The following is a 57671-nucleotide window of genomic DNA, read 5'->3' as shown; positions in this document are numbered from 1 at the left end:
GCTTTGATTTCCCCTGCATTAATTTTTTCAATAATTACGTTATAAGGCAACGTCGGTTTTTCCGGTAGCCAACTTGGCTCAATTCCTAAAGCAGTTCCAACAATTTCTCTTCTTGTTTGATTATCATATTCACCACCACCATATAGGCCGGTCGTATTACTAAACAAGCGAGAACCCATGGCATTACATTGTCCTGTTAATGAATTCGCTCCGGTACCTGGACGGCCCATATTTCCTGTCATTAGTGCTAAATTGATAATTGCCTGTGCAGTCCGCACCGCTTCATACCCTTGATTAACTCCCATCGTCCACCAGAAGGAAACATTTTTACCAGCGTGAATCAATTGCGCCAATTCTTCAATGTCACCTTCAGTCAATCCGGTTTCATTTGCACGACTTAGTGGATAATCTTTTAAAAATGCTTGGTATTCCGCAAATTTTTGCGTGTGTGCTTCGATATACTTTTCATCAAGCCAGCCTTTTTCAATCAGTAAATTTGCCAAAATATACATGAGCTTTAAGTCAGCTTTTGCTTTTAGTTTATAGTGGATATCGGCTTTTTTCGCTGTTTCAGACATGCGCGGATCAATGGCGATTACTTTTTTACCGGCAATTTTATTCGCGCGAATTCTTCCCCAAAAAACTGGATGTGCAACAACTGGATTTGCACCAATTAAAATAATGGTGTCGGATAATTCCACATCCTTTAAGGTATAAGGAGGTGCGTCAAAACCAAAAGCTTGCTTGTGGGCAACCACACTTGTCGCCATACAAAGCCGCGTATTGCCATCCACATTTCCTTTTAGATACGTTCGCATTACATGACCAAATAATGCCATCTCTTCCATTGTCAATTGACCTGTACTAATTCCTGCGATACTTTCGGGACCATATTTTGCGCGGATTTCTTTTAATCTAGCGGCTGTATCTTTTAGACCATCTTCCCAAGTGACATAAGTAAAACTACCATCTTCTTGTTTTATCCTTGGTCTTGGATCTGGTTTGAATTCTTGGTGTTGGCGGTTTAACCGCAAACCTTTAATACAAGAAAAGCCATCGTTAACCGGATATCCCGGTGTAGGAATAATTTTTACTATTTCTTCATTTTCTGTGTAAAAATCTAAATTACAGGCTAGTGCACAATAATTACAGGTGGATTGTGTTTTTTTCATACTTCGTCCCCTTAATTTTTATTCGTGATATTTTTCACTTGTTAATCAAAAAAAATAATGCAGCGCGGCATATTTTCTAACTCTCTTTTATTTTATAGCAAAAAAAAACAAACTATCATTAGGGAACTCCCTAGTTAACAAGCTAAAAATCCATTTATAAGGCTGATTAAATAACACCAATTGAGAATGATTATCACTTGGAGTAAATAGATTTTTCTGCTGTTAATCTATTTTGTTGTAACAACAGTAAGGCAAGAAAAATTGAAGGATTGGTGTGTGAAACTGGCAGTTTGAAAGGATTGATAGTGTTAATACAGTCAAACCAAGGTTCTTCTTGTGAAAAATTCATACTTTCTTTATTGGAATAAAAAAAAGACCGCAACAAAAGATATTACACAAATACAGCCAGTCTTTGTCTAAAAAAGACAATCAACAAGTGAGTATTTATGTTCTTTTGTTTCGGCCTTACTGTTTAATTTGTTTGCATTTTTTGCAGGATAGCGCGTTTGTAATCAAGAAAAGCAGGGGTTAAAGAAAAGTCGACTTCCTTATTTTCCGGACGAGAAACTGTAATAGTTTCTCGTATCACTCCTGGAGAGCCAGCCAGCAGATAAATCTGGTCAGATAAAAGAATCGCCTCGTCAATATCATGGGTAATCAGCAAGGTCGTCAATGAAAATTCTTTTTGCATCTGCAAAAACCACTGATGTAAATCGCGTTTTGTTATCGCGTCCAATGCACTAAAAGGCTCATCTAATAAAATTAACTCTCCTGAAAATAAATACGTGCGCAACAACGCAGCCCGTTGTCGCATACCACCAGATAAGGCATTGGGATAGACTTTTTCAACCCCTGACAGCCCAAATTCAGGTAAGTATGCTGCCACTTTTTTTAAGGCTGCCTTTTTCTTTACACCTTTTAAAATCAAGGGCAATGCCAGATTTTCTTCCATTGTTTTATAGGGAAGCAATAAATCTTTTTGCAACATATAAGATACTTTTCCCCTTTTACCTGTTATTTCTTCATTATTTAACTGAATACTACCTCTATCTGGCAACTCCAAGCCAGCAATCAGATTAAATAGTGTCGTTTTTCCAACACCGCTGGGTCCAAGCAAACTGACGATTTTGCCAGCAGGAACATGCAAGGAAATATCTGCAAGCACATCTTTATTCCCGTAACTTTTATTTATCCGCTCAACTGTTAGTCCCACTGTCATCACTCACTTAAATACGCATTGGTAAAACCAGTATTTTCCGGTATTTTTTTAGCAACTAATTTATTTTCTGATAACCAATCGTAAAAGGCATTCCACCGTTTAGGCTCGATATAGCCCCATGATTTGGCCTCTGCCTTATATTGCTGACTGATCCAAGCTTGACTTTTTTGAACTAAATTCTTATCTAACTCTGGAACTTCTTTACATAAAATATCTGCGGCTGCCTGAGGGTCTTTGATAGCATCTTCGTAACCTTTGCTAGCGGCGGCTAAGAATTTTTTAGCTGTTTTGGGGTTTTCTTTTAAAAACGTGTCGTTCGCAAAAATAACTGGTGTATAGTAATCAAATACAGGATTTATATCTTTGAAGTTAAAATAATCAATTGCTACATTATCAACCCCCGCTTTAATGCCTCCCCAACCATAAAAAATCCAAATGGCGTCGGCTTGTTTTTCTTTCAAAGCGAGAGGCTCATCAACAATTGTATTCGGAATTAATTTTACTTTATTAAAATCGCCGCCATTATCTTTTGCCATGACATCTTTGATCATAGCTTTTTCAATTGGTGAATCCCACGTCGCGTAGGTTTTTTTCTCCAAACCTTTGGGATGATTTATTCCTTCACCTTTTCGCGAAACGATACCTGATGTATTGTGCTGCAAAATTGTAGCTACTGTTGTGATTGGTAAAGGTTTCGCGGAAACATAATTTGCGGCCAAAGAATCTTGAGCAGAGATACCAAATTGTGCTTTGTTACTAGCGACAATCATACTAGCATCTCCATCAGAAGGTTGGACGATGGAAACATCTAAGCCCGCCTCTTTAAAATAGCCTTTTTCTTTAGCGACATATAAGCCAGTATGATTGGTGTTTGGAGTCCAGTCTAAAACAAACGTCACTTTTTCTAGTTTTGTTTCTTTTTTACTTGCTTGTCCACTGTGACAAGCACCTAATGTTATTAACGTTGTAACCAATAAAATACCACTGATTAATTTTTTCATTTTTGTTCCTTCTTCCATGGCATCGAAATTTTTTCTAACACTAAAACAGCTCCTAAAAGTAGTAGACTTAAAGCTGAAATGAGAAAAATCACGGCAAACATTTTGTCAAAACTATAAGATTTTCTCACGCGGGTCATGTACACCCCTAGACCTTCAAAACCGCCTAGCCATTCTGATACCACAGCTCCGATTAAGGCATACGTGACTGCAATTTTTAATGCGGCAAAAAATGAACCTAAACTAGCGGGCAACTTAATATGCCAAAAAATCTGGTAAGATTTCGCCCCCATCGATTGCAATAATAAAATTTCATCCGGATCAATGGCCGCAAAGCCATTTAACAAGCTTAACGCTACCGGAAAAAAGATCGTCAAAATAATCAACACAACTTTTGGCAATATTCCAAATCCCAACCAAATAATCAATAAGGGAGCTAAAGCAACCGTTGGAATTGTTTGACTTAAAACTAGTAAAGGATAAATCGCTTGTTTCAACCAATGGATGTGATCCATAATAACTGCCAAAACAAAACCGAGTAAAACACCAGCTAAAAGTCCTAAGATGGCTTCTAACAACGTAACTTTCGCATTTGCCGCTAGCTGAGGCCAGTCTGTTAGTAAAGCTTGCAGTACCGCTTTAGGACTGGGTAACATAAATGCTGGAACAATATTTTTTACTGTGACAAACTGCCACACTGCTAAAATCATTAGTATAGTGGCAACGGGGATTAAATTAATGTTGGTGTTTATCCGTTTTTTCGGCAATGGTCAGCCCATCTCCTTTTGGCGTATACGCAATTTTTACGTAGGCAGAAACACTTGGCGCTCCCGCTTTAACAGCAATTAATTGACATTGTTTCACTAGCTCCATCAAGCCTTCATAATCTCCTTCAACGCTTGTTTCAAAAGCGCCCACTTGATAGGTATACCCTGTACTTTTGATGTAGTCGATGACTTCATCTACAATAGCGATGACTTCTTTTTTACTTTCTACTTTTGGTAAAACTTGAATTGCGATACTTGCGTCCATTTTTTTCACACTCCATAATTTTTTACCGATACGTGAACTGCATGAGCTAAATGAATTTCTTTTAAAGATTTGATTCAATAAAACAGCCACTAGCAAACTTTTTGCTCTTTATTCAAACTCTAGTCTTTGAGAACAAAAAAATCTCAGTATCATAAGACGATACTGAGACAAAAGTTATATTATTCAACTGTACAAAAGTCCGTGATGACCTACTTTGCACACCAAAATAAACTCCTTACCTACGTCAGCATTATCTGAATCAGGTTAACGGGTCGAAGTCGAACTTCCTCTCAGCCATTACAGCTCCCCACATATTCGGTTGCACTTAAATTAACAAAGAAAAATAGATTGGTCAAGTTTTTTGGTAGAAAGTACTTAAATACGATTTTATGCCCCTCCAAACAGTGAACCAAAAAATTTTTACACGGCACATTTCCATCCTGCTAATTTCAGGTGTTACGTAAGCCAGCGAACAATATTGGGTAAAACGATGATGGTGTACAAGGTGCGACAAATTTGAATACCCGCAATTTTAGGCATGTCGCCACCTAATTCCCCCGCAATTAAGGAAATATCTGTCGCCCCAGCTGGAGAAGAAGCAAATAATGCTGACTTTAAATCTAAAATTCCTTTTTTAGATACAAGGTAACCAAACAATACATTTATCATTAAGTAGCTTCCTAATAATAAAAGCGCCGGAATAAATAAGCGACTCATTTCTTTTAAACTATCTTGTGTAAAGGTACTGCCGATGATTGTCCCAGCAAAAATTTGGGCAATGTAGCGAATATTCGTGTTTAGTTGCGCAGTATTTTTTATTATTTTCAAAATACTGGAAAAAATTAACGAAAACATTAACGCCCCCGCCGGTATATGAAGGGATAAACCAATCAATCCTCCAATACTTGCGATAATCAAAATAAGACCGTCATTGACAATAAAATCACTTGTACCAAAAGGCAGCTGTGTGACAATTTTCTTAGCCTCTGATGATTTTAAAGTATCTTCTTTTCTTTGAAAGCGATCAAGCAGCAGCTTAATCCAGTATGGAAGAATAAGCAGCATCCCGACTAATCGCACCAGTTGCATCGTTGCGACTATCTCAGCTTGTGCGCCCATATCGATACTAATCAAAGACACATCCATAATTCCTCCGGGCATACAGGAAAGTAAGGCCGTAATTAAATCAATTGAGAAAAAAGTATGAATTAAAAAACCGACAATAAACATATTCAGCGTAAATAAGGTCATCAAAAACACGATCGATTTTGCCAATTTAGGAAAATTAAGTAAGTCATTTTTCGTTACCTGTTGCCCGATATATGCACCACTAATTATTTGGGCAAAAGTTTTTAGATTATTTGGCATATACATTTGCTCAGAAAAGATTGCAAATAAAGCGACCGCCAACATGCTGCCGGTCATAAAAGGAGCGGGTAATTTTATCTTCCTTGCTATTAGACCTCCTACCATGCCGACAATCAAAGTTTCTATTATTTTTACAATCATTTATAAACCTGCTTTCTAAAAATATGTCACAATTAAAACTGTGCTTACCATTACGTTTACTTGCCAAATAAGAATAATTTCTATTTCTCTTAGTAGCTACTTAGACAGCTTGCCTTAGATAATTTATGGCTGCAAAAAAAGGCGACTTCAAACATGAGATTTCACTTTATAAAAAATCTTTAAGCTAATTGTGCAACAGTGAGCAAAAATATATCACTTTGAATTTTACTCTTTCTTTTTTACTTTGTGGTTGGAAAATTTAAAAAGAACACGAAAAAAACAAAATAAAAAAAAGGAAATATGACTTTCATTTATTTGTCATTTTATTTTCAAGCAAAACAAAAAGCTGAGCAAAAAGTCAGGTGGACTTTTTGCTCAGCTTTTACTTATGCCTTAACTAAGTTTTTAACTAGTGCTTGTTTTAACAGTGGCATAAACATTGCCCCCACCACTGTTCTATTTTTAAAGTTCATGACCTTGGCATTTTTCGTATCATACCAATCAGAAAATGGAACCCGATTTGGCGTATTTTCTAAATAGTGGCGCACAGGTTGAATGATTTTTTCCATTTCTTCTTCGTTTTGGGCAAAAATTGAAATCCACATAATCCAATCTGCCTTAGTATAATCCGCCCGTTCATCTAACGGGATACCAAATTCATTTGCCTCTGCTAAATATTTCTTAATCTCTTTTTCCATTAGTTGTGCTGGAAATAAGCCAAGCTCAAATAAGTTGTCCCAAACAATATTGTATTTCATACTCCAACTGTCTGGTCTGTCAAAAGAAAGCGGTGTATGTTCCCCATTTGCTATCGCCGTCTTTTGCCAAATAGCGGCCATTTCTTTTGCACGTTTTGAATAAAGTGCCCCTTCTTTTTCATACCCTGCTGCTAGCAGTGCTTTGCCAAACATTGCAAGTGCAGTAATCGCTTTTAATGATAAATTACAATTATGTGCCAAATGTCCGGCAAAATCATCCGTGCATAGTTGATTTTCTGGATCCTGACCAAAAGTTGCTAAATAATCGGCCCAACGTAAATTCGTTTTTAAATGCTGATTAAAAAATTGATCGTCTCCATCTCGCAAATAAATTGCAGCTGCCATGGCCAACATATTGCCGCTTTCTTCTATCGGCATTTGCTGCTCATAATGGTACACATTTTGACCTACTGGTAATTGATAATAATCATAAACTGTGCCGTAAGCGCCACGATCTGGCCAACCTTCATCGCCTTGGTTGGTTATCTCTCCATAAACTTGTCCTGTTGCATATGGATAACGCCCTACATCATGTGGGGCAAAATCGAACTCCCAAACTGGCAAAGCAGCAAATTTATAAACAGGACGTAGCATTCCTTTGGCTAATTCTGTTTGATAAAGTAAATAAAGCGGTAGTGAAGGATAACTGATATCTACTGTCCCAATGCATCCATTTGAACTACATTCTTTGGACAAAAAGACAATTTCCCCTTGTTCATCACGAATTAATTTGTGGGCACAAATTGACTGTCGATAACTAAATGCGGTAATAAAGTCCAATGTTTTCCCACCAGAAGTTATGGACGCTTGTTGAATTTTGTCATCGATTTTTTTGCAGTTTGCTAACCGTGCGGGTAAATTTATTAAGTAATTTTGCAACAAGTCATACATACCGCTGTAATTTTCTTTCCACAAAGCATTGCATGCTGTGCCAAAATAATTGATCGCATGAATATCATCATAGGCCGCTAAAATGGTAGTTGCTTGGCCGGATTGAATCGGAAAATGAGCTAGTAGCATTTCACGCTGTTTTTGATACGTAATTGCAAGACTACTAGGAGCTGCTAGATACAGATAACCCCAATCAATATCAATCAGATCACCAGTTGAATCTAATGGTGTTTGACGTCTTTTCCCCATCCAAACCATTTTCTCATCATCAGTCGTAATTTTATGCCAGTGAAGTGGTTCTTGTGTTTTATCGCGACAGATTTCTTCTGAAAATGCAAAAGTAATTGCGGCTTTTTCATCATTTTTCACGTCCGCTTTAACTGTGATCATCGTTACCGGTTCACTGATTTTTTGTAAATCCTGTAAGTCCAAATCGACCGAAAAAGTCAGCTCTAAATGAACTACTTCATTTGCAAACGTGTATTTTGTTTGGGTTGCTGTCACTTCTAAGTCTTGTTGGGCAATAGCAGGAATAAGATCATCTGCTCCCATAAAACGATACGTAGCATCCCCTATTTGAATATAGCCCCGCACAGGTTGTTCTTTACCGGTCCAACTTTGCGTGTCACAATCAGTTAAACGATCGGCTGGAGACCAAATTGAAAAATAAGGGTCGCTTAAAATCAGAGGAATTGAAGCTCCTCGGTTTACTTTTGTCATCTTCTACTAACTCCATTTCTACATCTAAAATCATTCTTTTAAACTTTTTTCATTTATTCTTAGCTTGTTGTTTGCACCATTCTTTTGCGGATGCTAGCTGGCACAGTCTCATCAAAACATTTTGAATTCGGCACCATTCCTAATTCAAAGTTAAAATCTTTTCCTTTGATTAACTCATCATGAGCAATCACACATGTTTTAAAATCCGCTTTATTTTCTGTAATACGATGAATAAATTGCTGTTGCGGATAGTTTAATGTCGTTGTAATTTTGACCTTATTTCCATTAGCCAAATGAATAATGGCTTCATCAAAGTTTGGCATCCCGATTAGATATTCACCGCTTCCTGGACAAAATGGATAAAAGCCTAATGCATTGAAAATATACCAAGAGGCCATGCTACCATTGTCTTCATCCCCAGGATAGCCTTTAAAATCTGCAGAGAATAACCGATTGATAGCTTGTTTTAAAAGTGGCTGTGCAAAATACGGTTTGTTTATGAAGTGGAACAAGTAAGGCAAGTGGAAACTTGGTTGATTGCCCACATTAATCTGGCCAAAACCATTAACTTCCATCTCTGCCATTTCATGAATCACATGACCATAGCCTTCCACTGTATACTCTGGCGGTGTATTGGCGAGCGTTACTAAAATTTCTTCAAAAGCCGCTTTTCCACCATGCAATGCGATTAAACCCGCAATATCATGATTAACAGCAAATGTTGATTGCCACGCTGAACCTTCTGTATAGTCGCCACCCCAAGAAAAAGGGCTGAAATTTTCTTTAAACTGTCCTTGGCGATCTTTTGCTACCATGAACTTATCTTCAACTGAAAATAAGTTTTGATAGCGTGTAGATTGTGTCATGAAAATTTCGGCTGTTTCATTTTCACCTAATTTTTCGGCAACTTTAGCAATACAATAGTCACTATAGCTGTAATCCAAAGTATGGTTGACAGATTCGTGTAAATCTGACGGTACATAACCATACGTATTGTACTCGTCGGCATAAGAACGTCCTTGCCTACGATTTTTTTCTTGTTGATTTGCAGAATGCAGCATTCCATTTAAAAATTCTGGCATTAATTCGGCCGCAATATCTTTTACAGCCGCATCTGCAATAACCGCGTCAATATAATTTCCTGGCATGCCCCCAGAATCTTCAGGTGCCAACCATTTTGGCAGATAGCCACTTTCACGATAACTATTTAAGAAGCCCGCCAATATTTTTTCATATTCGTCTAATTCAATTAAAGAAAATAAGGGGTAAACACTTCTGGCTGTATCCCAAAAACCATTATTCATGTATTAATAACCTGGCTTTACTTCATCAGCATAAGCATCTCGATGAAGTGGTTGATTATTTTCATCAAACTCGTATAAGCGTTGTGGGTATAAAAAAGTACGATACAAGTTATGGTAGAAGGTTTTCACCTTTTCTTTATCTTGATCAGATACCTTAATTTTAGCCAGTTTCTCGTTCCAAAGGCTTGTTACTTGTTGCAACTGTACTGATTTTTCTGTTTGAGGCAGATTTTTTCTGGCAAATTCAGCAGAAATGAATGAAGTCCCGACACGTAATTCAATTTCTTTTGCATCGGCAAAGCAAATTTCATAAACGCCGTCTTTTTCACTAAAATGGGTGATTTCCTCACTCACTTCAATACGGAAATAAAATTTCAACGGCGTAGTACGATGAACGTGTAACTGCATAGAATAACCTTCGATTAAATGCCCTTGTGCTTTTGTAATTTTCCCATCAGTTGGAAAACCAATCATAACACCTTTGTTATTTTGCGGTGAGTCCATGGTTAGAATGGCACCATAATCAGATGGGATCAAAGTTGTATCTAATTGATTGTTAGGTTGCTTGATTTTTAAATAATTAGGATGAAAATCAGATTGCTGTGGTGCATAAGGTACTACAACCAAGCCTTTTGTATTTTTAGTAAACGGTAAAATTCGTAAAGAGCAAAAATCACCTTTTGTTCCTGCCCACATCGTAGGTTGATGTGATAGACGAAATCCGCGATAATGCATTGCTTCAGGATGAAACCACCAGTTGTCTTCATGGGTTTCAATGGCAAAATAATTCATGCCAAATGGCACACCGGTGAAGGGAAAACAGTTTCCACGGGATAACTCAAAAGAATTGCTGGTCCCATGGCGGGTGTCGATTTGATTAATATCCATCTAGAGACTCCTTTAAATTTACGTTCGTTTTTAGCGATTGGCTTGTGCAAAATCACTTAAATTAATATTTTTTTCTAACCGTTCAAATTTTTTCAACATAATAAGACTCATTCCGTAAGCAGGTAATGCAACACCGATAAAAAGAATCAAAAGCGGACTAATGGCAAATAACAAACTAACGATTACAAAAATCACCGCCATATAGATGACTTCCAAAGGACAAATCAGTAAAAACAGCATCGGCTGCAAAAACGTTTTTACACCTCTTACATCAAAGTGAACAAAGATTGGGAAAAACATCGCGACACCTAAAATCAAAAGCAAGCGGGTCGCTTTAATCGCAATTTCTAATAACAGATTTCCTGCGCCTGCATTAGCTAAGACGATCGTTTCACCTAAGAAGAATAATGCAATAGCGGTAAATACGGCACTAAATAGTAGACCACGGCGGAAATTCTCGCCATAATATTTTTTGAACATTTGAAACAAATGATTTTCTGATTCATAACGAATTTGTTGTCGCATACAAGCATACAGTGCAATCGTTGCTGGAATAATCCCCAGCACGACGCCACCTAAAAGCGTAAATAACAGCCACAATCCATTTAATTTCATTAAATAGTAAATTCGATTAAAAACTTCATAAATTTTATTAACCACTTTTCTTACCCCTTTATAGCTCCGACTAAAATACCTTTTTCAAAATACTTGGCAACAATTGGATAAAACAGTAACACTGGTAACGTAGAGACAATAACCACACTGTATTTCAATGTTAGTTTCAACATCATTAATTCCGCCTGAGCACTTCCTACCAAGGTTTGGTTCACGTCATCACCAAATTGTCCTTGTATCAAAATTTCTCGCAAAATCAATTGTAATGGAAAGCGCGCCCGATCGCGTAAATAGATCATGGCATCAAAGTAAGAATTCCAGCGACCTACCCCATTAAACATTGCGATGACCACAATGATTGGTGTTGAAAGTGGCAGTACGATTTTATATAAAAGCTGCAAATCATTAGCGCCATCCATATAAGCACTTTCCACTAATTCAGAAGGAATATTTTGTTGGAAATAAGTTCGCATTAAAATCATGTTGTAAACGCCCACAGCACCCGGCAAAATCATTACCCACAACGTATTGATGATACCTAATCGTTGGTTGACCAAATACGTTGGAATTAAGCCACCGCCAAAGAACATTGTAATTGTGAAAAATAAAGTCAGCATTGAGCGTCCGCGTAAATCTTTCCGGGAAAGTGGATACGCACCTAATGTTGTAACTACAACACTTACCAATGTTCCTAACCCTGTATAAATAACAGCATTTTTAAAACCGACTAAGATGTCTTTATTTTTTAAAATTTCAGTATAGCCTTTAACATTAAATCCACGGGGCCAAAGTAATAGTGGCACTTCGTAAATTTTATTAGGATTACTAAAAGAAGCATTTACTACAAAAACAATCGGGTATAACAAAATTAAAGTCAGCAATGTAATGATTACAATATTGACGATATCAAAAACTTTATCTGATTTTGTTGAGATGTATCGCATTTTTTCCATTTTGCTCGTTCCGCCTTCCTACCACAAACTATTTTCGCCAGTTTTTTGTGCGATCTTGTTGACGACAAAAAGCATGATGAAATTGACGATATTATTAAACAACCCAACTGCAGCAGAAAAACTATACTCACCGTTAATCAAACCGACTTTATATGTATAAGTCGACAATACTTCTGAAGTAGCCAGATTCGATGCATTTTGCAATAAATACGCTTTTTCAAAACCAACTGACATCACGCTACCTGTTGCTAAAATTGCAGAAATCACAATAGTTGGCATAATTGCCGGAATTGTGATATTGCGAATACACTGCATCCGTGTTGCCCCTTCAAGATACGCCGCTTCGTATTGATCTTGGGGTACACCAGACATTGCCGCTGTATAAATCAACGTTCCCCAGCCGACACCTTGCCAAATCCCAGACCAAACATAAACATGCGGAAACCACTTCGCATCACCTAAAAAATCAATTGGCTTCATGTGTAGAGAAGTTAAAATTTGATTAATAGAACCTTGTTCAGAAAAAAAGAAGGTAACCATTCCGATAACAACTACGACTGAAATAAAGTTGGGAATATATGAAACTGTTTGAACAGTCGATTTGAACCATTTCCGCTTAATCTCGTTAAACATTAACGCCAAAATGATTGGCAACGGAATACCTACTAATAAACTATAAAAACTAACGCGAATTGTATTAACAATAATTTCTAAGAAGAAATAAGAATCAAAGAACCGCTGGAAATGTTTTAACCCTACCCAAGGGCTTCCCCAAATACCAAAAGCCGGTGAGTAATCTTTAAAAGCAATCACAACACCATACATTGGCCAATAATTCCAAATTAGAACGAATAACACAGGAATGACCAGCATAATATATAACCACTTGTGCTTTTTCATATCGAATAACAATTTATTTAAAGCCTCCATCGGTACAACGAATAACGCATTAAGCCATTTATGCTTTTTCATATCGAATAATATTTTTTCTACCATCTATTATTCTTCCTTTCTCCTTGTTTTATTAAACTGTTCAGCGCAGCATCTTAATCCTAAGCTGATTGGTTCAATAAAACATTTTGTCATAAAGAACCAGGCTTAAAGCTTCTTGTAGTATTTTGCTTTAAGCCTGGACAAAAGTTTTATCTATTCTTTGTCATAACGTTCATATTGCGTACGGCGAATTTCAAGTAATTTATCTGAGCCGATTTTTTTCAGCTGTTTCACATATTTATCCCAATCATTTGTAAAGTTCCATTCACCTGTCACAAACTTCACCCGAGATTGTTCAACATAGTTGTTCATATCTGTCATAATTGTTGATAGCTGACCAGACTCTTCTGGTGTTGGCATTACTGGTGATAACATTTTTTCTGGCATAACTTCTTCATTAAAATCGTCGTATTGAATTGGTTCTAACCCTTGTGCGATATCGCGGTTGGCTTGATCTGGATTTAAATATGGGTAGCCACCACCGTAAACATTATCTAGATATTGGTATGCGCCTAATTGTGCCCCTTTATCGTAATTCAAAATCTTATCCACATAGACGTTTTTATCCCCAACTTTATGGTAAGTAACGTCCTCTTCGCCTAAATAGCCAAAGTCAGATCCTTCTTGACTGTACCAGTAATCTGTCCATTCTAATAATTTGCCTGGATCTTTACAGTCTTTGGTAATAACTAAACCTGAAGTTCCCACTGGTCCGTTAATAACGAGACTTTTATCTCCTTCAGGCCCTGCGATAATATTAATTGGTGTATATTTATCTTGAACGGAACCTCCGATAAATTCTGGGCTCACCCAAGTCCAAAGACCAACTGTATTATTGGCTGCATCTGCACGCCATTTATCACCATCAGCACCCGCAAAAGAATTCTTAGACATTAAACCATTTTGGTAAAGGTCTGCTTCATATTTCCAAACATCTTTCATCCGATCGCTGTTTAATGTTAATTGCATTGAACCATCTTTTTCATAATAAACAGAAGACTCGATCCCTGTTCTTCCGCCTGTTCCCATACCGTAAGCGGCCATCAATAGTTTTTCAAAACTATTTGGTAGTTCACCGCTATTCATGTACCAACCTTGTTCGTCAGCTTTGCCATTACCATTTGGATCTTTTGTAACAAATTGTGTTAACACTTCTTTTAATTCTTCTGTTGTACGTGGTTTTTCAAGGCCTAATTTATCCAACCATTCTTGGTTAATATAGTATCTAAATGTTAAGCCCATGATTTGTGGATCAATCGACAATTCTGGTAGGAAATAAATATGACCGTCTGGTGCAGTAATACTTTTACGAATTTCAGGGTGTTCTTCCATTAATTTATTAAAGTTTGGTGCATGCTTTTCAATTAAATCTTCAATTGGCTGAAACATTCCTTGCCCGCCATATTTTACTAACTCATCAGATGTCCAATAAACTTGGTAAAAGGCATCAGGTAATTTTGATTCTGATAAAAGTAAATTTTTCTTTTCATTAATATCTTTTGTTTCCTGCCAAGTAATTGGAACACCAGTCTTCTTCTCATACTCTTTCCACATCCAAAGATCCTTATTTTTTGGATGATCAGCACTGTGATCTGGACTTAATAATGTGAACCCTTTACTATCACCTGCTTTGTCCTCTGAGCTTGCATTTCCAGAACCGCAAGCGCTAAGTGATAATAATGCAACCGCTGACAATGTTAATCCCAATAAAGATGTCTTCCATTTCTTCATATCTATTCCTCCAAAAATAAATAAAATTGCTAGCTTCTCTTACAAGAAACTGCGAATTAATGCCCTGTTTAAAAATTATTCTCTATTTTCATCTCGCTAAAATTAATGCGACGCTCATTGATTTCTTTAACTTTTGTCAAATCCACTTTGTCCTTACGATCTGCTGTTAACAACCCATTTACTTCCTGTTCAACATCTGTTAGCTGGGTGTAACAAAAACCTGTAATATACGGAATACTTTGGATTGCTGCATGAATTTTTTCAAAGCGTTCCATGAATTCGGTTTCATTTTTGACTTGATTACCATAGCCCCACTGATCTTCACTATCGGCAGTAAATGCAATACCGCCAAATTCGCTAATCATGATAGGTTGTCCCTTATATGAAAAGCCCTTAGCAAAGGCGAACCAGCCGTCATTAAATTGGATTTCATTATTAATAATTTTTTCTTTATTTGAATAACCATGGGTCGCAAAATCTTGTTGATCGGAATAGCGTTTAGCAAATGCTAAGCCAGTTTCTTCATAATCGTGTAAGGTTAAAATATCTGAAATCGTATGTTCCCATCCATCATTTGTAATAACAGGACGATTGGGATCAATTGCTTTTGTCAAATGGTAAATTCCTTCGGTGAAATGTTGTGGACGCGCATGTTCATTAACACCTTTTATTCCCCAACTTTCATTAAAAGGTACCCAAGTAATAACTGCTGGGTGATTGTAGTGTTGCTTCACAATTTCTAACCATTCTTTTGTAAACTGTGCAATCGCAATATCATTAAAGACATAAGTCGATGGCATCTCTGCCCAGACAAGAATTCCTTTTTCATCACACAGATATAAAAAGCGCTCATCTTCAATTTTTTGATGTTTGCGTAATCCGTTATAGCCCATTGCACTTATTTTTTCTAAATCTTTTTCCAATGCTGCAACTGATGGTGGCGTAATACCCGATTCAGGCCAATAGCCCTGATCTAGAATCAAGCGTTGGTATAATTGACGATTATTCAGTAAAATTTGTCCATTTTCGATGCTAAGTTTTCGCATACCGAAATAGCTGTATACTTCATCTAATAACTTGCCAGTTTGCGTGTATAAACGCACAGTTAAATCATATAAGTTAGGCGTATGTGGGCTCCAACGCTGTGTACCTGAGTCTGCATTTTCTTTGACCCGAGTATCTAAGGTAAAGTTGCTCCCATTGTGATGAAATAATCCCTTATGATAACTTATTAATTCACCTTTAAAACTTGCCTCGGCTTCGATGTAGTAACTTTTACTTTCTGGCAAAACAGCGGCGTCTTTTAATTCTACTTCTACTTTTAATAAATCTAAATCCAATTCTGGTGTGAGTTTTAAATAATTTATCCGCTGCTCACCGGCTTCTTCTAACCAAACTGATTTCCAAATGCCAGTTGTTTGAACGTACCAGCATCCGAAATTATCTTTTAGCCAGCGCTGCTTTCCTCTTGGCTGTTCACAAGAAAGTGAATCTTCAACGCGTAATGTAATCGTATTTGTCCCTTTGGTTAAATAAGGTTGCAAATCAAAAGAAAATCGCTCGTAACCATCCTTATGTGTTCCAAGTAAATGTCCGTTTAGCCATACCTGCGTTTGAAAATCCACACCTTCGAAATAAAGGACCTGATTTTCATCATTATCATTTTCAAACGTGCGTTGGTACCAAACAATCTTGTGGTGAGACGTATCGTGTATACCACTCAATTCCGTCTCATATGTAAACGGAACCAAAATTTTATATGCTGCAGGTAATACTTTGAACCAATTTTCTATTAGGCCAATATTGTTATCATCAAAGGCAAAATCCCATTTTCCATCTAAACTTTGCCATTTCTTTCTTATCAGCTGTGGTCGCGGATGTTCTTTCCTGTTTAACATGCTTACCTCCAAAAATTCTTTGGTCTATTTTCTAAAAAACATTATTGACCTTTTGGTTAACAAAGACTTATAATAACATTACTATTTAACTTATCGGTCAACACACAAAATAATAACAGCGTTTTCATAGAGCGTCAATGCCGTTCTATCAACCTTAACTATTTTAACCAATTAGTAAAACAACTTATAAAATTACAATTATTACTAGAGTTATACTTAACGAAAAAGTAAAGGAGCTTTTCTATGATTATTGATACATCGACAAAATCACTCCCCGTTTTACAAGCCTTAGCAAACGAAACGCGACTGGGAATTGTAAATCAACTAGCGACTGGCGAAATGAATATTGGTGAAATTGCCAAAGCCCTCGCCATTTCAAATGCCATCACAACGCGGCACGTCCAACAATTAGAAGATGCTGGTGTTGTAAAGACGCGTCGTTGTCCAGGTAAATTTGGTTTGCAAAAAATCGTTGCCTTAGCGATTGATCAAATTGGCATTGAGTTTCCGGAAAAAATTTTTCCAGAATACCGACACTACCATGCTGACGTAAAAGTGGGACATTTTACTGACTACCACGCGGAGCCAACTTGTGGTCTAGCCTCAGAAGAAGGGCATATCGGTATGGCCGATCAGCCTCGTTCTTTTCTTGATAGTCAACGCGTCAACGCACAATTAGTTTGGACCGGAAAAGGTTTTTTAGAATATAAAATTCCTAACCTCGTTCAAGTTGATGATCACCTTGAATTATTAGATATTAGTTTTGAAATCGCATCTGAATTTCCGATTTCTAATAATACTTGGCCAAGTGACGTTACGTATTATATCAACGGAAAGAAATTGGGCAGCGACACTGTCCGAGGCAATTATGCCGATGTTCGTGGGCGCCTAACTCCAACTTGGTGGCCCGATACTTGTAGTCAATATGGTGAATTAAAACATATCCGGATTAATCAATATGACACAAGTATTGATGGCGTCCCTACGACAGATTTAAATATTAATGACTTAGCACTTAAAGGAACCGATTATTTTACATTGCGCATTGCTTCAGAAGAAAATATGGAGCATGTAGGCGGTTTAACCCTCTTTGGCGAAAAGTGGGGCAACCACGAACAAAGTATAAAAGTTTTAACCTATGTAAGTTAACCTGAAGCATATGCCGGCTGATAATAACAAAGAAACGTTATTTTTAGATAATGCAAATACGGATATTATCTTTCGTAAAATCGCTTTATGATAACAAAAAAATTTTTTTTACTGAAATTTTAAAGGGAAAAAGCTTTTCTTAATCAAATTCTCCGCTATTTCAAAATGATATATACCATTTAAAAAATTATTTTTTTCTTTCTATTTTGTTATTTAAAATTCACTAAAGAAGCGACCAGTTAAAAGCTAGCCTAATGATCTAGCTTTTAACTGGTCGCTTCTAAGGTTACTTATTATTTACGATACATCTTAAGTTCCAAGAATAAGTCGTTATAAATTCCCAAATATTCTTTGCCTAAATCTTGATAGACTTCTAAATGGTCTAACATTTGATCGGTAGGATAAAATTGTTTGTCTCTGGTAATAGATTTAGGTAAAAGCTTCATAGCTTCTTTATTGGGAGTGGCATAGCCAATGTATTCGGCATTTTGTGCAGCATTTTCTGGGCGTAACATAAAGTTAATAAAATCATAAGCGCCTGCTTTATTTTTGGCAGTTTTAGGAATTACGATATTGTCAAACCATAAGTTAGAACCTTCTGCTGGAATAACATAATGAAGATGTGGATTTTCCGCCATCATATCAGCAGCTTCACCAGAAAAGGTCACTGCTACCATACTTTCTTCATTGGCCATATAAATTTTAATTTCATCGGCCACAATGGCTTTGATATTAGGCGTTAAGCCTTTTAATTTTTCAACTGCTTCATTAAGCTGTTGATTGTTTTTACTGTTTAAAGAATACCCTAAGCTATTCAAACCTAAGCCGATGACTTCTCTAGCACCATCAATCATCATAATGTTATCACGAAATTTATCATTCCATAAATCCCGCCAATATTTTAAATCATCTGCCTTAACAAACTTATCATTATAAACAATTCCCAAAGTGCCCCAAAAATAAGGAATGGAATATTTATTATTGGGATCAAAACTTTGATTTAAAAAATCTTCATGAATATTATTCAAGCCTTTTATTTTACTATGATCTAGCGGTAAAACAAGGTTCTCTTGAATCATTTTTTGGATCATGTATTCACTTGGAATCGTGATGTCATAAGCTGTTCCCCCTTGTTGAATCTTGGTGAACATGGCTTCATTTGAATCAAAAGTTTCATAATTTACTTTATAACCAGTTTCTTTTTCAAATTTTTTCAACAAATCCGGATCAATATAATCGCCCCAGTTGTAAATATTTAATACTTTGGCTCCGGCCATGCCACTGGCGTGTTCCAAGCGATTAACGGCAAAAAGTAAAACTAAAATGACCGCGATAATTCCAATAAAAAGTGACTGTAGTTTTTTCATCGTAGTTCTGGCACCTCCACTTTTTTGCGGCGGTTTTTGCCTTTTTTGGAATGATTGTCTTTGCTGATAAAGTAATACCCGATAACTAAGACCATTGAAAAAATAAAGACTAAAGTGCTTAAAGCGTTGATTTCAAGGCTAATCCCCTGTCTTGCCCGTGAATAAATCTCCACAGAAAGCGTGGTAAAGCCATTACCTGTGACAAAGAAAGTTACTGCAAAATCATCTAATGAATAGGTAAAGGCCATAAAATATCCGGCGATAATTCCTGGGGATAAATAAGGTAGAATAATATTTTGCATGACTTGGATATTATTAGCCCCCAAATCTCTTGCAGCATCTACCATTGAATCATTCATCTCTTTGAGTTTTGGCAACACCATCAACACGACAATCGGGATAGAAAACGCAATATGAGATAGCAACACACTGAAAAAGCCTAAACTAAAACTTTTAAAAATATTGCCTAGTAACGTAAACAAAATCAAAAAACTGGCACCAATAATAACATCTGGTGAAACTAATAAAATATTATTTGCGCTTAAAAAGGCATTGCGCCAACGTCTTTTTTTGGTGTAATAGATGCCTAATGCACCAAAAGTACCGATTAAAGTTGCCAGTAGCGCTGATAAAAACGCCAACATAAACGTGTTGAGAACAATAATAATCAAGCGTGTATCTGCAAACACAGCCTGATAGTGCTGCAAACTAAAACCGGTAAAACTATTCATGGTTTCCCCAGCATTAAAGGAGTAAAAAATCAGATAAAAGATGGGAATGTACAAAATGATAAAAACGAGAATCAAATAAAGATTCGACCAACGGATTTTTTTCATTTTTTCACGCCTCCTTTACGCTTTTCTCCGGTTAAGCTCATGACGATAAACATCGCAATAATCAAAATCACGCCAATAGTTGAACCCATCCCCCAGTTTTGTGTAACAAGGAAATGTTGTTCAATGGCAGTCCCTAGCGTGATCACACGATTGCCACCAATCAAACGTGTTAACATGAATAATGAAAGTGACGGAATAAAGACAGCTTGCACGCCACTTTTTACCCCGTTCATGGAAAGGGGCAAAATAACACGGCGGAAGGTCTCAAAACTATTAGCTCCTAAGTCGCGACTAGCAAAAACCAACGATGGATTGATTTCTTCTAAAGCGTTAAAAATCGGTAAAATCATAAATGGCAATTCAATATACGTTGCAACCACTAAAAAACTAAAATCTGTAAATAAAATTTGTTCAGGTCCAATACCAAACAACCCGAGGAAATTGTTAATACCACCGTGGACACCAAAAATCCCGATAAAAGCATAGGCTTTTAATAATAAATTAATCCAAGTGGGTAGAATAATTAACAACAACCAGAGATCTTTATGTTGCAACTTGGTCAGAAAATATGCAGTCGGATAACTAATTAATAAGGTGAAAAGCGTGATTAAAAAGGCATACCATACTGAATTTAAGGTCATGGTTAAATACTTACCAGAACCAAGGTAGGTCTCATAATTAACTAAAGAAAAATTGCCGTTCATATCAAAAAAAGACTGATAAATAATTAATAAAACGGGTGCAATGACAAAAAGCAACAGCCAGATATAATACGGTACGGAGTAAAAACGTCGTAATTTAGTCACTGTCTTTCCTCCTATTCATCGTAACTTTCTAAACGGGCATCAAAATCAGCTTCTGATTCATTAAAGCGCATAACGTGGATATCTTCTGGTTCAAAATACAGTCCAATTTGACTACCTTCCACAGCTTTTTTCGTAGAATGAACCATCCACTCATTTTCTTGTTCGTCGTAACAGATGATCTCATAATGCACGCCCCGGAATAATTGCGTATCGACTTTAACAATCAACTTGCCTTTTTCCACGGAAGTTAATGACAAATCTTCTGGACGTAAAACGACTTCCACTGGTTCATTAGGTCTCATCCCACTATCGACACATTCAAATTTTTTGCCGACAAATTCCACCAGATTATCCTCAATCATCGTTCCTGACACAATATTACTTTCACCGACAAAATCGGCAACAAAATGGTTAATCGGTTCATCGTAAATATCAACTGGGGTTCCACTTTGCACGATTTTACCGCGATTCATAACAAAAATTTCATCACTCATGGCTAACGCTTCTTCTTGATCATGGGTGACAAAGATAAAAGTGATTCCTAAGCGTTGTTGCAATTCCCGCAATTCATATTGCATATCTGTCCGCAACTTCAAATCCAAAGCAGACAATGGTTCATCTAATAATAAAACTTTTGGTTCATTGACAATCGCTCTTGCGATGGCTACCCGTTGCCTTTGACCACCAGACATTTCACGAATTTCTCGTTTTTCATATCCTTTTAGTTGCACCAGACGCAAAGCTTCCATGACCCGTTTTTCAATTTGATCTTTGGAAACCTTTTTTATTTTTAGTCCAAAAGCCACATTATCAAAAACATTCATATGTGGAAATAACGCATAATCTTGAAAAACTGTATTCACTTGGCGTTGATTCGCCGGAACATCATTAATTTTTTGGCCGTCAAAGAAAATATCTCCTTCAGTGGCATCTAAAAAGCCGGCAATAATCCGTAAAATTGTTGTTTTACCACAACCAGAAGGCCCTAAAAGGGTATAAAACTTGCCCTCCTCGATCTCAAAACTGACATTTTTTAATACCGTATCTTCATCGTCGTAACGTTTCGTCACATTTTTAAATGAGATGATGGATTTAGCCACTTTTTCTCCCCCTTTTACACTACAAAATTTTTGGTCATACTCATTAAGAATACTGATAAATTGACAAAAAACAAGACCTAATTAAATCATAGCAAAAACTTGCCAAAATGTATTATAATAACTATCCGCTAACAAGTGCTATTTCGGATTTTATGGGTCGAAAAAGTTTGATTTTTTTCATTACGATAAGTATTTTTTCATCGCTGAAAACTCCTTTAATCTAACCGAGAAAAACTAAAACTAGAAATCAGCTTACTTATGGTATGATAATAAAAATGACGAAGCCCAATTCCGTAACGATTCTTTATATGTATATGTATTTTTTTTATTCGTTATAGTACATCTTTTTACTAGAATACGGCTCGTTTGGCTACGCTAGAAAAAAACCGGAGGCAAATTATGACAGAAAAATTTCAAGCATTTGTCGTTAACGAAAAAGACGGACAAGTTGACGCTACTTTAGTCCAACAAGATTTCACTACCCTCAACACTGAGGGTGTCATTGTTAAAGTTGCATACTCTTCCTTAAATTTTAAAGACGCTTTAGCAACACAAGCTAAAACTGGAGTTGTCCGAAGTTATCCCTTAACTTTAGGAATTGATTTAGCCGGAACTGTAGTTACAAGCAATGATAGTCGCTTTGTAAAAGGAGATGAAGTTCTTGCAACTGGTTATGGCTTAGGTGTATCTGCTCCTGGTGGTTTAAGCCACTATCAAAGTATCCCTGGCGACTGGTTGGTTCCTCTACCAGCGGGTTTATCTTTAAAAGAAAGTATGGTATACGGCACAGCGGGTTTTACCGCTGCACTCGCAGTAGAAAAAATCAATCAAAATATCGCTAAAAATAAGCAAGTACTTGTGACGGGAGCTTCTGGTGGTGTCGGTAGTATTGCAATTGCACTATTACACAAGTTAGGCTACGAAAAAATTGTCGCAGTCAGCAGAAAAGATGCTGCAACTGACTGGTTGAAAACTATCGGTGCAACCGAAATTATCACGCCTGATGCCTTAATCCCAGAAAAAATACGTCCTTTAGCCAAACAACAATTTTCCGGTATCATCGATACAGTCGGTGGTGACCTTTTGGCTGCTCTTTTGCCACAACTTGACTATGAAGGTGTAGCAGCTTTGTGCGGCAACGCTTCAGGTATTAAACTGAACACGACGGTTTTACCTTTTATTTTACGTGGTATTAAAGTCTTTGGTATCGATTCAGTCAACCAACCCATGCCTATGCGACAAAAAATTTGGAACTTATTGGCTACCGATTGGAAAATTTCTTCACAGTTGAAAGTTCAAGAAGCCCCTCTTTACGATGTGGGAGCTATTACACAATCCTTGTTAGCTGGCAAGCACGAAGGCCGCAGTATTATTTCGATGTAAAAGGAGTTTATTATGCGCATTTTGATTACCGCTGGTGGTACATCTGAAAAAATTGACGATGTCCGCTCGATTTCAAACCATTCAAGTGGTCGTTTGGGTGTTGCAATTGCCAACGCATTTAACGCTGAGGTGACCACCATTGACTACGTCACAACGAAAAATGCACAAAAGCCTGAAGGTGACCTAATTACGCTGCATTTTATTAATGACACAAAAGAGTTAGCAGACACGCTAACAAATTTATTAACAACACATTCCTATGATGCGGTTATTCACAGCATGGCCGTTAGTGATTTCACCCCTGCGACAAGTTTGTCTGAAGAGCAACTACAAACCGCTTTAACTGGATTACTCGCAAAAAATAATGGGGAAAGTATCTCGGCTGCGGTTTTAAAAAACTGGTTGGCAGAACTTGAATCCGATGCACACCAGGATAAGAAAATTTCTTCGGATACGGATCATTTGTTCTTAATTTTAAAGAAAAATCCTAAAGTAATTCACTTAATTAAAAAATTGCAGCCAGAAACACTATTAGTTGGCTTTAAGTTGCTGGTTGACGTTAGCTTTAATGCCTTATTTGATGTAGCGATGAAAAGTATCCAAAAAAATAGTGCCGACTTTATCTTAGCTAACGATTTAACAGAAGTTGGTCCAAATGAACATCATGGTTATTTAATCGCCAAAGATGGCAGCTACACAGAAGCTGCTACCAAAAAAGAAATTGCACAGTTAATAAAACAAGCGATTACTACTGCAAGGAAAAATAAATAAAAGGAGCAAACTATTATGCGTCAAAAACATATCTTACTGGGCATCTCTGCCAGCATATCTGCATACAAAGCTGCCGATTTAACCAATGAATTAACCAAACGCGGTTATGCCGTCGATGTTTTGATGACTCAAAACAGCACTAAATTTATTACGCCCCTCACGTTACAAACCTTATCAAAACGCCCGGTTCACACTGACGTTATGGTGGAACAGCGCGCGGATTTAGTCAATCATATTGCGCTTGCTAAGCGGGCGGATTTATTATTAATTGCACCAGCTACAGCAAATATTATTGGTAAACTTGCCAGTGGAATCGCAGATGACATGGTGACGACTGTAGCCATGGCCCTTGAAGTTAAAGTACCTAAATTAATTGCACCGGCAATGAATACTTACATGTATCAAAATCCAGTAACACAAAAAAATCTTGTCACATTAAAAGAGTTCGGGTATAAAGAAATAGAGCCTCGGGAAGCTTTACTAGCCTGTGGCGATTTTGGTCGCGGAGCTTTGGCAACCAATGAAACCATTGTCAAAGCTGTAGAAGCAACACTAAGCCAAAGGAGTTTATAATGAAAAACAGCAAAACTTTTGATCTTGTTTTAACTGCACTTTTTTTAGGTATCATGATTTTAATGAGCCTGGTACCCTTTTTAGGTTTTATTCCCATTGGTCCTTTAAATGCCACAATTTTACATGTGCCGGTTATTATCGGTTCCATTATTTTAGGACCGCGTTTGGGAGCTTTCCTTGGTTTTTCAATGGGCCTTATGAGTATCTATAATGCCACGACCAGACCTAATCCACTATCTTTTGTTTTCTCTCCTTTTATTAACGTGATTGGAACTAATCATGGGGATTGGAAAGCTTTGATTGTCGCGATTGTTCCTAGAATTTTAATCGGGGTTGTCCCATTTTTTGTTTATAAATATGGGCGTCGCCTTTTAAAAAATAAAGCCGATAGCGTTGCTTTATTTATAGCTGGTGTTAGTGGCGGACTGACCAATACTTTGTTGGTAATGAACTTCATTTATTTTCTCTTCCAAGAAAGCTATGGGACGTATGTTGGACAAAGCGGGCAAAGTCCTAACTTTTTATATGGTGCCATTTTAACTGTCATTTTCACACAGGGAATTCCAGAGTCAATTGTAGCCGGTGTCGTGACCGCAGCAGTTTGTGCTATTTTGTTACGCTTAACTAAGAAAAACCGTACCGAAATGTATTAACGAGCTGATTTTTTTAGTACGTCCTTACTCATGAGAACTACTTATCAAATTTTTACTTATTACGACAAAAAAACTGGGCAAAAAGTTAGTTAACTTTTTGCCCAGTTTTTTTGCTATTTTTCTTCACCAATAATGCGGACTTCTGTTTCCAAAGTCACGTCAAATTTTTCTTTGATTGTTTTTTGTATATATGCAATTAATTCCACATAGTCTGTTGCAGTGGCATTATCAATATTCACGATAAAGCCAGCGTGCTTTTCAGAAATTTGGGCCCCGCCCCATTTCAATCCTTGCAGACCAGCATCTTGAATTAATTTACCGGTAAAATGTCCGGCAGGTCGTTTAAAGACGCTTCCACAAGACGGATATTCCAACGGTTGCTTTGCCTGACGTAAAGCGGTCAATTCATCCATTCTTGCTTTAATTTCATCGTGATTTCCTTTTTTTAATTGGAAACGAGCATTCAAAATAATCGCACCTAAATCTTGTACGGCACTGTGACGATAGGAAAAATTCATCTCATTATGATCCAACGTCTTGATGATACCATCAGCAAACAAAACATCACAGCTTAAAAAGACATCTTTGATTTCTCCGTCGTAGGCACCGGCATTCATGAATACCGCCCCACCAATACTCCCAGGAATTCCACTAGCAAATTCAAAACCAGCCAAATTTTCTTTTAGAGCAGCATAAGTCGTATCGATTAACTTTGCACCCGCTTGTGCTTCTACCACAGTATCTGTGACAGAAACTTTTGTCATCTGACTCAGCATTATGACTAAACCGCGAATGCCCCCGTCTCTAACAATTAAATTACTGGCATTGCCTAATACTAACCAAGGAATATCCTCATTACGGCAATAATCTACCAAAGCTTTCGTTTCTTCCGTGCTTTTAGGAAACGCTAAAACATCAGCCGGTCCACCAGTTTTGGTAAACGTATAATTCATTAAAGGTTCATCTAGTAAAATACTAATTTCAGGAAAAGCTTGTTTAAATTCATCTTTCATGAAAAATTTTCCTCTCTTTTAAAAACATCCCACTTATTTTAGCACGCAAAGGCATTTCTTGCCACCTAAGCTTCCTAATTAATTGCCATAGGTTGCTAAAAGTTCTGCACATAATTGGTGGCTCAAGAGAACCTTTTCTTGCGATAGGGGCTGTTTTTCTTTAACAGCAGTTAAAAATTGGGTTACGAGTGCTTCAAAGCCACGCTTAAATAACGTTGTTTGCCAATCATCACCACTTAACTGCAGCGTTCCTTGTTGTTTTAGCTCGGTTAAGTTTGTTAAGTTTTCTAAAATCAATGTTTTACTTGGGCTCGTAACCTCATAACGTTCATAGTTTGCGCCACTTTTTAAATCCATGGTTAGCGTTGCACTCGTTGTTTCACTGGCTAGCAACATGGTAGCATATTCTAAATTATTCTGACTCACTTGTAAATTACCATAAACCAACCGCGGTGTTCCTGGCATTAAATAAACGGCTGTATCTACCAAATGTAAAAATAAATCATAAACTAAAAATTCCGGCGTGCCACTTCCGGCCAAACGATTTTTTTGCAAGTGGAGCTGTCGTTTTTCAGGTAAATCTTTTAGTAGGTTTACAAGTGGTGCATAGCGCCGATTAAATCCTAACATTAAAATCAAATTTTTAGCTGCTGCTAGCCGATAGAGTTCTTCTGTTTGTCGATAGTTTTCTGTTAATGGTTTATCAACAAAGACATGAATCCCGTTTTCTAAACACGTTTTCACTAAGTCGTAATGACTTTTAGTGGCACTATGAATCAAACAAGCTGTTATATTTTGAGCTAGTAATTGCTCCAAACTTTGATAAACATGCTGAAAACCAAAACGCGCTTGTAACTCTTCTCTAACCTTTTTATTGCGGGTTGCAAAATAAAATGTCGCTTCGTCTTGTTTTTTTAAATAAGTTGGCAAATAAGCTTTCTGGGCGATATTACCAATTCCAATGACACCAATTTTCATTAAAACACTTCCTTTAGTGGCCTTTCCTTTCATCTTACACCATTTTTCGCTAAAATAAATAAGAATGTTTATTTGATAAGGAGGAAAAATTTTGAAATTAGTCTCTTGGAATGTTAACGGCTTACGAGCTGTGATGAAAAAGAATTTTATGGATGTTATCGCAGAATTAGATGCAGATTTTTTCTGTCTACAAGAAACCAAGTTGCAAGCAGGACAAATTGAAATGGACTTACCCAATTATTATGAATATTGGAATTATGCTGAGAAAAAAGGGTATTCTGGTACAGCTATTTTTGCAAAAAAAGAAGCGCTAAATGTCAGTTATGGAATCGGCATTGATCACCATGATTTAGAAGGACGGGTTATTACGTTAGAATATCCCGAGTTTTACTTGGTAGATTGTTATACCCCCAACTCACAAAACGAATTAAAACGGCTTGATTATCGCATGACGTGGGAAGATGATTTTCGTAACTATTTAGTAAAATTGAATAAAACAAAACCTGTCATTTTATGTGGTGATTTAAACGTCGCCCATGAAAATATCGATTTAAAAAATTGAAAAACCAATCATAAAAATGCTGGCTTTACCAATGAAGAACGTGGTAAATTCACAGAGCTTTTAAACGCTGGTTTTATTGACAGCTTCCGCTACTTTTATCCTGAGCTTGAGGGTGTTTATTCTTGGTGGAGCTATCGTTTTAACGCCCGTAAAAATAATGCAGGTTGGCGTATCGACTATTTTGTAGTCTCCAAAGATCTAAAAGACAAAATGACTGATGCCAAAATTCATACTGAAATTTTTGGTAGTGACCACTGTCCAGTTGAATTGGATTTAAATTTTTAATTTGTTTTAAAAAGGCGACCAGGCGTTTGCTATTGTCGCCTTTTTTGTGCTACATTACACGAAGAAAGGGCGGGTAATATGAACTTTATTGCAATGGATTTTGAAACAGCCAATCACGAAAAACACAGTGCTTGTTCTTTGGCATTAGTCATGGTGCGCAACAGTAAAATCGTAGGGGAATATTATTCCTTAATTAAACCAGAAACACCTTTTTTCTGGCGCAATATTCAAATTCACGGGATTCATCCTGAAGATGTTGCAAATGCCCCCAAATTTCCCACCGTTTGGGAAGAAATTTCCCAATATTACAATCAAAACAGCCTGATTGTGGCCCACAACGCGCCTTTTGACAATGGCGTATTAGCCGGATGCTTAGATTATTACGGCTTAGAAAAACAACCTTATTTATCTTTATGCACAGCACGTTCTAGTCGTAAATTGTATCCGGAATTTCCCAATCATCGTTTAAATACCATGTGTGAAATGTTGGACATTACCTTAGAAAATCATCACGACGCTTTAGAAGACAGTCGCGCTTGTGCTGAGATTTTATTACGACAAGAAGCACAATTTGGCACCGATCCTTTAAAAAAAATGGTTACAATCAAATAGACGTGACGTTTTCTTTGCAGCAACAAGCTGCCTGAAAACGCCGCGCCTTTTTATTACTTTCAGCATCTGATTTACAAAATATCAATCAATCAATCGTGCCATCAAATAAGCAGAAACAAATTCATTTTGTGGTGTTAAAAAGCTTCTTTGCAGCTTTCCTTCAACTACAAAACCGTATTTTTGATAAAGATGATAGGCTCTTTGGTTACGAGTTTGAACAGTTAACTCTAAACGGCGAATGATACCAGAATCTTCAGCCCACCAAATAATTTCTTCCATCATCGCAGCACCTAAGCCCATGCCCCAAAATTCTTTTAAAATTGAAATTCCTACCTCACCAATATGGGCGATTCGGGGGTTTTCTTCTGCCATAACAGAAGCAGCGCCAATAATCTTTTCTCCTGCCAATGCCACGAGGGATAAATTATTTGGACTCTCTAAAAAGGCTGCTAATTGTCTGGCTAGTTGCTCTTTAGTTAAGGAAAGTCCCTTTTCGTCCATAATCAAAAAATCTGTTTGACTGCCAATTTCCTTCATCACCTGTAAAAGCTGGGCTGCATCGTTTGGTTGTGTAGGGCGAATAATTACATCTACATCTGTCATTATTTTGTCTCCCAGTTTTGTAAAATTCGGTTTAAAAATGCTTCGCTCTGATTCCCTACTGCTTTAAATTCTACTTGACGCGCAAACTGATCGGCGTCAATTTTCGTTAATATTATTTCCAAATAGTCTACCGGCAAAGCATCCCCTAGTAATTGGCCCCATTCGACAATCGATAAGCCACTTCCTTCAAAATATTCTTCCAAGCCCAGTTCATCGGCTTCTTGGCCTACACGATAAACATCCATGTGATAAAGAGGTAACCGTCCATCTTCATATTCTCGAATAATCGTATAAGTCGGACTTTTTACCATTCGATTTATTCCCATGCCTTGTGCAATTCCTTTGGTAATCGTGGTTTTTCCTGCCCCTAATTCTCCTGTCAAAATAATGACATCCCCAGCAATTGCACTAGCACCAATAACCTTACCTAATTTTTCTGTTGCTAAAAGATCTGTTAAAGCAATCATGATTGCTCCTCCTAACCAATAAATATCTTAATTTTAAAATATAAGCTTTGCTTAGTATAACTGGCTAAAAGTTAGATTGCAAAAGCAATGCAAAAAATTGCTAACCATAACAAAAGGACAACATAAATAAAATTACCTCAATACCAACTATCAAAAATATATTTTAAAGGTTACGCTCCATATTTAAGTTTTCTTTCTTATTGTCCCACAAACTGCTTTTTTCACAGATGTTAAAAAAAGAAGTTAGAAAAGTCAATTTAACTTTTCTAACCTCTTTTATGAATCAATTTTTATTTTGCAGTATTTAATGTTTGGGCAGCAGTGATAATTGATAATTTATAAACATCTTCTTCATTGGCGCCACGAGATAAGTCTGACACAGGTTTATTTAAACCTTGCAAAATTGGTCCAATCGCTTCAAAGTTACCGAAACGTTGCGCAATTTTGTAGCCAATGTTGCCAGATTGTAATTCAGGGAAAACAAAGACTGTAGCTTTACCTGCAACATCTGAATCTGGTGCTTTTAATTGACCAACTGCAGAAACGTAAGCCGCATCAAATTGTAATTCACCATCTAAAATAATATCTGGTGCCATTTCTTTTGCGATTTTTGTTGCTTCCACCACTTTATCTACTTCTGGAGCTTTAGCTGAACCTTTTGTTGAAAAGCTTAATAATGCAACTTTTGGATCGATATCAAATAATTCTGCAGTTTCAGCGGATGCTACTGCAATTTCAGCTAATTCTTGTGAAGATGGGTTAACATTGATGGCACAATCTGAGAATAAATATTTTTCTTGGTCGCGACCACGAACCATTAAGAAAGCTCCACTTGTCCGGCTGACGCCTGGTTTCGTTTTAATGATTTGCAATGCTGGACGCACAGTATCCCCGGTTGAATGAATCGCACCAGAAACCATACCGTCAGTTACGCCCATGTAAGTTAACATTGTTCCAAAGTAGTTCACATCTTTTAAAATTTCTTCAGCTTGTTCTTTGGTTGCCTTACCTTTACGACGTTCAACAAAGGCTGCTACCATTTTATCCCAATCAGGATAATCGTCAGGATCTAGGATTTCAAATTGATCAATTGTGATACCACGAGCAGCGGCAGCTTTTGCCACTTCTTCTTTGTTACCAATTAAAACAGGCGTAATTAATTCTTCTGCTTTCAAACGTGCTGCTGCGCCTAAAATACGTGAATCAGTTGCTTCTGGAAAAGCAATTTTAATGCCACGACGTACAATTTTAAATTTTAAACTATCAAATAATTCCACCGGAATTACCTCCTGTATTTTTTGTCCTCCTCATCATACACTATTCACAAAAAAAAGAACAGTTCTTTTTGCTGTTACAGTAAAAAGGCACGGTTCTTTGTTCTTGATTTCACATAGTCGCTCTTTTATTATATAACAGCAACCGCTTTATTATTACACTGTATTATACAGCATTGGGATCTTTTGGCAACTGCCAATTAATCGGTGCTTCGCCAAACTTGACTAAAGCATCATTGGCCTTTGAGAAAGGTCGAGAGCCAAAAAAACCACGATGAGCTGATAAAGGACTTGGATGGGGGGACGCAATAACAACGTGACGTGTTTGATCGATCATTTTAATTTTTTCTTGCGCACCTTTTCCCCACAAAATAAAAACGACTGGTTTTTGCCGCTCGTTTAACTTTTCGATAATTTTATCCGTCAGTTGTTCCCACCCTTTGCCGCGATGGGAATAAGCTTGGCCTGCTCGTACCGTTAAAACTGTGTTTAATAGTAAAACGCCTTGTTTGGCCCAGCTGGTTAAATACCCATGATTTACTGGCGTCACATTTAAATCACTCTGCAATTCTTTATAAATATTTTGCAAAGACGGTGGTATTTTAATCCTTGGTTGCACGGAAAATGATAACCCGTGGGCCTGGTTTTCTCCGTGATATGGATCTTGTCCCAAAATCACCACCTTGACATCTTCATAAGGTGTCAGCTCTAATGCTTCAAAAATATGATACATATTTGGATAAATTTTCTGAGTTTGATATTCTTGTTTCAAAAATTTTCGCAACTGCAGGTAATAAGGTTGCTCAAATTCCGGTGCTAGAATCTCTTGCCAACTATTATGAATAATTGCTTTCATTACTGCCTCCTAAATTCATTGATAAAGCTGCAACAACTTAGAGTAAGTACTGCCACTGCCTTTATTATTAGACTTTAAACCACTCAAGGTTATTGTAGCGCAATTGTTAGGGATTGTCTTTGAAACCGCCACATTTCCCTGTAAATCTGTGTTAAACTAAAGACAAGTAATTTATAAGTAAAAAATTCTAACGCAATCTTTGCGTCAGATTTTTTAAAGGATGGTGCCGATTTTTTTATGATTAAATTAATTGCCTCTGACATGGACGGAACTTTATTAAATTCCCGCATGCAGATTTCAGTTGAAAATATTGCGGCGATTAAATATGCCAACGAACACGGAATTGAATTTATGGTGGCAACTGGCCGCAACCGCGAAGAGGCTCTGCCCGCACTAGAACAAGCCGGTATTAAGTGTGCCATGATTAACTTAAATGGTGCGCAAGTTTTTGATGCTGAGGGCAACTCTTTATTTACGGTTCCGATTGCTCTACAAACGGTGGCAGAAACACTAGATCTTTTGCGAACAGCAGATATTTATTACGAAGTAGCTACAAATGAAGGTCTATATTCTGAAAGCCAAGCGCGGCGGATTGAGAATTTCTCTGAACACATGGCCGAAATGATGCCCCATTTAACTCACAAAATGGCAATTGCCATGACTTCTGCTCAACTAGAATTTTTACCTGTACAATATGTTACAGATATTAAAGACTTATTAGGAAAACCAGATTTTGAAGTTTTAAAAATTATTTGTTTCCATAAAGACGGTCCCGCTGTCTTAGGTCCAGTTGCAAAAAAATTAGATGAAAATGAACAACTTCACGTTACCTCTTCTGGTCAAAATAATATTGAAATTAATCATCGCGATGCGCAAAAAGGGATTGCCGTGGCCCATGTTGCAAAAGAGCGGAATATCCCTTTAGACCAAGTGATGACAATTGGCGATAATATGAACGATCTAAGTATGATTCAAATGGCTGGCGTGAGTTTTGCTATGGGAAATGCTAAGATCGAATTAAAAGAAGCTGCCAAATACTTAACTGAAACCAATATCGATTCTGGGGTTGGCAAAGCCATTATGCGAGCAATCGACGAGAATTTGGCGTAAACTTAATTTGATACGATAAATTTTTAGCTACTTTTTGAAGGAGGCGCTAGAATGTCTGAATTTTTCATTCAAGACAAACAGTTGAGTTCCATCACCCGAACCATTGTCAAAGACGAAAAAGGAAAATCTTTGTTTTTATTAGTGGGTCGTTGGGGAACAAAAGGTGATGCCCTCTCTCTTTATAAAATGAATGGTGAACTTGTGGCCAGCATCAAACAAATTAGTTTTACCTTTGGTACCCGTTTTGAAATTTATAAAAATTTTGAAAAAGTGGGGACCTTACAAAAGATTTTTCGTTGGCCGGGGGATTTTTATTACATTCAACAACTCCATTGGACAGTACAAGGTAATATTTATCAACATCAATATAGCATTCGTCATTTTAATCATCTGATAATGCGAATGGATAAAGCCACGTTGTTTTCTGGTGATTATTATGTCCTTGATGTGAGAAACGATGAAGATGCGCCTGTTTGCATTTGTATTGCGGCCATTATGGATTACTGGCTGTATAATCGGAGTAAAACCCAAAAGTTTGATTATCGCCTAACACCCAATTGTTAAAAAAGGAATGTACAACAGCTACGCTGTTAGACATTCCTTTTTTAACTCTTTTCATTTTCTTTGTGATACTTATCTTTTGAAAAATTAGGACAGTTGTCTATTTTTGAAGTAAAAGATACAACACCTTAGCATTTAATCAACATCTGCTAGTTGCTTTACCACCTGACAAGGAGAACCATAGGCCAAAACATTAGCCGGAATATCTTTTGTTACAAGGCTACCTGCTCCGATGACACTGTTTTCGCCAATGGTCACACCCGGTAAAACAATTGTGCCGGCTCCAAGCCAAACATTTTTTTTAATAATAACGGGTAAATTAAACTGCGCTTTTTGTAAACGGAGTTCCGGTCTTAAAGGATGCGTTCCCGTACACAATGTAACATTTGGCCCAATCATTACATCATCTTGAATTTCAATTTTTGTATCATCCACTAAAGATAAGCCAAAATTAGCATAGACATTTTCACCAATTGAGGTATTTTTTCCCCAATTTGCAGCTAATGGTGGTTCAATATATGATCCTTTACCAAAATTGGCCAGCAGTTGGTGTAAAATAGCTGTCCTCTCTTGTTGCTTACTAGGTAAAGTATGGTTAAATTGAAATAACAAATCACGATATAAAGCCTGCTCTTTTTGTAATTCTGGTGTTTCAAAATAAATCTCACCTGTCTGCATTTTCCTGCTTAAAATGGAATCCATCACGATTTTCCACCTCCACTTAACGCCTTACGCAAGAAAGGCTTTTTCTTATATAAAAAGATTCCCGCCAAAATTGCCAACAATAAAATGCTTAGTAATTGAAATGGAGCAAATAAATTTTTTGTTCCCGAAATAAACTGTAATGCACTCAAACCAAAGGGTGCAATAAAATTGCCTAAGTTACAACCAATTAAAATAATTGATGTCGCTGCTGTCATTTTTGTAGGTGTAGCATATAGATTTAAGGAATTGTAGATAAACGGAAAAATTAGACTACCGGGAATTCCGCTGATAAAGTAGCCCATTAAGAGTAAGGTAAAATTATTTTCAGAAATTGCAATTAAAAATGTTGCACATGCTAACAGGGCTAGCCCAAGATACAAACACTTTTCACCTAGTAGGTGATTAAAAAAGCCAAATAATGAACCGGTTACAATTCCAATTAGCGGCATTACAGCTAAGAAGGCTGAGGCGTTGTAGTTTGCACCTTTGAGATTGGTTACCATCGTAGGAAATCGAACGCCAATTGCCACAAAGGTCATGACCAAAAATAAAGCAAACAAAGCTAACAAATATACTGAAAATTTTAATTCCCCCTGCTGTTCGTGGGATTCTTTTTTTACTTGTTGGATTTCTGGTACAAAAATCGTAAACAAAATTAGAATAGGAAAAGCCAATAAGTACACAGTAAAAGCAAAGCGCCATCCAAAAGCCATCATGAAACCAGCTAGTAAAGTTAACCCGGCATTTCCGATATTTTCCGCTGCACCTCGGTACCCTAACAAAGCTGCCCGCTCTTGCGGTTCATTTTGGAATAATAAGTTAATGATAGAAACCGCCAATGAATTAAACAAGCCAAATCCCGCTCCCAAAATAAAGCGGCTAATCAAAAGTAAAGCATAACTGTCAAGTACTAACGGCGCGACGCCTCCCCCTAGTCCAACTAAGAGTAAACCTAGTTGGACTGTTTTTTTTGTACCGATTTTTTCGGCTATGAGATTGGAAAGGATTACAAAAATTACCACTGCTAGTGCGGGCAATGTAGCTACTAATTCAACTTGTGTCGTCGTCATCCCAAGTGCTTTTTGCATTTGGGGCAGAGCGCCATTTATTGACATTGCACTTGTTAATAACAGAGAAATTGCTAAAATCGATAAACGGGTCATAAGGCTATTTTTATTAATCATCTATTTTCCCCCTAAACTTTCTTCAAGTGAATAAACGTGGTTTGAAAATCACCGTAAAAATCCGGTACATTCACACCCAAATTCATCAATTCATCACCAAAATAGCGTTGTTTGGTGATCTGTTCTTCATAACATGCGTTTTTGTCTAACCCTGTTAAAAAGACCTCGTGAAATACCGGTTGGGCATTAGCTAAAGTTCTCGCCATTAAAACCACGGCTTCTGCTTGATCACAAGAGACAAACATCCAAGCGGTTAAATTTCCTTCAAAGGGACTGTTCAAGCGATAAAATTCGCCAAATTGAATCAGAGGACGAATTTTTTGATAATAGTCTACTTGTTCTTTTACAATGAGTTTTTCTTCTTCTGATAGTTCGGTTAAGTCCAGTTCATAACCAAAAACGCCACTCATAGCTACATCGCCGCGGGTCTTTAGAGAAGTAATTCGTCCTGTCTGATGATTTGGAACAGCTGAAACATGCGCGGTCATAGAAGAAATCGGATAAGCCAAACTAGTACCATATTGAATTTTCAAACGTTCCACTGCATCTGTATTATCCGTTGGCCATGATTGGGGCATGTAATACAAGAAACCAGCGTCAAAACGGCCCCCACCACCTGAACAGCCTTCCCATAAAATTTTAGGATAGCGAGTAATTAGATTTTCAATTAATTCATAAACACCTAAGATATGCCGATGTGACGCTTCACCTTGTCTTCTTTCAGAAAGAGCAAGGGAATAAACATCAGATAAACTGCGGTTCATATCCCATTTAATATAATCAATTTCTACTTCATCTAAAATTGCACAAATCTGTTGTTCAATGTTTTGTCGAACCTCTTTTCTTCCCATGTCTAATAAATGCTGATCACGTGAAGACGAAGGTGTTCGATTGGGCTCTTGCATTAAATAATCCGGATGTTTTTGATAAAGCTTCGAGTCAAGTGAAATCATTTCTGGTTCAAACCATAAGCCAAACTGCAGACCTTTTTTATGAACATAATCTGCAATTCCTTTTAGTCCCTCTTTCAACTTTCCTTCATATTCAAACCAGTCTCCTAGTGAGGAATTATCAGAATCTCGATGACCAAACCAACCATCATCTAAAACAAACATTTCAATTCCTAGTGCTGCTGCCTCGTCAACAATTTCCTCGATTTTTTTACTATCAAAATCAAAATAAGTCGCTTCCCAATTGTTAACCAAAATTGGGCGTTCTTTGTACTGATGCTCTCCTCTAGCAACTCGTTCTCTTAGCAGATGATGGAGCGTACTACTCATTTTATTTAACCCTTGATCTGAATAGGCTAAAATTACTTCTGGAGTTTGAAAGGATTCGTTGGCCGCTAACAACCAAGAAAAATTATAATCATTAATTCCTACTAATACCCGCAACTGTTCAATCTGGTCTTTTTCGAGTTGAAAGGCATGATTCCCCGAATAAACAAAATGCATACCAATAGCTGGCCCGCTAAATTCTGTTGTATTGTGATTGACCAAAGCAATAAAGCTGTTCATATGATGGCTAGACGCACCTCGACGGCTTTCAAAATTTTGGATCCCCCCATGAATTTTTTCACGACTAATTTGTCGCTCTTTTAGATGCGCCCCTGGTAAAGAAATGACTTCATCGTAGTGACCGTCATTGCGAAAATCCAATTGCAAAGAAGCAATTTTTTCTAATGTAATACTTTCATCTGTTTGGTTGACTACGGAAACAGAACGCGTAATAATTGGTCGCTCGTGATAAATCGTATAAGTCAAATTTAAATATATTTCTTGCAGACGATCTTTTAACACCACGATTAAAGTCGTTGCTTCCTTTTCAGCCATAACGTAAGCCTGTGGTAAGCCTTCTAACTTTGGTTTACCCGTTTTTATTTGATAATCAAAATAGCGAAAATCATGTAAGTTTGATCCATTTTCTCTGCGAATAATGGTAGCTGGTAAGCGATAATCCATGCTCCCGTGAGTTGAGTACTCTTGCGGTAAAGTATCTTTTGAGTAAGCCCTTTCAAGATTACCCGGTACATTTCCTGAAAAACCGCGATCTCGTCTAGGATAGGTCTTGTGTCCGCTGTAATGTTTCATCGCTTTACCAAAATATAGATGATTTAAGACCCCGTCCTCTTCGATTTTAATAATGTAAGAGATTTCATTATTGTGTAGATGAAAAGTTTGTGTTGTTTCACTCAATGTAATAAAGTTCTGTTCCATAATTTTCTCTCCTTTTGTCTTGTTGTTTACCTTATAATGTTTACTAAACATAATTGTCAAGAGAAAAATAAAAAAGGAAAAACTTTTTATGTTTTTCCTTTAGCCTTCATTTGGAATAAAACTTTCTCGAACGACCAGTTTTGAGGGGAACGTCATAATGACTGGCTCTTGACGCTGCCCTTCTATTCGCTCTTTAGCTAAACGTACTGCTGCTTTGGCAATTTCATTTGCGCTAATGTGTACCGTTGTTAAACTTGGCGTTAAAAATTCGGCAATTTCAATATCATCAAAACTGGCAATTTCAACATCTTTACCTACGATTAATCCAGCTGACTGTAAAGCACGATACACTCCGACTGCCAACGGGTCACTTCCAACCAAAATAGCTGTTGGTAACTTTTCTTCTTCTGCCAACCACTCATCCATCATGCGTTTACCTTCCAACGGTTCCCACAGTCCTATTTTGCTTTGCGGCATTAATTTTTTGGCTGTTATAAAGGATTGATAAGCCCGTAACCTTTTTTCATTTTCATCGTATTTTTTTTCACCTTCTTCATCAATCGCAATATTGAAACCGCCAATATAGCCGATACGACGATGTCCTTTTTCATAAAAGAGTTGCAAGACGCGCTTTGTCATTCGCTCAAAATCAGCATACACCATGTCTACCTCCTGATTGATATCGGGGTTATCAATCACAACGATGTTTCTATTTTGTTTTAGCAAACGGCGAACAGCCTGTTCGGAAACAGTTCCCACCACAATGATCGCACCTAATTTATCAAAATCCTGCCACGCTTTGGGATTATCCTCCAAATTATAAACGCGGTTCATTCCAATGTGTAAACGTCGAGCCTCTTGCTCTAACCCCATTCTTAAGGCATTAAAATAGGGATCATCCAATTCTTTTTGGCGACTAGTTGATGTAATCACACCAATTGAAGGCAATCTTTTTTTCACATATTTTCTTTTATCCATATTATAATCAAGTTCTTTAATGGCTATATAAATACGTTCTTTTGTCGCTGCTGCTACTGATAATGTTGGATCACTGTTCAATACTCTTGACACTGTGCCAGGACTTACGCCTGCTCGTCGTGCCACATCCCGAATTCCTACCATAGCTTCTACTCCTTATAATTGTTTACTAAACAATACCCAACATTTAATTATTCGTCAATCAAAAAAAAGACCGCTGGTTTATTTTCAGCGGTCTTTTTTTACGCAATTGGTTTTTGCATATGTTCATACTGGTGACCAGCGATCATTGTTTTTGCTACTGTTTTAAAGCCATTTCGTTCATATAATCGTTTTGCACCCGGATTTTTCACGTCCACGCTTAAACCAATGACATCTTCGCCATCGCGTTTTGCAATTTGTGGGAGTGCTGCCAATAGTTTACCACCAATCCCTTGTCCCCGAAATTCAGGTGCTACAGAAATAGAGTCTAAATACCATTCTGGATCAATAGTTTCTGGATCGGTAAAAAGGCGTGTATCTTTTGGGATCCCAAATTTTTCCAGCAAAGTGATTAACGGTTCATCAATCATTTTTTCTTCACTGGCAGGATAGCCATAAGCTACTCCGGCAACTTTGCCATCAACTTCTTTTACCAAGGCCCGTTTATAGCCATAACGGTAATCAGGAATGGCCACACTTTCTTCTAAGAGTGCTAATGTTTTTTTTGCTCCATATTTTTGTACAAAAGGCAACTCCATATCCTCTAAAATTACTAAGACTAAAGGTGCTATCGCAGCAGCATCAGACTTTTTTGCATAACGTATCATGTTATCAACCTCCACTAACAAGCTTAACACGGCTAAAATATTTTACCAAGGGAGCTTTTACAAATTTATCAAAAAAGCATGTTATACTTCAAGTTAAAGCAGTATTTATAAAGGAGAGATTTCCATGAACATTTATTACATGTCAATTTCTGGCAACACCCGTGCTTTTGTGACAAATTTACAAAAATATGCCGCGCAACAACATGAAATAGACACTAAAAATCCGACAATTACGCTACAAGCAGTCGACGATAATACATTACCAGAAGTGATTACTGAACCTTTCTTTGTCTTTGTTCCTACTTATTTAGAAGGAGGAAATGGTGTTGATAATGGCGATCAAGAAATTTTAACAGAAGCCTTACGAGAATACATTGCCTATGAAGAGAATGCCAAACATTGTCTTGGCATTGTCGGCAGTGGGAATAAAAACTTTAACCGCCAGTATTGCCTGACAGCCAAACAGTACGCAACACAATTTGACTGTCCATTTCTAGCTGATTATGAATTGCGAGGCACACCAAAAGATGTAGCCCGAATTTACGAAGTTTTATTAGCAGCTACAAATTGATCTTTTTACACCGAGAAGAAAAGGATAAAACTGTCTTTTCTGATTTATAAAAGAAGTATCATTTTTTACAGGAAAAAAATTGATTTGACTACTTTGGCATTATCTGACTTTTTACCTGTCCAACTTCACGGATCGACCTTTTGGCAAAAACCGAAAGTTACAAAAATGCAAAAGCTATTTTAGCAAGTTTTAAGCCGTTGGCACGGACTGAAGGATTACTTCAGCTTTTCTTAACGGCTTAATGGTCGGCTAGATAAACAAAACCACGTGTTTACTATTTTCGCTTGGCTAAAAAGTTCCACTCCAAGTACGCCTCCTTGGTCCTATTTTTAGTCCCTAAAAAATATAAAAAGTCGTAAAGTTTACAAAAATTTGAATGAATTTTTGTAGACTTCCGACTTTTTGTTTTAAATTTTTTGTTTCTGATGCTTAAAATATAAAATCCATGCCTGTTTTGCTAAAAAATTTAAATAATGGGCTAAAACATACAAGACCATTATCACTGCGATTGCGGTCTCTATTTTTGCCAAATGTTCAATTACGATAACGCGATAACCCATTGCTGTTAAAAAACTCCCTGCACTGCGGCTGGCAAAGGCTGAGATCGCCAGCGGAAATGTAAATGCTGCGTAGCTAGGATAAAATGGCAACCGAATCATTTTTATGACGTGGAAAATGATGAACCAATACAAAATCTGTGATAAAATCAATAGACCAACGACTAGAGCTATATTCGGTTTGAAAAAAGCTTTTAAATAGCCGGTTAGTTCCAAAGAACCCGGTGCCGCAATAATGGTAATCAGGGGAAGTGTTGCCTCGGCCATATTTTTAAATAAAAAGACGCGATGAATAATAAAAGGCAGTAAGACCAAATAAAAGAATAGTCCCACCCAGAAATTCAACTGCCCGATTTCTGGAAAGAAGTTACTGCTGGTAACTGAAATGACACCAATACCTACGTAAACAATAAACCAGCTTGGATACAGATGATCTATTTTAACGCTTGGTTTAATTAGAAAATGATAGGTAAAGTAAGTCATCAAATAATAATGAATTAAAATTGCCAAAAGCCATAGATATTTTACATAAGGTGCAATTGCTTGAATTTGCAGTAAATAGGTACATAAGACCATTGTTCCCATCGTGAATGTTGGGGATACAGACGCAATGATGGGATCTTGTAAACTGGCATGGGCATGGCTAAAAGTTAAAACTAGCTTTAGTAAGATTGCAACAAATAAAATTCCGGCAATAAGACCTAAACTATTGCCAAAAAAGTTTAAGCCATACGTTTTTAACACGTTACCGCAAGTCGCTAAACCCAAGATTAATCCGCAAATGGGAATAGGAATGATTTTTAGAAAGTCTCGCACTTTTGTTCCTCCTAATTGTAATAAAAAGATTGTTTACTTTCTCACTAGTGAGTTCGTTATTAGTATAGTGATATTTTGACTAAAAGAAAAATAAATAGTATAAATACTTATTATTAGTTTTTTTAATTAAAACGGAGGTCCTCTGATGTTACATCTGTTACACACCTTTGTTTCTGTCTATGAGACGAGAAATTTTACCCATACTGCCGAAGATCTGTTTTTGTCACAACCAACTATCTCAGCACAAATAAAAAAATTAGAAGAACATTTACAAGTGGAATTATTCATTCGCAACGGCAAACAAGAAATCATCCCCACCAAAGAAGCTGTTTTCTTATATCCCCGTGCGTTACAAATTATTGAAGAGTGGGATGACACGAGTCAACGTCTTAAAAATCAAGAAAATTTCCGCCTCCAATGCATTATCGGCTGTTCTCATACTTGTGCTGTTTATTTTGTTCCTAAATTAATCCCATATCTCGTCAAACAATTTCCAAATGTTGATTTTTCTATTAAATTGATGAATTCAGAAGAAGTCGGCCAGCAAATGGCTCAAAATAAAGTCAGTATTGGTTTTATTGAAAAACCAGAACGCAATGAGGCCATCAATCAAACAGCTATTTATGAAGATGAATTAGTTTTGGCTGGAAAAGAAGACTCTCCATATTGGCTTTTACGGGAAAATGAATCGGGTTTACGTTTTTATAATGAAATTTATTTGCGGGAAAATAATTTATTGCCGCAAATTTTATATGTGGATAATAATGAAGCCATCCTAGCCTTATTGCGTGAAGGATTTGGTCGTTCAATTATTTCAAAACTGGCTATTTCCCATGATATTGCCTACGAAGCAATTCACGAACATCATTTACGCCATTTTTATTTATTGACCCATAAAGCGGTTTTTAAAGACGTTTTACGCGAGATTAGCGCCTACATTGAAATTCTCGTTCCTCATTTATTGGAAAATAAAGTTTTTTAAACCTAAGATAAAAAGCTGGCCGAATCTTTATTTACTAAAAAGATTTCAGTCAGCTTTTTTATTTGCTTTATAAAAAATAAGTATCATCATAACTTTTTTGTAATTATTAACTATTTTTCCCAGCTAGATAAACCTTCATGACATTTTCCGTTAAAAGCCCAATGTTATGTAGTGTTGTTTCTTTTACCATGGCATTTTGTAAAGAAAGCGGCTTCGTTTGAATGGCAAAAACTCCGTCAAAATGATATTCAATCCCTACTGTATGATCTGGGCGTGCGCCACAAAAAGCAACAACTGCTAAGTTATGCCGCCGAGCTAGACGCGCCATACCTAAAGGTACCTTACCTTGGGCAGTTTGCTCATCAAAACGACCTTCACCGGTAATGACAAATTTACAATCTGCCATTTTTTCTTCCAGCTTTAGCATTTGCGCAATGGTTGGAAAACCAGGCTGCAACATGCCCCCGGCTAATAATAGTCCACCACCAATTCCTCCGGCTGCCCCACTGCCAGAGAAGGCATTAACGTCAATTTTATCTTGAAATTTTTTTTGGACACATTTTGCGCCTGCTTCCAATTGCGCTAAAATAGCTGGTGTGCCTCCTTTTTGAGGGCCAAAAATATACGTAAAGCCATGAGCGCCCGTATAAAAATTACTCACATCTGTTAAACCAATTATTTTTTTTGCCGTAAAATTTGGTAGTCTTACAGCTTGCAAAAAGTCTTTGCCTAAAAGTAAGGGATTTTTTGAGGGAATATCTTGTTGATTAAGTGCCGCTAACATGCCCAAGCCGCCATCGTTTACACCACTTCCCCCTAAGGAAACATACACTTGTTTTGCCTTTTTTAATGCCGCTAAAATTACCAGACCTAAACCATAGGAATGTGCTTTTTGAATTGTTTTTTCACTAGGGGTGATCTGGGTTAGACCAAGAATTTGAGCAGACTCAATGATAGCCGTTTTGACGCCAGCGATTTCAGTTAGCCAATACTTACCTGTAATAGGCTGACCTAATAAGTCAATTGTAGGAACTGCTATTTCTTTGCCTGTAAAAGCGGCCGCTAAAATAGCCATGGTACCTTCACCACCATCGGCTATTGGTACATTACAACTTGCTATGCCCATTTCTGTCAACTTCTGACAGACGGCTGCATTTAATTCTTGTGAAGTAGCACTGCCTTTATATGAATCAATTGCCACCAACGCCTTCATTAAATCAACTCCTCCTATCACGCTTCATACCTGTGAAAAATCTTGCCATTAAAAACCTCAAAAAAGTAGCTATATTTTTTTTATACTCTTTTTTGATTCACTCTTTTCTTTATTGTAGAAAAAAGCTGCGATTAAAGCAAAAATTTGACAATTCTTTATTCATTTTGCTTCAGATTAGTAGCAAGTCCTCATTAAGTAGAAAAACAATGAAAGAATGAAACGATTAATAAAGCTTTTCTTTGTGAAAAATTTACAATTTCTTTTCTCAGACAAAAAAATGGAAAAACGTAGCAAAAGCATTGCTATATTTTTCCATTTTTGATTATTTGCCGATTGGCCAAAAGTTATCTTTTGTTCCTTGTTCCATTCCCATTAAAAACTTCTGCCGCACATCTGGATAAGTTTTAGCAATATTTTCAACAAAAATTTTAATTTCTTCCCGTTTTGTTTTTTTATCCGCTGGACAGGGATTAAAAATGACAGGCAATGCTTCTCTTTTGACAAAGCGAATAATTTCTTGCTCTGGGATATAAAGCAGCGGACGAATCAAAGTAACTTCTGTTTTAGATAAATAACTTTTCGGCTCAAAACTATTTAACTTGCCATGAAAGAGAAAATTCATAAAGTACGTTTCAATCGCATCATCCAAATGATGCCCTAACGCTACTTTGTTACACCCAAGTTCACGAGCTTTGTTATACAAAATTCCTCGGCGTAATTTGGCACATAATGAACAAGGAGACGCCTCTTTTCGCACATCAAAAACAACCTCGGCAATTTTAGTGGGAACTACTTCTAATGGGTACCCTAGCTGTTGACAAAATTCTATTAGTGGTTGTAAATTAACATCTTCAAATCCCATGTCTAAGCTAATTGGGACAATTTCAAATGGAAAACCAAGCCGCTCTTGCTTTGAAATGGTATCCAGAAAATACAACAAGCTGGTGCTATCTTTGCCCCCACTTAGACCAATTGCAACTTTATCTCCTGCTTCAATGAGTTGATGGTTTAAAATCGCACGCCGGATGGGATTGTAATAAAGTTGATTGTCTTTTTTCTTAAAACTCATACTAGCTCCTTATCAATCGACTATTTAAAAAAATCAGTTTTTAAACTATATTGCTTACCAGCTAAAATATCGTATTGAATTAACCGATAATCTTCATAAACGTCTTTTTTTGCGCCGGTAAGTGTTAAATTTTTCTGCCAATTTCCTTGTTTTAAATACATATTTTTTTCAAAAGCTGGCAATGTTTCTTCCAACTTCAAAAGCATAGCATAATAAGGTGTGACACCAAGACCTGCTTGCAAAAGTAAATTAGGCGCAAAATAAAAAGGACTTGTAATAACATCATGCTGATTACTTTTTGCTAACTTTTCGGCTGAATCAAAAATCAAAAACTGCGTTTCATGTAGGTTCGTACCACTATTTGCTTTTTGAATGGCATCTGAATATATCCCTGGCAGATGATCCCCCCAAAAAACGATAAGGGTTCGTCGCGGCAATTTTTTCAGCGCTTCAGTAAAACTTTGCAATGCCTCAGCGCTATAGGCAATATCTTGTAAGTAATTGGCAATGGCTGAGGTATTTCCCTCTGCGTTTACTTGATAGGGAATATTTCCATATTTATTTCCGTAAGGCATATGGGTTTGCATTGTCACCAAGTGAATAAATTGAGGCGTTTTTCCCTTTTTTAAAATGGATAAAATTTCGTCATAAGCTGACTCATCGGAGATATAGGGATTATTTTCAATTTTATTTTGGTATTTCATTGTATCTTGGTCTAAAAAACGGTCAAAGCCTAAAATTTTATATACATCTTTGCGCTTGTACATTGATGTGTCATAAGGGTGAATAGCGATTGTTTGATAACCTTGTTCTTTTGTTAACGACACAATGGAAGGTAATTGCTGTAGTTTAGGAACAAGTAGCGTGTATGGTGTTGTCATTTGGGCATTTAATAATTCCATACTAAAACTGGTTAAAGCTTCGAATTCAATATTGGCAGTGCCGCCACCATAATTTTGCGATAACATTTTTCCACTATACGTTTTATTGGCCACTGCATAATAATCAGCCAATGGTTCACCGCTATATTTTACGCCTTTTAAATGTGCTGGATCAGAGAAACTTTCTGACATCACGTAAATAATATTCGGTTTTTCTTCGCTGCCTTTTTCACCTTGGTATTTCTTTACAACTTCTGTGACTTTCTCTTTAGAATAATCTTTTGGCTTAGTCATTGCTTCTACTCTTAAATTATATAAAAAACCGCCAACAAAACCGACATTATAGTAATTCATTTTTTGCGAATACGGAATCCAAAGAGCCGTTTTATTGTATGCCTTTCTTAATAAATTGTCATTGGAGTTAAAATGACTAGCATAAACTAAAAAAGATAAACTAAGTAAAAAGACAACACCGCGAATGATTTGCTCGGTAAAAGACAATTTACGGCTGCGATAAATACTGTAACCTAGTGCAATAACTGCTACAAAAGTGGCAAGGAGTGCCATCAGAAAGACTGGCCAACCCACCAGATCTTTTAAAACACCTAATTGCCCTAACATCTTTAAATCATCGGGATAAATAGGTTCTTGTCTGGCGGTCATTTTTTGTAAGTCAGCAAAGCCTAAAAGTCCAATGGCGATACTATAAAATATGCCCCCAAATAAAAGCGAACCTGCAATTGTGGCAAAAATGCCATAGACTGCCAGTAAAACCAAACTACCAAGGAAAAATTTGGCTGTATGCCAAGAAAAAGCAAATTTCAAAGCTAAATCCAGCGATAAATTATTTTGACACCACTGCAAATATAAATTACTGATGATGATCAGTAAAAAAACGGCCACACCAGCTAAAACATATTTCATTTTTTTCATGAAGAAACCTTCTATTCGTTGTTTTTGTTAAACAATTTATTTTCGTAGCCTTTATTTTAGCGGTTTGTTTTACGGGTGTAAAGAAACTATGGAAAATTTAAAAAAGGACAAAAAAAAGAGGAACCAAACTGGTATCCTCTAGCCGTTGTTGACGGAGTCTTCCCCAAAACTCCACTTTTAGTATAAAATAAACCAAGTTATATAGCAAAAGGGAGGGGTTCATTTTAATTAAAAATTAATTTACACCATCGTAATCTTATTTTACTTCCAAAAATCATCGAAAACTGTAATCGGTAAGTGGCGCTTGTGTTGTCCTTTTGCCCACCAAGATTCAATTGTTGCTTGAGCACTTTTTGAAATTGTTTTTCCTTCTAAATAATCATCAATTTCATCATAGGTCACCCCAAGTGCTGCTTCATCGGCAATGAGAGGTTTGTCATCTTCTAAATCTGCCGTTGGAATTTTCAAATACAAGGCTTCTGGCGCTCCTAATTCTTTTAACAACAATTTGCCTTGACGTTTGTTTAAACGAAATAAAGGTAAAATATCAGCACCACCATCACCAAACTTGGTAAAAAAACCGGTAATATTTTCCGCCGCATGGTCAGTACCAATCACAGCGCCGCTATTTGCTCCGGCAATTGCGTATTGCGTAATCATCCGCTGCCGAGCTTTGATGTTGCCTTTATTAAAATCCGAAACTTCAACGCCTGCTTCATTTAAGGCGTTCACTTGCCCATCAACAGCTGCTTTAATATTCACAGTTAGAAAAACGTCGGGTTTTATAAAATCTAGTGCCATTTGTGCATCGGCTTCGTCGGCTTGGGTGCCATAAGGCAAGCGGACTGCAATAAATTGATAATTAACCCCAGTCTCCTCTCGTAATTCTGTAAGCGCCAATTGAGCTAATCTTCCCGCTAAACTAGAATCTTGTCCGCCACTAATTCCCAAAACCAATGATTTTAAAAAAGGATTACGTTTTAAATAAGCTTTTAAAAAGTCAATACTTACTCTAATTTCTTCTTTTGGATCAATTGTTGCCTTAACGCCTAACTCTTTGATAATTTCTGTTTGTAAAGACATTAAAAACGTCCCTCCTCTTTTGTTACAGCCGCCACAGATTTGCGAACTTTTTCCATAATTGCCATTTTATGATTCCAGCAATCGGTAGATAAATCTACTGGATATTGTTGTGGGTTCAAGTCACGTTTGTATTCATCCCATAAAGAATCTAGACATTCATGGGCATAAGCTTTAATATGCTCCAAATCTGGCAAGTCATAGACTAATTTACCAGCATGAAAAATTTCTTGTAAAACAGGCCGCGCACTAAAATCGCGAACAGTTTTATTAATAAAAGTGTGGACTGGATGGAACATAAAAATTTCTTCTTCTTCCCGTGGATCTTCATCCCAGAGCGTGATATAGTCGCCTTCAGATTTCCCATCTTTATTACGATTAATCCGCCACACTTGCTTTTTCCCAGGGGTCGTGACTTTTTCTGCATTTGATGAAAGTTTAATCGTGTCTACCATTTTGCCATTGTCATCTTCAATGGAAACTAATTTATAAACGGCACCTAAAGCTGGTTGATCATAAGCGGTGATAAGTTTTGTCCCCACACCCCATACGTCAATTTTAGCTTTTTGCATTTTCAAACTTAAGATGGTGTTTTCATCGAGATCATTTGAAGCATAGACTTTTGCTTGGGTAAAACCAGCTTCATCTAGTTGTTCCCGAACTTTTTTAGAAATGTAGGCCATATCTCCAGAGTCAATCCGAACACCTAAGAAATTAATTTTGTCCCCTAATTCTTTGGCTACTTTAATCGCCGCTGGAACACCAAGTTTTAAAGTATCATAAGTATCCACTAAGAAAACACAATCTTTATGGGTTTTAGCATAAGCCATAAAGGCATCATAGTCATTGCCATAAGATTGAACTAAGGAATGGGCATGGGTTCCACTTGCAGGAATACCAAAAATTTTCCCAGCTCGCACATTACTTGTGGCATCTGCGCCCCCAATAAACGCAGCACGGGTTCCCCAAAATGCCGCATCGACTTCTTGTGCTCGGCGTGAACCAAACTCTAACAAAGGATCGTCTCCAATAACGGATTTAATTCGAGCGGCTTTCGTAGCAATTAACGTCTGAAAATTCACCATGTTCAAAAGGGCGGTTTCAATTAACTGCGCTTGTGCCAACGGTCCTTCAATTTGGACGATAGGTTCATTACTAAAGACCAAGTCCCCTTCTAATGCTGAACGCACTGTACAGCTGAATTTAAAGTCTGCCAAGTAATCCAAAAACGCTTCCGGATAGCCTGTAACTTCTCTTAAATAGGCAATGTCACTTTCTGTAAATTGTAAATTTTCTAAGTAGTGGACAAAACGCTCCAACCCGGCAAAAATCGCATACCCCGTTTTAAAAGGCATCTCACGAAAATAGCACTCGAAAACAGCATGACGATCGGCGCGTCCTAATTCCCAGTAAGTTTTCATCATATTCAATTGATATAAATCTGTATGCAGCGTTAAGCTGTCGTCAGGATATAATTTTTGCATCAGTTAAACTCCTCAAGATATTTTATGCCTTCCATTATATCAAAAAAACGCAAAAAGATAGGAAAATCACGCTTTTTCTTAGATTGACAGCAAAAAAAAGAGAATAAGAGACTGCTCTTACCTCTTTTTGGCTCTATACTTTTTGATTTTGGTGAGATTCACCAAAATCAATTGACAGAGAGCTTCCTTTTTTTAGATATTCTTAAAGACTAAACTAAAATTATTGTTGTATGATGATGCAGTAAAACTTAATGCGGATATGTTTAGTTTTCTAAAGGCGTATACTCCACTAAGATAATATCTTTACGGGGTTTGGAGAATTTACTGCCTGCTCCTTGCATTTTTTGTTTAATGTTTACATCAACAAAAACAGCGTGACGATCCACTTTTAACAAACGATGAATAATTGTATCGACTTCTTCTTTACGAATTTTCTTGTGATCGTTAATCAAAATTAGCCGAACCTTGTCATAGGTATCAGCATAAATGATTTGCGTACGATCAGCTGAATATAATTTGTAATATTTAATTGCCGTCTTGCCAAAAACAAATTTGGTAATATTAGGATAAAATGTTTCTAAGTTCAAATTTTTATTTACTGGTGTTTCGATTATTTTCATAACATCTTTCCTTTCAAGTGAAATTCAACTATACACTAACACTGTTATAACCTTTACTCATTGATATTATAACATAATTTGTTTTCAACTTTAGCGAAGAAAGTTTGCTTAAATTATGAAACAAGAGAATTTTAAAACACATTACCATCCAACTAACTTTATCTTTTAAAGTTCTATTTGGTCACTTATAGGCGCATTTTACTTTGTGATCAGTGTCCAAAATAATTTATTAGAAAAAAACTTGACCTTTACGTTGCGTCAACCCTTATGCTGTAAAAGAGAAATGGGATGAAACAACAAAAAGCAGGAGGATTACTCATGTATACGATTAATGAATTAGCCAAACTAGCAAAAATTTCCAACCGCACGCTGCGTTATTACGATCAAATTGGTTTACTAAAAGCGTTACGTCAACCTAATTCTGATTACCGCTATTACGACCGTGCTGCGGTGGATAAATTGCAGCAAATTTTATTTTTTAAGAGTTTTGGCTTTACTTTGGCTAAAATTAAAGCAGTGATGACCCTCCCCCAAGCAGAACGTTTCGCTTTGCTTGAAGAACAATACCAAGCGCTTTTAACCCAACAAGCGCAGCTGAATGAAATGGTTCAGACTCTTTCTCAAACATTGGTTTATTACAAAGGAGGAGAACACATGAAAGATAGTGAAAAATTTGCAGCTTTTAAAGCCAAACAAATTGAAGAAAACGAGCAACGCTATGGAAAAGAGATTCGTGAAAAGTATGGGGAACAAGCCGTTAATTCCGCCAATGATAACTGGTCACATTTGACCAAAGAACAATATGAAAAAATGGAAGCAGCTCAAACTGCGCTATTTGCGAATTTAAAAATCTTGTCTCAAGCAGAAAAAATTGATTTAGACAGCAGCATTTCAAAAAATGTTTTTAATGCTCACAAAACTTGGCTACAAATCGCTGCTCCTTTTTACAATTCTGCGTATCATCGCGGTCTAGCCGACTTGTATGTTGCCGATGAGCGCTTTGCAGCGTACTACAACGACCACGTTGAAGCCGATGTTGTAGATATTATGCACGACATTATTTACCACTATACCAAAGAATAGAACAGTCCTTACTTCAAATTTTTTTGATGAATGTTCTTTAAATTTCGCCACCCTTTTAACTGAAGGATAAAAAAAGTGATGATCCCTGAGAGATCATCACTTTTTTAGTGTTAAAAATTACATCATACCGCCCATTGCAGCAGGATCCATTCCTGGAGCTTGTGGCGCTTGTGGTTCAGGTTTATCTGCAACAACTGCTTCAGTTGTTAACAACAAAGCTGCAACAGAAGCTGCATTTTGTAAAGCTGAACGTGTTACTTTCGTTGGGTCAACGATCCCAGCTTCTACCATATTTACCCATTCACCGTTAGCCGCATTAAAGCCCATACCGATTTCAGCATGTTTTAATTTGTCGATGATAACAGATCCTTCATAACCAGCGTTTTCAGCAATTTGACGTACTGGCTCTTCTAATGCACGTTCCACAATTTTCACACCAGTTGCAATGTCACCATCTGCTTCAATAGCCGCAACTTCAGCGATAACGTTGACTAGTGCAGTACCACCACCAGAAACCATACCTTCTTCAACAGCGGCACGGGTTGCGTTTAAAGCATCTTCAATGCGTAATTTCATTTCTTTTAATTCTGTTTCAGTTGGCGCACCAACTTTGATTACAGCTACACCACCAGCTAATTTCGCTAGACGTTCTTGTAATTTTTCACGATCAAAATCAGAAGTCGTTTCTGCAATTTGATTTTTAATTAATTGCACGCGCGCAGCAATAGCATCTGTTTCTCCAGCGCCTTCTACGATTGTTGTATTGTCTTTATCAACGACAATTTTACTTGCTTGACCTAAGCTTTCAATTGTTGCGTCTTTTAATTCAAGACCTAAATCGTCTGTAATTACTGTGCCGCCTGTTAAAGTAGCGATATCTTCTAACATTGCTTTACGACGATCGCCAAAGCCAGGAGCTTTTACTGCAACGACATTGAAAGTACCACGAATTTTATTTAAAACAAGGGTTGGTAATGCTTCACCATCAACATCATCAGCAATAATCAACAATGGTTTTGATTGTTGTAAAATTTGTTCTAACAATGGCAAGATATCTTGAATGTTAGAGATTTTTTTATCGGTAATCAAAATGTATGGATTATCTAAAACAGCTTCCATTTTGTCGTTGTCTGTTACCATGTATTGGGACAAGTAACCACGGTCAAATTGCATCCCTTCAACAACGTCTAGTTCAGTTTCAATCCCTTTTGATTCTTCAATGGTGATAACACCATCGTTTCCGACTTTTTCCATTGCGTCAGCAATGTAGTTTCCAACTTGTTCACTACCAGAAGAAACGGCACCTACTTGCGCAATTGCTTCTTTAGAGTCAACGATTGAAGAAATGCTGTGTAATTTTGCTACTGCTGTTTTAGTTGCAAGTTCAATCCCACGGCGAATACCCAATGGGTTAGCACCAGCTGTAACGTTTTTAATTCCTTCTCTAACAATTGCTTGTGTTAAGACAGTAGCCGTTGTGGTACCATCCCCAGCAATATCATTTGTTTTAGAAGCAACTTCAGAAACAAGTTTTGCACCCATATTTTCAAAATGATCTTCTAATTCAATTTCTTTTGCGATTGTAACACCATCGTTTGTAATCAAAGGTGAACCATATGATTTTTCTAATACAACGTTACGACCTTTAGGGCCTAATGTTACTTTTACTGTATCGGCTAATTTATCTACTCCACGCACCATCGCAGCCCGTGCTTCTTCTGCAAATTTAATATCTTTTGCCATGCTAAAACACCTCATTTAATTTTTTTATAACGTTTTTTGTGTGATTATTCCACAATAGCGATAATATCTTTACCATTAACAATTAAATATTCTTTGCCTTCATATTTCACTTCTGAACCAGCATATTTTTCAAACATTACTTGGTCTCCCACAACAACTGGGATTGCGGCTTTTTCACCATTTTCTAAAAAGCGGCCTTCACCAACAGCGATAACTGTACCTGTTTGTGGTTTTTCTTGTGCAGCTGATGCTAACACGATTCCGCCTACAGATTTTTCTTCTTCTTTTGCGACTTCAATGATCACGCGATCACCTAATGGTTTTAACACGATAAATCCCTCCATCAATTTTCATGTATTAGCACTCTCAATAGTTGAGTGCTAACCTACAAGAACTATATTACTCATTTTATCCCCACAATGCAAGTTTTTTCCCTTGTTTTTTTATTGAAGAAATTTTGCCTATTTTCCGAAGTAATTGTCTTGTAAAAATGATTCAGGTATACTTTTATTAGACAACTAAAGGAGTAGTTAAATGTCACAAATTAAATATAGCTTTTCATCAATTTTATGTTATGCTTTCGTTTTTTTAATTCCTGCTATTATTAAAATAAACAACGGTGAGACCCTCACTGCTGGTTTATCTTATTTAATCGGCACTGGTGTTCTAATTTTTTTATACCAAAAAGTTCCGCCTTTATCCTTCGAAAAAAATCCGATGAGTCAAAAAAAAATTATTCTCACCGGACTGATTGGCATTTTATTGACCGTCTTATTAATCGGCATCACTGGCTATATCGAAACTTTTTTTAGTATAAAAAATAATTTTAATCGCAGTCTCAATATGATGGAAGTTTTGTGGCAGAGGCCTATTTTTGCAGTTATAGCCACTATTTGTGGTCCCATTATGGAAGAACTCGTTTTTAGACGGGCTTGTATTGGCTTTTTTGGTGAATATTTTTCTTTACCTTTGGCAATTTTATTTAGTGCAGCAGCGTTTGCGCTGGTTCACACCGATAGTGATATTTTAGTCTACTTTATTTTAGGTTGCTTTTTATCCTTTATTTACGTCAAGACAGGTTCAATTAAAACGGCCATCCTTAGTCATTGCGGTGCAAATATTTTAGTATTGCTTATTCAAGTATTGCGCTTTACACTTTAATCCTTTATTTTAATAGGCTTTTTTTTAGCAAAAAAAGGAGCTAACCGCTAAAATAAGGGATGTAGTGGTTTTTTATTTTTAAGGAGGCGTTTTGATGAAAATTGGAATTATTGGAGCCACAGGTCATGTCGGCAGTCATCTACTAAAAGCGGCATTAGACGATCATTATGATGTTACAGCGATCGTTCGTAGCCCTGAAAAATTGCAAGTAGCTGTGCCCGTGCTAAAAAAAGATCTTTTTGATTTAACAACTGCTGATCTCTCTGATTTTGATATTGTGATTGATGCTTTTAACGCACCCCAAGGACGAGAAGAAATGCATAAAACAAGCTTGCTTCATTTAGCTAAAATTTTGCGGAAAACATCTGTCTGGTTAATTGTAGTCGGCGGCGCTTCTTCTTTGTATTTGAATACAGAGCGAACAAAACGCTTGCTAGATACCATTCCAGCCAGCTCTCCCATTCATCCAACGGCGTCAAATATGGCCCAATCATTGGCTGAGTTAAAAGAATTTCCTGATGTTGTTTGGACTTATGTATCACCTGCCGCAAACTTTATCTATGATGCCCCTTTTACTGGTAAATACCAAATCAACGAAGATATCTTGGAAAAAGATAGTGCTGGAAAAAGTGAAGTCAGCATGGCGGATTATGCGAAGGGTGTTATGGATTTAATCAAACAGCCACAAAAAAATATTCACATCAGTATTGCTGGCGATAGTACAAATTATTAAAAAAACTTCGCTAACGCCCTTTGCTCTCAAAAATTTCCGCGGAAATTTTAGAAATCATTCCGCAAATTTTTGAAAATATTGCCTTATTCCTAGCAGCGTGAGCCCATGAAGCTAGACCCTAAAAAAGCGGCATGAACTTGATCTACTCTTTATCAATAAAAAAGCGGAGACAAAATTTTGTCTCCGCTTTTTTACATATAACTGTCGTTTATTCACGACTTTTTTCATATCAATACTTAAATTGCAAACAATTCACTGGCTTGATCTGGGTCTGTATCGTAAATTTTAAAGTTATAATCCACACCTAAATCATGTTCTTTCAAAATATTTTTCATCGTTAAATGGGCGAGCTCTTTCATATTGTTTTCTTTACTTAAATGCCCCAAGTAAATTCTCTTCGTGCTATCTCCGATGATATCTGTCATAACCAGTGCACCATCTTCATTTGACAAATGACCTCGATCCCCTAAAATTCGTTGTTTTAAACTCCAAGGATAAGGTCCCATCCGCAACATTTCCAAATCGTGGTTACTTTCCACTAAATAGGCATCTGCATCGCGAATAATCCCACGAACATGATCACTGCAATAACCAGTATCTGTCAACATTACAAAAGATTTGCCGTCTTTGTGAAAACGATAAAATTGCGGTGCCGCCGCATCGTGAGAAACGCCAAAACTTTCAACGTCCATATCCCCAAAGGTTAGAACCTTCCCCATTTCAAAAATATGCTTTTGCGCGACATCAATTTTACCTAGCATACCATCCATTGCTTGCCAAGTTCCTTCATTGGCGTAAACATCCAGACCATATTTTCTAGCCAATACTCCCACACCATGAATGTGATCGCGATGTTCATGGGTAACTAGTATTGCATCTAAGTCCGCTGGATCTTTACCTACTTCTGCTAATAAAGATGTAATTTTTTTGCCAGAAAGACCGGCATCCACTAGCAGTCGTTTTTTTCCGCTTTCAATATATAAAGAATTACCAGAACTACCACTGGCTAACACACTAATTTTTAAAGCAGCTTCTGCCATCTGCTAGACTTCCCTTCAACTAAACTAAAGCGTGATTGAAATTTACAACCTCACCTTCTAAACGATTTTTATTATACATACCTTAATTGGTATTTTCCACCTTTTGCAACGTATTATTTGTAATAATACGATTTGTAAAGGCGTTCACTGTTTCAATTTGAACATTATTTTTACCAGTTTCCACAGCTACTAACCAGGCAGGCACATAAACATTTTTACCTCGAACTTGTAAAATCATCACATAAGACAGCTGGCGCCACAAAATTTTGGATTTTGCTGGTAGTTTGTTATTGATATAAAGCGTATTGACAGCATCTTTTTCACTGTATAAACCCATCTTTTCCCGTAGTTTTTCAATTGCAGACAGATGGGTTTGCATATAACGAGAAACACGCAGTAGACCGTCATTTTCTTCTAAGATAATTTCCATTTTACTTGTGTCATCATAAAAAGGAATACCTTCAAAGCTTTGGGCACAAATAATTTCTGGATATTCTGGATCTGTTAACGACTCATGGGGGACATACATGTATTCTTGTCCAAATAAAACTTCATTTGAATCCTTCAAAAAAGAATCCACATTCTCTTTGGTTTCTTTACTATCTTTAATATAAAAATTCGTACTCGGCGTATAAATGAATTGACTGTGATTTTCTCCAACAAAGTTTGTCCCGCTGTTGAAGGCTGCACCGTTTTTTTCCTTAGCAGTATTGACAGCTTCATTCATATTTGTTGGTACCGCAGCCAAATAATATCCTTCTTTTATTTCTGAAGAAAGTTTGCCTTTGATACTAATCTCGTCTGCTTCCAAACGCTGTAGGATATCAATTTTTTGATTCGTACTAGAAACGTTACCTTCTTCATTTTTAGTAGCGTGATAAATATTAAATAAAAAGATATTCACACCCAGAAAAGCTAAGAAGAAGATCCATTCGATTTTTTTAAAATCCAATTAATCCGCCCCCGTTTCCTGCTGGATTTTAGCAATTAAACTATCATAAGAATACCACTGACCATCATAGCGGATATACCACATCGGGACTAGATCTACAACACCACTAGTGGCAGATAGATCTTGGCGACCATAAGCAATCACAAGCGATTGAACCAAACTTTGATCGACCCCCATATAAGCCAGGTTTTCAATAATCGTATGACTTGGCGGTAATTCCACGACCTCATCAGAAGGAATCGGTACTTGGATTGCATTCATACTTGAGAGAATTTGGACCGGCAAAGCACCGTTATCTGTTTTACTTTCCCCGTTTATTTTTAAATTAACTTCCCCTTGATAAGCATCCCCAAACACAGGATAGCCTTCCACGAAAATCCGGTAAGTAATTTCATCTTTGTCGCGATCAAAATAACGTAAATTTCCCAAATTAGCACCAAGGCGTGTGATATAACTGAAGCTTTGGGAATAGATATCGCCCTCACCACCACTTAAGTCAATCTCTCCACGAAAATCAATGAGCTGCTTGTCTTCTTGAATACTCATATTTTCAGTGCCATCATATAAAACAAGGTTGCTAGTTTCTTCATTCATTTTTACATCTTGGGGATTTGTGAAAAATGCATCCCGGAATGTTGTATAAGATAAATTAGAAGCAATATAGCTATAACGCTTCAATTTGACCGGCGTTTGCGTATTGTATTGCATACTACTGATGCGATTTTCTTCATTCATTTGCAGCCAATTTTTTTCTGCGGCTTGGCTTGCAATTTGCGTAATCTTCAGCTCATCAATGGTTACTGGCACCTCGACAATTTGATGACGGCGCATATTAATAAAGCGAATTTGATGACTGTCAAAGTCAAGCTGCACCTTAGTAAAATGAACATCTTGCAATTTATCTAATGCTAAGTCCAGATTAAAAATTTCAACATATTCCTTCACTAAAAATGGGCCAAAATATGAAAGTTCAACGCCATTTTTAATATCGACATCAGCAAAAAATTCTTCATCGCTGTCATAGTTTTTTTTCTCAGGGGTACCAAAACTAGCTTTATTCACTAGATTTTGAACATCTCCAATAATTGTGTCTGTAGATGTCTGCTTAATATTGCCTTCACCATTGACCCATACCAAACGTAGCGGTAAAAAAATGTCGGTTGCTTTTCGGATATTCTGGGTCGTACTGACAATCCGTTCTGCTTGCTTATTGGTTTGCAA

At 37.0% G+C, this 57671-nt stretch carries 52 protein-coding genes, 2 pseudogenes and 1 riboswitch (2 of these 55 cut by a window edge); of the genes and pseudogenes, 14 read left to right on the top strand and 40 right to left on the bottom strand.

The window, feature by feature from the left end; all coding sequences use genetic code 11:
• From JZO76_RS02090 to JZO76_RS02030, 13 genes and pseudogenes are all read right to left on the bottom strand, one after another.
• Positions 1 to 1172: part of a molybdopterin-dependent oxidoreductase coding region (locus JZO76_RS02090; protein WP_206902522.1), annotated on the bottom strand (this coding region is incomplete at its 3' end). Its footprint begins 99 nt before the window's first position; the window shows 1172 of its 1271 annotated nt.
• 472 nt (positions 1173 to 1644) lie between these two features.
• The gene (locus tag JZO76_RS02085; RefSeq protein WP_206902521.1) at positions 1645 to 2391 is read right to left on the bottom strand and encodes an ABC transporter ATP-binding protein; all 747 of its coding nucleotides are present in this window, start codon (positions 2389 to 2391) and stop codon (positions 1645 to 1647) included.
• Entirely contained in the window at positions 2391 to 3392 is a 1002-nt protein-coding gene (locus JZO76_RS02080) for an ABC transporter substrate-binding protein (RefSeq protein WP_242595732.1), read from the bottom strand. The genes JZO76_RS02085 and JZO76_RS02080 overlap by 1 nt, the downstream gene beginning before the upstream one ends.
• Positions 3389 to 4099 (bottom strand): ABC transporter permease, encoded by a 711-nt coding sequence (locus tag JZO76_RS02075; RefSeq protein WP_206902519.1) that lies wholly within the window; start codon positions 4097 to 4099, stop codon positions 3389 to 3391. The genes JZO76_RS02080 and JZO76_RS02075 overlap by 4 nt, the downstream gene beginning before the upstream one ends.
• Positions 4100 to 4124: 25 nt before the next feature.
• A complete protein-coding gene (locus JZO76_RS02070) occupies positions 4125 to 4421 on the bottom strand; it encodes a thiamine-binding protein (protein ID WP_206902518.1) in 297 nt (98 codons plus the stop codon).
• A 219-nt stretch (positions 4422 to 4640) separates the two neighbouring features.
• Positions 4641 to 4741: riboswitch (TPP riboswitch) on the bottom strand.
• 136 nt (positions 4742 to 4877) lie between these two features.
• Positions 4878 to 5930 carry an AbrB family transcriptional regulator gene (locus JZO76_RS02065; protein WP_206902517.1) on the bottom strand — a complete coding sequence of 351 codons (1053 nt, stop codon included), beginning with the start codon at positions 5928 to 5930 and terminating at the stop codon, positions 4878 to 4880.
• Positions 5931 to 6316: 386 nt separating this feature from the next.
• The gene (locus JZO76_RS02060) at positions 6317 to 8299 is read right to left on the bottom strand and encodes a glutaminase domain-containing protein (RefSeq protein WP_206902516.1); all 1983 of its coding nucleotides are present in this window, start codon (positions 8297 to 8299) and stop codon (positions 6317 to 6319) included.
• A gap of 59 nt (positions 8300 to 8358) precedes the next feature.
• Positions 8359 to 10491 (bottom strand): annotated as a pseudogene (locus JZO76_RS02055) (GH92 family glycosyl hydrolase).
• A 30-nt stretch (positions 10492 to 10521) separates the two neighbouring features.
• Positions 10522 to 11151 carry a DUF624 domain-containing protein gene (locus tag JZO76_RS02050; protein ID WP_206902515.1) on the bottom strand — a complete coding sequence of 210 codons (630 nt, stop codon included), beginning with the start codon at positions 11149 to 11151 and terminating at the stop codon, positions 10522 to 10524.
• A gap of 5 nt (positions 11152 to 11156) precedes the next feature.
• Positions 11157 to 12059 carry a carbohydrate ABC transporter permease gene (locus JZO76_RS02045; protein ID WP_206902514.1) on the bottom strand — a complete coding sequence of 301 codons (903 nt, stop codon included), beginning with the start codon at positions 12057 to 12059 and terminating at the stop codon, positions 11157 to 11159.
• 18 nt (positions 12060 to 12077) lie between these two features.
• Positions 12078 to 13055, bottom strand: coding sequence for an ABC transporter permease (locus tag JZO76_RS02040; RefSeq protein WP_206902513.1), 978 nt, complete (start codon positions 13053 to 13055; stop codon positions 12078 to 12080).
• A gap of 150 nt (positions 13056 to 13205) precedes the next feature.
• Positions 13206 to 14783: an ABC transporter substrate-binding protein gene (locus JZO76_RS02035; RefSeq protein ID WP_206902512.1), complete on the bottom strand. Its 1578-nt coding sequence runs from the start codon at positions 14781 to 14783 to the stop codon at positions 13206 to 13208.
• Between the two features lie 68 nt (positions 14784 to 14851).
• On the bottom strand, positions 14852 to 16681 hold the full coding sequence (locus JZO76_RS02030; protein WP_206902511.1) for a sugar-binding domain-containing protein: 1830 nt from the start codon (positions 16679 to 16681) through the stop codon (positions 14852 to 14854).
• Between the two features lie 243 nt (positions 16682 to 16924).
• Between JZO76_RS02030 and JZO76_RS02025 the strand changes: the two genes are divergently transcribed.
• Complete coding sequence (locus tag JZO76_RS02025) at positions 16925 to 17830, top strand: ArsR/SmtB family transcription factor (RefSeq protein WP_206902510.1); 906 nt, start codon at positions 16925 to 16927, stop codon at positions 17828 to 17830.
• Between the two features lie 293 nt (positions 17831 to 18123).
• Here JZO76_RS02025 and JZO76_RS02020 read toward each other — a convergent pair whose 3' ends face one another.
• From JZO76_RS02020 to JZO76_RS02005, 4 genes are read right to left on the bottom strand one after another with little or no spacing between them, the layout of a single operon-like run.
• On the bottom strand, positions 18124 to 19197 hold the full coding sequence (locus JZO76_RS02020; protein ID WP_206902509.1) for an ABC transporter substrate-binding protein: 1074 nt from the start codon (positions 19195 to 19197) through the stop codon (positions 18124 to 18126).
• Positions 19194 to 20033: an ABC transporter permease gene (locus JZO76_RS02015; RefSeq protein WP_206902508.1), complete on the bottom strand. Its 840-nt coding sequence runs from the start codon at positions 20031 to 20033 to the stop codon at positions 19194 to 19196. Before JZO76_RS02015 ends, JZO76_RS02020 begins: the two co-directional genes overlap by 4 nt.
• Entirely contained in the window at positions 20030 to 20839 is an 810-nt protein-coding gene (locus JZO76_RS02010; RefSeq protein WP_206902507.1) for an ABC transporter permease, read from the bottom strand. The genes JZO76_RS02015 and JZO76_RS02010 overlap by 4 nt, the downstream gene beginning before the upstream one ends.
• A gap of 11 nt (positions 20840 to 20850) precedes the next feature.
• Positions 20851 to 21939, bottom strand: a complete 1089-nt coding sequence (locus JZO76_RS02005) for an ABC transporter ATP-binding protein (protein ID WP_206902506.1) — start codon at positions 21937 to 21939, stop codon at positions 20851 to 20853.
• 399 nt (positions 21940 to 22338) lie between these two features.
• On the opposite strand from JZO76_RS02005, the gene JZO76_RS02000 reads away from it, so the two are divergent.
• Genes JZO76_RS02000 through JZO76_RS01985 form a run of 4 tightly spaced genes read left to right on the top strand, consistent with a single transcriptional unit; the run spans position 22339 to position 25319 of the window.
• Complete coding sequence (locus tag JZO76_RS02000; protein WP_206902505.1) at positions 22339 to 23322, top strand: YhdH/YhfP family quinone oxidoreductase; 984 nt, start codon at positions 22339 to 22341, stop codon at positions 23320 to 23322.
• Positions 23323 to 23334: 12 nt separating this feature from the next.
• Positions 23335 to 24093: a phosphopantothenate--cysteine ligase gene (gene coaB / locus JZO76_RS01995; RefSeq protein WP_206902504.1), complete on the top strand. Its 759-nt coding sequence runs from the start codon at positions 23335 to 23337 to the stop codon at positions 24091 to 24093.
• Between the two features lie 15 nt (positions 24094 to 24108).
• Complete coding sequence (gene coaC, locus JZO76_RS01990; RefSeq protein WP_206902503.1) at positions 24109 to 24666, top strand: phosphopantothenoylcysteine decarboxylase; 558 nt, start codon at positions 24109 to 24111, stop codon at positions 24664 to 24666.
• Positions 24666 to 25319, top strand: a complete 654-nt coding sequence (locus JZO76_RS01985; protein ID WP_206902502.1) for an ECF transporter S component — start codon at positions 24666 to 24668, stop codon at positions 25317 to 25319. The genes coaC and JZO76_RS01985 overlap by 1 nt, the downstream gene beginning before the upstream one ends.
• 113 nt (positions 25320 to 25432) lie before the next feature.
• On the opposite strand, the gene murB is transcribed toward JZO76_RS01985, so the two are convergent.
• Positions 25433 to 26332: a UDP-N-acetylmuramate dehydrogenase gene (gene murB / locus JZO76_RS01980; protein ID WP_206902501.1), complete on the bottom strand. Its 900-nt coding sequence runs from the start codon at positions 26330 to 26332 to the stop codon at positions 25433 to 25435.
• Between the two features lie 78 nt (positions 26333 to 26410).
• The gene (locus JZO76_RS01975) at positions 26411 to 27310 is read right to left on the bottom strand and encodes a Gfo/Idh/MocA family protein (protein ID WP_206902500.1); all 900 of its coding nucleotides are present in this window, start codon (positions 27308 to 27310) and stop codon (positions 26411 to 26413) included.
• A 91-nt stretch (positions 27311 to 27401) separates the two neighbouring features.
• On the opposite strand from JZO76_RS01975, the pseudogene JZO76_RS01970 reads away from it, so the two are divergent.
• Both JZO76_RS01970 and JZO76_RS01965 read left to right on the top strand, forming a co-directional pair.
• Positions 27402 to 28157, top strand: a pseudogene (locus tag JZO76_RS01970) (exodeoxyribonuclease III).
• A gap of 78 nt (positions 28158 to 28235) precedes the next feature.
• Positions 28236 to 28769, top strand: coding sequence for a 3'-5' exonuclease (locus JZO76_RS01965; RefSeq protein ID WP_206902499.1), 534 nt, complete (start codon positions 28236 to 28238; stop codon positions 28767 to 28769).
• An 81-nt stretch (positions 28770 to 28850) separates the two neighbouring features.
• Here JZO76_RS01965 and JZO76_RS01960 read toward each other — a convergent pair whose 3' ends face one another.
• The 4 genes from JZO76_RS01960 to JZO76_RS01945 all read right to left on the bottom strand — a co-directional run bounded on the left by JZO76_RS01960 (position 28851) and on the right by JZO76_RS01945 (position 31969).
• Entirely contained in the window at positions 28851 to 29372 is a 522-nt protein-coding gene (locus JZO76_RS01960) for a GNAT family N-acetyltransferase (RefSeq protein ID WP_206902498.1), read from the bottom strand.
• A complete protein-coding gene (gene tsaE / locus JZO76_RS01955) occupies positions 29372 to 29839 on the bottom strand; it encodes a tRNA (adenosine(37)-N6)-threonylcarbamoyltransferase complex ATPase subunit type 1 TsaE (protein WP_206902497.1) in 468 nt (155 codons plus the stop codon). Before tsaE ends, JZO76_RS01960 begins: the two co-directional genes overlap by 1 nt.
• A gap of 290 nt (positions 29840 to 30129) precedes the next feature.
• Positions 30130 to 31116 (bottom strand): phosphate acetyltransferase, encoded by a 987-nt coding sequence (pta, locus tag JZO76_RS01950; RefSeq protein ID WP_206902496.1) that lies wholly within the window; start codon positions 31114 to 31116, stop codon positions 30130 to 30132.
• Positions 31117 to 31279: 163 nt separating this feature from the next.
• A complete protein-coding gene (locus JZO76_RS01945) occupies positions 31280 to 31969 on the bottom strand; it encodes a uracil-DNA glycosylase (RefSeq protein ID WP_206902495.1) in 690 nt (229 codons plus the stop codon).
• 237 nt (positions 31970 to 32206) lie between these two features.
• On the opposite strand from JZO76_RS01945, the gene JZO76_RS01940 reads away from it, so the two are divergent.
• Positions 32207 to 33079, top strand: coding sequence for a Cof-type HAD-IIB family hydrolase (locus tag JZO76_RS01940; RefSeq protein WP_206902494.1), 873 nt, complete (start codon positions 32207 to 32209; stop codon positions 33077 to 33079).
• 51 nt (positions 33080 to 33130) lie between these two features.
• A complete protein-coding gene (locus JZO76_RS01935; protein WP_206902493.1) occupies positions 33131 to 33643 on the top strand; it encodes an LURP-one-related/scramblase family protein in 513 nt (170 codons plus the stop codon).
• 132 nt (positions 33644 to 33775) lie between these two features.
• Here JZO76_RS01935 and JZO76_RS01930 read toward each other — a convergent pair whose 3' ends face one another.
• From JZO76_RS01930 to JZO76_RS01910, 5 genes are all read right to left on the bottom strand, one after another.
• Positions 33776 to 34342, bottom strand: a complete 567-nt coding sequence (locus JZO76_RS01930; protein WP_206902492.1) for a sugar O-acetyltransferase — start codon at positions 34340 to 34342, stop codon at positions 33776 to 33778.
• A complete protein-coding gene (locus JZO76_RS01925) occupies positions 34342 to 35529 on the bottom strand; it encodes an MFS transporter (protein ID WP_206902491.1) in 1188 nt (395 codons plus the stop codon). The genes JZO76_RS01930 and JZO76_RS01925 overlap by 1 nt, the downstream gene beginning before the upstream one ends.
• 11 nt (positions 35530 to 35540) lie before the next feature.
• Complete coding sequence (locus tag JZO76_RS01920; RefSeq protein WP_206902490.1) at positions 35541 to 37745, bottom strand: alpha-galactosidase; 2205 nt, start codon at positions 37743 to 37745, stop codon at positions 35541 to 35543.
• 99 nt (positions 37746 to 37844) lie between these two features.
• Positions 37845 to 38867 (bottom strand): LacI family DNA-binding transcriptional regulator, encoded by a 1023-nt coding sequence (locus JZO76_RS01915; RefSeq protein WP_206902489.1) that lies wholly within the window; start codon positions 38865 to 38867, stop codon positions 37845 to 37847.
• A 98-nt stretch (positions 38868 to 38965) separates the two neighbouring features.
• A complete protein-coding gene (locus tag JZO76_RS01910; RefSeq protein ID WP_206902488.1) occupies positions 38966 to 39532 on the bottom strand; it encodes a GNAT family N-acetyltransferase in 567 nt (188 codons plus the stop codon).
• Positions 39533 to 39656: 124 nt separating this feature from the next.
• On the opposite strand from JZO76_RS01910, the gene nrdI reads away from it, so the two are divergent.
• Positions 39657 to 40103, top strand: coding sequence for a class Ib ribonucleoside-diphosphate reductase assembly flavoprotein NrdI (nrdI, locus tag JZO76_RS01905; RefSeq protein ID WP_206902487.1), 447 nt, complete (start codon positions 39657 to 39659; stop codon positions 40101 to 40103).
• Positions 40104 to 40510: 407 nt separating this feature from the next.
• Here the strand turns inward: nrdI and JZO76_RS01900 are convergent, their stop codons facing one another.
• Entirely contained in the window at positions 40511 to 41476 is a 966-nt protein-coding gene (locus tag JZO76_RS01900; RefSeq protein WP_206902486.1) for a TDT family transporter, read from the bottom strand.
• A 145-nt stretch (positions 41477 to 41621) separates the two neighbouring features.
• Here JZO76_RS01900 and JZO76_RS01895 point away from each other — a divergent pair, with 145 nt between their 5' ends.
• Positions 41622 to 42458, top strand: a complete 837-nt coding sequence (locus tag JZO76_RS01895; RefSeq protein ID WP_206902485.1) for a LysR family transcriptional regulator — start codon at positions 41622 to 41624, stop codon at positions 42456 to 42458.
• Positions 42459 to 42564: 106 nt separating this feature from the next.
• Here the strand turns inward: JZO76_RS01895 and JZO76_RS01890 are convergent, their stop codons facing one another.
• From JZO76_RS01890 to JZO76_RS01865, 6 genes are all read right to left on the bottom strand, one after another.
• Positions 42565 to 43671: a glycerate kinase family protein gene (locus JZO76_RS01890; RefSeq protein ID WP_206902484.1), complete on the bottom strand. Its 1107-nt coding sequence runs from the start codon at positions 43669 to 43671 to the stop codon at positions 42565 to 42567.
• A gap of 322 nt (positions 43672 to 43993) precedes the next feature.
• A complete protein-coding gene (locus JZO76_RS01885) occupies positions 43994 to 44740 on the bottom strand; it encodes a tRNA lysidine(34) synthetase (protein WP_206902483.1) in 747 nt (248 codons plus the stop codon).
• Between the two features lie 20 nt (positions 44741 to 44760).
• Positions 44761 to 46554, bottom strand: a complete 1794-nt coding sequence (locus JZO76_RS01880; RefSeq protein WP_206902482.1) for an LTA synthase family protein — start codon at positions 46552 to 46554, stop codon at positions 44761 to 44763.
• A 261-nt stretch (positions 46555 to 46815) separates the two neighbouring features.
• Complete coding sequence (gene nadE / locus JZO76_RS01875) at positions 46816 to 47637, bottom strand: ammonia-dependent NAD(+) synthetase (protein WP_206902481.1); 822 nt, start codon at positions 47635 to 47637, stop codon at positions 46816 to 46818.
• Positions 47637 to 49118 carry a nicotinate phosphoribosyltransferase gene (locus JZO76_RS01870; RefSeq protein ID WP_206902480.1) on the bottom strand — a complete coding sequence of 494 codons (1482 nt, stop codon included), beginning with the start codon at positions 49116 to 49118 and terminating at the stop codon, positions 47637 to 47639. The genes nadE and JZO76_RS01870 overlap by 1 nt, the downstream gene beginning before the upstream one ends.
• 263 nt (positions 49119 to 49381) lie before the next feature.
• Positions 49382 to 49738, bottom strand: a complete 357-nt coding sequence (locus JZO76_RS01865) for a DUF1827 family protein (protein ID WP_206902479.1) — start codon at positions 49736 to 49738, stop codon at positions 49382 to 49384.
• Positions 49739 to 50056: 318 nt separating this feature from the next.
• Here JZO76_RS01865 and JZO76_RS01860 point away from each other — a divergent pair, with 318 nt between their 5' ends.
• On the top strand, positions 50057 to 50821 hold the full coding sequence (locus JZO76_RS01860; protein WP_206902478.1) for a MerR family transcriptional regulator: 765 nt from the start codon (positions 50057 to 50059) through the stop codon (positions 50819 to 50821).
• A 117-nt stretch (positions 50822 to 50938) separates the two neighbouring features.
• On the opposite strand, the gene groL is transcribed toward JZO76_RS01860, so the two are convergent.
• Positions 50939 to 52564, bottom strand: a complete 1626-nt coding sequence (groL, locus tag JZO76_RS01855; RefSeq protein WP_206902477.1) for a chaperonin GroEL — start codon at positions 52562 to 52564, stop codon at positions 50939 to 50941.
• A gap of 44 nt (positions 52565 to 52608) precedes the next feature.
• Positions 52609 to 52893, bottom strand: a complete 285-nt coding sequence (gene groES / locus JZO76_RS01850) for a co-chaperone GroES (RefSeq protein WP_206902476.1) — start codon at positions 52891 to 52893, stop codon at positions 52609 to 52611.
• A gap of 205 nt (positions 52894 to 53098) precedes the next feature.
• Between groES and JZO76_RS01845 the strand changes: the two genes are divergently transcribed.
• Together JZO76_RS01845 and JZO76_RS01840 are read left to right on the top strand one after the other, a co-directional pair.
• Positions 53099 to 53725: a CPBP family intramembrane glutamic endopeptidase gene (locus JZO76_RS01845; protein ID WP_206902475.1), complete on the top strand. Its 627-nt coding sequence runs from the start codon at positions 53099 to 53101 to the stop codon at positions 53723 to 53725.
• A gap of 94 nt (positions 53726 to 53819) precedes the next feature.
• Complete coding sequence (locus JZO76_RS01840; protein ID WP_206902474.1) at positions 53820 to 54458, top strand: NAD(P)-dependent oxidoreductase; 639 nt, start codon at positions 53820 to 53822, stop codon at positions 54456 to 54458.
• Positions 54459 to 54694: 236 nt separating this feature from the next.
• On the opposite strand, the gene JZO76_RS01835 is transcribed toward JZO76_RS01840, so the two are convergent.
• From JZO76_RS01835 to JZO76_RS01825, 3 genes are all read right to left on the bottom strand, one after another.
• Positions 54695 to 55498 (bottom strand): MBL fold metallo-hydrolase, encoded by an 804-nt coding sequence (locus JZO76_RS01835; RefSeq protein WP_206902473.1) that lies wholly within the window; start codon positions 55496 to 55498, stop codon positions 54695 to 54697.
• Positions 55499 to 55580: 82 nt separating this feature from the next.
• Positions 55581 to 56450, bottom strand: a complete 870-nt coding sequence (locus JZO76_RS01830) for a two-component system regulatory protein YycI (RefSeq protein ID WP_206902472.1) — start codon at positions 56448 to 56450, stop codon at positions 55581 to 55583.
• A protein-coding gene (locus tag JZO76_RS01825) for a YycH family regulatory protein (RefSeq protein ID WP_206902471.1) crosses the window boundary here: on the bottom strand, positions 56451 to 57671 show its 3' portion. The gene runs 105 nt beyond the window's last position; 1221 of the gene's 1326 nt are visible here — the last part of the coding sequence; its start codon lies beyond the right edge, outside the window; it ends in the stop codon at positions 56451 to 56453.

The organism is Candidatus Enterococcus myersii (genome assembly GCF_017316025.1).
Lineage (GTDB): Bacteria > Bacillota > Bacilli > Lactobacillales > Enterococcaceae > Enterococcus_C > Enterococcus_C montenegrensis.
This window is presented reverse-complemented; position numbering and strand designations above follow the sequence as displayed.

What these genes read in the sequence shown, in the direction of transcription:
- JZO76_RS02070 (WP_206902518.1), bottom strand. Translation starts at nt 4,421, where the DNA reads ATGGACGCAAGTATCGCAATTCAAGTTTTACCAAAAGTAGAAAGTAAA.
- JZO76_RS02080 (WP_242595732.1), bottom strand. Translation starts at nt 3,392, where the DNA reads ATGAAAAAATTAATCAGTGGTATTTTATTGGTTACAACGTTAATAACA.
- JZO76_RS02085 (WP_206902521.1), bottom strand. Translation starts at nt 2,391, where the DNA reads ATGACAGTGGGACTAACAGTTGAGCGGATAAATAAAAGTTACGGGAAT.
- JZO76_RS01920 (WP_206902490.1), bottom strand. Translation starts at nt 37,745, where the DNA reads ATGGAACAGAACTTTATTACATTGAGTGAAACAACACAAACTTTTCAT.
- JZO76_RS01835 (WP_206902473.1), bottom strand. Translation starts at nt 55,498, where the DNA reads ATGGCAGAAGCTGCTTTAAAAATTAGTGTGTTAGCCAGTGGTAGTTCT.
- JZO76_RS02030 (WP_206902511.1), bottom strand. Translation starts at nt 16,681, where the DNA reads ATGTTAAACAGGAAAGAACATCCGCGACCACAGCTGATAAGAAAGAAA.
- JZO76_RS02045 (WP_206902514.1), bottom strand. Translation starts at nt 12,059, where the DNA reads ATGGAAAAAATGCGATACATCTCAACAAAATCAGATAAAGTTTTTGAT.
- JZO76_RS02065 (WP_206902517.1), bottom strand. Translation starts at nt 5,930, where the DNA reads ATGATTGTAAAAATAATAGAAACTTTGATTGTCGGCATGGTAGGAGGT.
- JZO76_RS01965 (WP_206902499.1), top strand. Translation starts at nt 28,236, where the DNA reads ATGAACTTTATTGCAATGGATTTTGAAACAGCCAATCACGAAAAACAC.
- JZO76_RS02075 (WP_206902519.1), bottom strand. Translation starts at nt 4,099, where the DNA reads ATGATTTTAGCAGTGTGGCAGTTTGTCACAGTAAAAAATATTGTTCCA.
- JZO76_RS01870 (WP_206902480.1), bottom strand. Translation starts at nt 49,118, where the DNA reads ATGCAAAAATTATATCCTGACGACAGCTTAACGCTGCATACAGATTTA.
- nadE (WP_206902481.1), bottom strand. Translation starts at nt 47,637, where the DNA reads ATGTCTTTACAAACAGAAATTATCAAAGAGTTAGGCGTTAAGGCAACA.
- JZO76_RS01910 (WP_206902488.1), bottom strand. Translation starts at nt 39,532, where the DNA reads ATGATACGTTATGCAAAAAAGTCTGATGCTGCTGCGATAGCACCTTTA.
- JZO76_RS01915 (WP_206902489.1), bottom strand. Translation starts at nt 38,867, where the DNA reads ATGGTAGGAATTCGGGATGTGGCACGACGAGCAGGCGTAAGTCCTGGC.
- groL (WP_206902477.1), bottom strand. Translation starts at nt 52,564, where the DNA reads ATGGCAAAAGATATTAAATTTGCAGAAGAAGCACGGGCTGCGATGGTG.
- JZO76_RS02000 (WP_206902505.1), top strand. Translation starts at nt 22,339, where the DNA reads ATGACAGAAAAATTTCAAGCATTTGTCGTTAACGAAAAAGACGGACAA.
- JZO76_RS02035 (WP_206902512.1), bottom strand. Translation starts at nt 14,783, where the DNA reads ATGAAGAAATGGAAGACATCTTTATTGGGATTAACATTGTCAGCGGTT.
- JZO76_RS01940 (WP_206902494.1), top strand. Translation starts at nt 32,207, where the DNA reads ATGATTAAATTAATTGCCTCTGACATGGACGGAACTTTATTAAATTCC.
- JZO76_RS01925 (WP_206902491.1), bottom strand. Translation starts at nt 35,529, where the DNA reads ATGATTAATAAAAATAGCCTTATGACCCGTTTATCGATTTTAGCAATT.
- JZO76_RS01860 (WP_206902478.1), top strand. Translation starts at nt 50,057, where the DNA reads ATGTATACGATTAATGAATTAGCCAAACTAGCAAAAATTTCCAACCGC.
- JZO76_RS02015 (WP_206902508.1), bottom strand. Translation starts at nt 20,033, where the DNA reads ATGAAAAAAATCCGTTGGTCGAATCTTTATTTGATTCTCGTTTTTATC.
- JZO76_RS01865 (WP_206902479.1), bottom strand. Translation starts at nt 49,738, where the DNA reads ATGAAAATAATCGAAACACCAGTAAATAAAAATTTGAACTTAGAAACA.
- JZO76_RS01840 (WP_206902474.1), top strand. Translation starts at nt 53,820, where the DNA reads ATGAAAATTGGAATTATTGGAGCCACAGGTCATGTCGGCAGTCATCTA.
- JZO76_RS01880 (WP_206902482.1), bottom strand. Translation starts at nt 46,554, where the DNA reads ATGAAAAAAATGAAATATGTTTTAGCTGGTGTGGCCGTTTTTTTACTG.
- JZO76_RS01895 (WP_206902485.1), top strand. Translation starts at nt 41,622, where the DNA reads ATGTTACATCTGTTACACACCTTTGTTTCTGTCTATGAGACGAGAAAT.
- coaB (WP_206902504.1), top strand. Translation starts at nt 23,335, where the DNA reads ATGCGCATTTTGATTACCGCTGGTGGTACATCTGAAAAAATTGACGAT.
- JZO76_RS01935 (WP_206902493.1), top strand. Translation starts at nt 33,131, where the DNA reads ATGTCTGAATTTTTCATTCAAGACAAACAGTTGAGTTCCATCACCCGA.
- JZO76_RS01975 (WP_206902500.1), bottom strand. Translation starts at nt 27,310, where the DNA reads ATGAAAATTGGTGTCATTGGAATTGGTAATATCGCCCAGAAAGCTTAT.
- JZO76_RS01845 (WP_206902475.1), top strand. Translation starts at nt 53,099, where the DNA reads ATGTCACAAATTAAATATAGCTTTTCATCAATTTTATGTTATGCTTTC.
- JZO76_RS01885 (WP_206902483.1), bottom strand. Translation starts at nt 44,740, where the DNA reads ATGAGTTTTAAGAAAAAAGACAATCAACTTTATTACAATCCCATCCGG.
- tsaE (WP_206902497.1), bottom strand. Translation starts at nt 29,839, where the DNA reads ATGATTGCTTTAACAGATCTTTTAGCAACAGAAAAATTAGGTAAGGTT.
- JZO76_RS01890 (WP_206902484.1), bottom strand. Translation starts at nt 43,671, where the DNA reads ATGAAGGCGTTGGTGGCAATTGATTCATATAAAGGCAGTGCTACTTCA.
- murB (WP_206902501.1), bottom strand. Translation starts at nt 26,332, where the DNA reads ATGAAAGATGAATTTAAACAAGCTTTTCCTGAAATTAGTATTTTACTA.
- JZO76_RS01985 (WP_206902502.1), top strand. Translation starts at nt 24,666, where the DNA reads ATGAAAAACAGCAAAACTTTTGATCTTGTTTTAACTGCACTTTTTTTA.
- coaC (WP_206902503.1), top strand. Translation starts at nt 24,109, where the DNA reads ATGCGTCAAAAACATATCTTACTGGGCATCTCTGCCAGCATATCTGCA.
- JZO76_RS02020 (WP_206902509.1), bottom strand. Translation starts at nt 19,197, where the DNA reads ATGAAAAAACTACAGTCACTTTTTATTGGAATTATCGCGGTCATTTTA.
- JZO76_RS02040 (WP_206902513.1), bottom strand. Translation starts at nt 13,055, where the DNA reads ATGGTAGAAAAAATATTATTCGATATGAAAAAGCATAAATGGCTTAAT.
- JZO76_RS01930 (WP_206902492.1), bottom strand. Translation starts at nt 34,342, where the DNA reads ATGGATTCCATTTTAAGCAGGAAAATGCAGACAGGTGAGATTTATTTT.
- nrdI (WP_206902487.1), top strand. Translation starts at nt 39,657, where the DNA reads ATGAACATTTATTACATGTCAATTTCTGGCAACACCCGTGCTTTTGTG.
- JZO76_RS01945 (WP_206902495.1), bottom strand. Translation starts at nt 31,969, where the DNA reads ATGAAAGCAATTATTCATAATAGTTGGCAAGAGATTCTAGCACCGGAA.
- JZO76_RS02025 (WP_206902510.1), top strand. Translation starts at nt 16,925, where the DNA reads ATGATTATTGATACATCGACAAAATCACTCCCCGTTTTACAAGCCTTA.
- JZO76_RS01960 (WP_206902498.1), bottom strand. Translation starts at nt 29,372, where the DNA reads ATGACAGATGTAGATGTAATTATTCGCCCTACACAACCAAACGATGCA.
- JZO76_RS02060 (WP_206902516.1), bottom strand. Translation starts at nt 8,299, where the DNA reads ATGACAAAAGTAAACCGAGGAGCTTCAATTCCTCTGATTTTAAGCGAC.